Below are 57,671 nucleotides of genomic sequence, written 5' to 3'. Positions count from 1 at the left end.
GTGTCTTTTGATTTCGATGCACGGCAGCTCAGCTGGGGCGAGCGCACCAAGCTGCACCTGGGCCAGATTGCCACCGGCGAACCCATTCCGACCGAAACCCTGTGCTACGTCTGGGATGGGGCATCGCCCGCAGGCAGCGTGCTGCACAGCCCCTTCACCCACCGCCTACGCTACCTGGTCCTGCACAGCAGCAACGCCCCCCTGGGGCACTGGCAGGAAGAAAAGCGGGACCTGGCGGCCGACTACGCCCGTGCCTTCGGGGATGAATCGCCCCAGGGCATGCCGGCGCTGACGGCGATCACCGTCTCCGCCGACGCCGACAACACCCACGGCGAAGGGCTGGCCTACCTGGGCGACATCCGTTTGCTACCGTAAGCGCCGCGCAGTCCCTGCCTTCAGCGCGCCAGCAGCTCTGCCACCCGGGCGCGCAGGCCTTCGGGCGTGGCCTGCGCGCCCGGCACGGCCTCGCCCACTTCCAGGCCCACCGCATTGAACAGCCCCCGGCGCAGCGGCTGCACCATGGCCACGTTCCTGCCGCCACGCACTTCGATGCGACTGAAGTAGGAGCCCCACAGATTGGTCAGCGCCATGGGCACCACGGACACATCCAGACCGTCGGCCCGCGCCTGCTCCAGGATCTTCAGGATGCCCGGCTTGAAGAGCTGCAACTGCCCATCGGCAGTGATGCCCCCTTCCGGGAAGATGGCCAGCAGATCGCCTTCGCGCAGCACCTGGGCCGCGCGGGCGAACGCGGCCTCGTAGGTGGCCGCATCCTCCTTTTGCGGCGCAATCGGAATGGTCTTGGCCAGCTTGAACAGCCAGCCCAGCACCGGCGTCTGGAAGATGCGGTGGTCCATCACAAAGTGGATGGGGCGCGGGCTGGCCGCCATCATCAAAATGGCATCGACAAAGCTCACGTGGTTGCACACCAGCACCGCCGCGCCGTGGGCCGGAATATGGTCCGCGCCGCGCACCCGGAAGCGGTAGACAAAGTGCGTGATGACCCAGGCCACAAAGCGCAGCAGGTACTCCGGCACCAGCAGGAAAACGTAGAACGCCACCAGCGCGTTCGCAATGCCGGTGAGCAGGAACACCTGGGGAATGCTGGCCCCGGCTGCCAGCAAGGCCCCCGCCAGCACGCTGGAGGCAATCATGAACAGCGCGTTGAGGATGTTGTTGGCCGCGATGATGCGGGCGCGGTGCGTGGGCTGGCTGCGCATCTGGATCAGCGCGTACATGGGCACGCTGTAGATGCCGGCCGACAGCGCCAGCATCCCCAGATCCCACATCACGCGCCAGTGCGCGCTCTGCGCAAAAAAGGTGCCCACGCCCATCAGCTCGGACGGCGGCAGAGCCCGTGCAGCAAAGTACAGATCGATGGCGAACACGCTCATGCCGATGGCGCCCAGCGGCACCAGACCGATCTCCACCTGGCGGCGGCTGAACACCTCGCACAGCAGCGCACCGACGCCAATACCGATGGAGAAGATCACCAGCAGCAGCGACGCCACATGTTCGTCGCCGTGCAGCACTTCCTTGGCAAAACTGGGGAACTGCGCCAGGAACACCGCGCCGAAGAACCACATCCAGCTGATGCCCAGCAGTGAACGGAACACCACCGGCTGCTGGCGTGCCAGCTGCAGATTGCGCCAGGTTTCGGTGAACGGGTTCCAGTTGATGACCAGGCCCGGATCGGTGGCCGGAGCATGCGGAATGAACTGGGCGCACAGCCGCCCGACCAGCGCCAGCGCCACGCACACCACTGCCACCTGGGTGTGGCCCACCTCCGGCACGGCCACCAGCAGGCCGCCGGCCACATTGCCCAGCAGAATGGCGACAAACGTGCCCATTTCCACCATGCCATTGCCGCCGGTAAGCTCACGGTCGTTCAGCACCTGGGGCAGGTAGGCAAACTTGACGGGACCGAACAGTGTGGAGTGCAGGCCCATCAGAAACACGCACCCCAGCAGCACCGGCACGTTGGCCGTGATGAAGCCCCAGGCGGCAATGGCCATGATGGCGATCTCCAGGTTCTTCACCAGGCGGAACATGCGCGTCTTGTCCCATTTGTCGGTCAGCTGGCCCGAGGTCGCCGAAAACAGCAGGAACGGCAGGATGAACAGCGCCCCGATCACCAGCCCGGCCATGGCGGGCGGCAACCAGCCCACGCTGAGCTGGTAGGTCACCATCACCGTGAAGGCGAACTTGAACAGGTTGTCGTTGGCCGCACCACAGAACTGCGTCCAGAAGAAGGGGGCAAAGCGCCGCTGGCCCAGCAAGGCAAACTGGTTGGGATGGGGTTCCGATGGCGCGTGGTGGTCATGGTCCGGCTGTTGCATCTCACCCTCTGTGGGACCTGTTCACAGGCCCGGTTTCGTATAGGTCTTCAAACTCATGGGCCCCTGCCGGGCCCCTCTGCGCTGCATTATTTACGATAAAAATCATGGCGCTGCAGCCACGGCAGTGTCAGCGCAACGCCGCCCCAGGACGCCGCATTTCCGCAGCGGCACCCGCCATTCACACCGGCGGTATCCATAATCGATACCAATGAGCACCACCATCGACCTGATCCACGCGCTGAAGAAAGAGCTGAAGGCCGCGCACATGACCTATGCCGACCTGGCGCGCCACCTCGACATGGCCGAATCCAGCGTCAAGCGCATGCTCTCCAAGGGCGATATGCCCCTGTCCCGCATCGATGCCATCTGCCGCGCGCTGGGTGTCGACTTTGCCGACCTCGCGCGGCGCGTGGCCGACAGCCAGCCGCTGCTGCAGGAGATGACGCCCGAGCAGGAAACCGCCGTGGTGGCCGACCGCAAGCTGCTGCTGATGGCCATCTGCGTGCTCAGCCAGTGGACGCTGGAGCAGATCACCGCCACCTACCGCATGACGGAGGCCGAAGGCATACGCTACCTGGCGCAGCTGGACCGCATCGGCATCATCGAGCTGCGCCCCGGCAACCGCTACCGCCTGCGCCTGGCCAAGACCTTCCGCTGGCGGGCACGCGGACCGGTGATGGAGTATTTCCGCGAGCATGCGGTGCTGGACTACTTTGGCGGCAGCTTCGACCAGCCGGGGGAAACCATGCTCATGGTGCATGGCAATATCTCGCGCGCCCTGGCGCCCAGTTTCGTGGACCGCATCCAGCGCCTTGCGCACGATTTTTCGCAACAGCATCTGCAGGACCAGCGCCTGCTGCCCGAACAGCGCGAGGGCTACACCCTGGTGCTGGGCATGCGCAGCTGGGAATTCACGGCCTTCACGGCCCTGCGCCGCTGAACGGGCCGCTACAAGGCGCACGCTGCGCCGCACTGTCCGTGCATTTGCCTACGCAGCTTCACACAGCTTTGCACAGCAGCGATCCCCGCTTGACGCAGCCCACCGATGCTGGAGGCACTGCAAACCACGCGCAAGAGGAGCCGCTCATGTCCCACACCCCTGCCCTGACCACCCGCCTGCTGCTGGGCGCCGCCCTGGCGCTGACGGCGGCACTCGCCTCGGCCCAGCCGGTGTACCGCGCAGCCCCTGGCGCCCCGCTGGCCGTGGAAGTGCGCCATGACGGCCGCCACATGCACCGTCCGCCCCCGCCGCCGCCCCGTTATGAACGCCATCGCCCCCGTGTCGGCCATGCCTGGGTGGGCGGCCACTGGCGCTGGCAGGGGCACCGCTATGTCTGGATTCCCGGCCACTGGGTCAAGGCCCCGCGCCACCACCGCCCGTACTACGGCCACCGCTGATATCCCGCACTGACAGCACAACGCCCCGTGAAGGGGCGTTGTGTCGTGGGAGGGCAAGGTGCTTACACCAGCGCCTGGGTGAACACCGTCAGCTGGCCGCTCATGCCGTGGACTTCCCGGCCGGAGATTTCCCCGGCGGTCACAAAGCCCACCAGCGGGATCGGGCCCAGCGCATGGCGGATCAGCTGCAGCTCGGCATCGGCCTCGTTGGTGGCCGCCGTCCCTCCGCGCAGGTGGCTGCGCACATAGATGGCCCCGCGCACCATGCGCGCCGGCGCGGGCACACCTGCCTGGGGCCAGGGGATGTCCGGCGCCAGCTCTTCCTGGATTTCGGCACAGGCGCGGCGCAATTCGGACCAGGCCGCCGCACTGCTGCGCTCGCAGAACGCCACATGCATGCCCTTGTCCACCGTCTCGTCCAGAACGATGCCGCGGCGCAGCGGGTCCAGGCCCACGATCGGGCGCACGCGGGAACGCACATCGATGCTGCTGCCATGCGGCGTGTAGGTATCCAGCGACAGCGCCAGCAGCGTGTTGCGCACCCGGCTGATGGCGGCCTGGGCATCCACCTCCAGCTGCACATCCAGGGTCTGCATCAGAACGTCCAGCGCGGGGCGGCCGTTCAGCCCCAGGATCACATGGTCGCGCGCCTCGGTGATCTCCATCGGCGGGGCAATGGGCTTGCAACCCTGCACCACGCGCGAAAGCGTGTGCACCTGGTCGGAAAATGCCACGCCCGACAGCCCGCCGGACAGCAGACCGGTGTCATGGGCCACCGGCAGCTTGCGGCTCCAGGCCAGCTGGATGCCGCAGCGCCGGTCGGAACCGAAGCCCCCCATCATCTCGCCACTGGCGGTGTGCGAAGCCAGCTCCAGCAGCAGCTCTTCCAGCTCGGGCATGCGCCCGTCGCCGTGCACCAGCACGCTGTGCACCTCGAAACCTTCCACCTCGACCCGGGCAATCGGCTGCAAGCCGGAAAACTGGCGAAAGTCCGCCGTGCCCAGCAGCGGCAGCATCACGGCCAAGGCCCCCTGCTCACCGGCGTAGCGCATGTCGCCGCCCAGGATGGCCGGGGCCGCCATGCCGCTCCAGTGGCTGACCTCGGGCAGCTCCTTGGCGACTGCGGCCAGGATGTCCGCCGCATGCTTGGCATAGGGGGTGGTGAGATACATCAGGCCCAGTGCGGGCCAGGCTTGGCCCGATTGCATGGCCATTTGCGCCCGCAGTTGTGCCACCACCTGGGACAGCGCTTGCTGCCATTGGGCGTGGCTGGCATGGGCACAGGGAAAAAACGCCATGGAGTCCGTCCCTGTCCTTAGCGGCTGCGCTTGCGCGCGGGGGCGGCAGGCTTGGCCGCGGGTTGGGGCGCAGCGGTACGTGCCGCTTTGGGCGCTGCCTTTTTAGGTGCAGCCTTTTTGGCCGCAGGCGCTTTCTTGGCTGCGGGGGCCTTCTTCGCGGCAGCGCTGCGCGGGGTGGCCGAAGGTGCGCCAGCACTGCGGCTGGCCGCCGGCTTGGCCGCCTTCGCCGTGGTCTGGGCGGCGGCGCTGGAAGCGGCCTTCACCCCTTCGCTGGCCTGGCGCACCATGCTGCTGGCAGCGTTCATGGCCGCCTTGGTGAAATCCGTGGCCATGTGGGTGGCCTGGGCCATGGCCTGCTGCTGCGCCGGGTCCTGCAGCGCGGTGGCGGCGATCTGCTGGAACTGCTGCGACAGCGCGCCCCACCACAGCATGGGATCCCCCAGGCCGGCAGGTCCGGCGCCAGGAGGTGGCGCGGATGCATCGGCCTGCGCGGCATCGGGCTGCGCTGCGGCCTTTGCCTCGGAAGCGGCGGCCGGGTTTGGTGGGTCTGCCTCGGGGGCTTCGCTTTTGGCAGCCTTGGCCGCTGCCGACGACATGGGCCAATCAGCATTGCCGTTGGACGGTGCTGTGGCGGTCTGGTCCGCCGCCTTGCCGGTGAAGGTCTTGGCCAGGTCGGACATGCTGACATTCATGCCCTGCAGGGTGCTGAGTGTCATCTTCTGCACTTCCAGCGCCTGCACCGTGGCCGCCAGCGCACGGCTGTTCTGCTCCAGCCAGAACTGCACGGCCTTGAGCTCTTCAATGCGCTTGCTGATCTCCTCGATGCTGACCGTGGGCGCCACCCAGTGCGACAGCGGCGGCATGCCGGCCGAAGATTGCCCGGCCTTGCTCAGGTTTTGCAGAAAGTCGAAACCGGGGATGAATTTGCCGAAACCGAAAGGCGTGTGGTCGCTCATGGCCGTCCTCAGAAATGCTGGTCGTGGAGCACGGAGCGCCGCCGCGCGGCACACCGTCTTGTCCGTCACAGCTTACTCCAGCTCCCGGCACTCGGATAGCAACTGCCGCGCAGCGTTGCACAGCACCCACCACCACACGCCCAACGGCGCTCAGGCCAGCAGCAAAGTCCGCTCGGCGGCAGGCAGGGCCCGGTTGACGGGGGCTGCCACACCGTCCAGCCGGAAGATGCGCACCGTGTCCACCAGCGCGCTGGCCTGCTGCTGCAACGCCAGGGCAGCGGCAGACGCCTGCTCCACCAGCGCGGCGTTCTTCTGGGTGGTGTCGTCCATCTGTGCAATTGCCTGGTGCAGCTGTCCCAGGCCCGCACTTTGCGCCTGGCTGGACTGGGCAATGTCCTGAACCAGGGCCGCCATGTGCTGCACGCGGCCCTCCACCGTGGCCATGGTGCCGCCCGCCTGCGCCACCCGGGCCCGGCCCTGCTCCACTTCGTCGACGGAGTGCTGGATCAGCCCCTTGATTTCCTTGGCGGCCACGGCGCTGCGCTGGGCCAGCTCCCGCACCTCCGCGGCCACCACCGCAAAGCCCCGGCCCTGCGCGCCGGCGCGCGCGGCTTCCACGGCCGCATTGAGCGCCAGCAGATTGGTCTGGAAGGCAATGCCGTCGATCACCGCGGTGATGTCCACGATGCGCTGCGAAGCCCCCTGGATATGGCCCATGGCCTGGGCCACGGCATCCACCTCGCTGCGCCCCTGCTGGGCGATCTGGGTGGCCGACGCGGCCAGCGCGCTGGCCTGCTGGGCATGTTCGGCATTGCGCTGCACGGCTTCGTTCAGATCGTGCATGGAAGCCGTGGTCTGCTGCAAGGCGGCCGCCTGGCATTCGGTGCGCTGCGACAGATCCCGGTTGCCGCTGCTGATTTCCTGGGACGCCAGCGCCATGGCGTCGGTCCCCTGCCGCACCTCGCCCACGATGTGGCGCAGCCGCAGGTTCATTTGCTGCAAGGCCTGCAGCAGTTGCCCGGTCTCATGGCGCGCCGGGCTGGAGGGAATGTCCTGGCTCAGATCGCCGGCCGCCACATGCTGGGCCGCCTGCACGGCCTGCGCCAGGGGGCGTGCGATGGCACGCACCAGGGTCACGCCCGCCACGCCGGCCACCAGCAGCCCCAGGCACATGGCTGCCACCGACAGCCAGAACACCTGCTGGTAGCGCTGCTGGGTGGCACGGTAGAGGGCTTCGCCCCGCTGACGCTGCAGCGCCATCAGCGCATCGAGCGCCGTCCGTGCCGGCGGGTAGCGCGGGGCCAGGGACTGGGTGTACAGCTCGGTCGCCCCCGGCAGGTTCATGCTGCGCAGCGCAGCCACCGCCGGGCGCACCCCCTGCTGCAAAAAGTCCTGCTGTGCCGCGGCAAACTGCTGCGCCAGTTCCTGCTCCTGCCCATCGCGCAGGGCCGAGGCAAACGCCTCCCAGGTGGAGGCGCTGTCCTTGAGCTGCGCCTCCAGCGCATCCATGTCGCTGTCGATCTGGATCGGATCGGCAATGGCCGAGACCACGCCGAACTTGCCCATGTCCAGTGATTTGGTCACCTGGGCCAGCTGCTGCATGGGCTGCAGCTGCTGCTCCACCAGCGACTGCAGGGCCAGGTTGCTGTCACGCAGGCTGTACAGGCCCAGGGCCCCGAGCACGGCCAGCAGCAGCGCCAGAAAGCCCATGGCCGCGGCCAGGCGGGACCGGAGAGAGAGGTGTTGGAACATGCATGTCACCCATCGAAAAGATAGACACCCCGCCCCCCGGACGGGCCACGGTCGCACCGCCGGATCAGGCGGCGCGGCCTCCCAGGTACAGCTCGCGCACCTGCGGGTCGCTCATCAGCGCGTTGGCGGCCCCGGTCAGCGCCACCATGCCCATGGACAGCACATAGGCCCGGTCGGACATGCGCAAGGCCTCCATGGCGTTCTGCTCCACCATCAGAATGGTGACGCCTTCCTTGTCGCGCACCTGCACGATGGCCTTGAACACCTCCTGCAGCATCTTCGGAGAGAGGCCGGCCGAGGGCTCGTCCAGCAGCAGCAGGCGGGGCCGCGGCATCAGCGCACGCGCCAGCGCCAGGATCTGCCGCTCACCGCCCGACATCGAGGACGCCGGTGCGTTGAACTTGCGCTCCAGCACCGGGTACAGCGTGCAAAGCTCCTGCATGCGCTGCCTGCAGTCGGCGTCCGACATGAAATGCCCGCCCACCTGCATGTTTTCGCGGATGGTCAGCGAACTGAACACGTTCTCCGTCTGCGGCACAAAGCCCAGGCCCAGCTTCTGGATCTTCTGGTGCACCGGCACCTGGGACACATCCTGGCTCTCCAGCACGATGGAGCCCGAGCGCGGACGCAGAAAGCCGGCGATGGATTTCAGCAGCGTGGACTTGCCACAGCCGTTGGGCCCCAGCAGCGTGACGATCTCGCCGCGCTGCACCTGCAGCGTCATGCCCTTGAGGATGTCCACTTCGGCGGTGTAGCCCGCCACCACATTGTCGATCTCGATCATGCGCCCTCCACTTCCGCACGGGTTTCGGTCTTGGGCGCATGGCCGCCACCCAGATAGGCCTGCAGCACGCGCTCGTTGGACGACAGCTCGTCCGGGCGACAGCTGGCCACGATATGGCCACGGTCCAGCACGATGCAGCGGGTGCAGACCTCGCGGATGAAGTGCATGTCGTGCTCCACGATCACCACCGTCATGCCTTTGTGGTTCAGGCGGCGCAGCACCTGCACGATGTCGTTGCGCAGATTGGGGTGCACCCCAGCCGTGGGCTCGTCCAGCATCAGCAGGCGCGGGTCGCCCATCAGTGCACAGACAATGCCCAGCAGCTTTTTCTGCCCGCCGGACAGACCCGACGCCGGCAGGTCCTTGACATGGCTGAGCAGCAGCTCGTCGAGCAGCGCCGCCGCCTTGTCGCGTGCTGCCTTTTCGGCCGCCCGGGCACCCACGGTGTTCAGCAGCGTTTCCCAGAACCCATGGTGCTGGGTGGCCGCGGCCATGGCCACTTCCATCACCGACATCTTGGTGGGCATGGAAGGCAGCTGGAAGGTGCGGCCCAGGCCCGACTCGACGATGCGGTAGGCCGACAGCGCATCGATGCGCCGGCCTTCCAGCGTGATGCTGCCGCGGTCGATGCGCTCGAAGCCCGTCACGGTGTTCAGCAAGGTGCTCTTGCCCGAACCATTGGGGCCTAGCAGGCCGACGATTTCACCGGCAGCGATGTCGAAGCTGACATCCTCCAGCACCTTGTTGCCGCCAAAGGCCTTGGCCAGCGATTGAACTTGTAGCAGGGAACTCATGCGATCTTTCGCACCTTCTCAGGCACCAGGCCCTGGCTGCGCCACATCAGGCTGGCCAGCAAGATAAAACCAATCAGACCCAGACGCAGCGCGCCCGAGATGTCGGAGCTGAAGCCGAAGTAGTCCTTGGCGAACGGCACCAGCGCATAGGCGCCCTGCACCACCACCACACCCACCAGCACCCCGGCGGTGTTGCCCAGACCGCCGATCATCAGCATGGTCCACAGCCAGAACGTTTCCGATGCCAGCATGTAGTCGGGACCGACAAAGCTCATGTAGTGCGCATACAGCGAACCGGCCAGGGCCGTCAGCGCCGCACCGGACATGATGGCGCGCGATTTGAGCGAGCGCAGGTCATAGCCCATACAGGCAGCCAGCTGCGGTTCTTCCCGCATCAGGCGCAGCGCGCGGCCGAAGCGGCCGTTGCCGACACGGCGGCAGGCCAGCGCAAACACCAGCACCGCCAGCAACACCAGCGCCAGGAAGGCCATGGCGTTCCAGGGACGGCCCAGGCCGTCAAACAGCGAGGGGATGGCGCTGATGCCCTGCGCGCCCCCCGTCAGCCACACCTCGTTGGTGGCGGCGGTGCGCAGGATTTCCGCAATCGCCAGCGTGGCAATGCCCCAGTAGTCCGACGCCAGATTGCGCCCCAGGCGGGCAATGCACCAGCCCAGCGCCATGGCCACGCACACCCCGATGGCGGCCCCCGAGAAACCGCCCCAGCCCGACTGGATGGCGATGCCGGTGGCGTAGGCGCCAATGCCGGCAAAGGCGATGTGGCCGAAGTTCAGCAGCCCCGAGTAGCCGGCCTGCAGGTTCAAGCCCAGCGCCATCAGCGCATAGATACCGGCCACCGTGACCGAAGAAATCAGAAAATCAAACACGACGCACCTCCCGGTCGAACAGGCCATAGGGCTTGAACAGCAGCGCCAGCAGCAGAATCAGGAACGAGGCTGCGCTGATGTAGGCCACCGGCATGAACAGCGGAGCCCCGCCCACCAGGCCGCCAAAATCGATATTCGTCACCGCGGTTTCCGTCGCGGCAATCAGCAGTGCGCCGGCCACGGCCCCCAGGGGGTTGCCCAGCCCGCCCAGGATGGCGGCGGCAAACACCGGCAGCAGCAGGTCGTAGCCCAGGTTGATGTGGGCACCGGTGGACAGGGCCAGCATGCTGCCGCCCAGACCGGCAATCGCCCCGCTGGCAAACGCCACGCCGCGGGTGATGCCCTCGGCGTTCAGACCCGAAGCCGCGGCCAGTGCCGGATTGCTGGCCAGCGCACGCATGGCGCGCCCTGTGCGGGTGAAGAACAGCAGCATCGCAAACAGCAGCAGCAACACCACGGTGGTGCCGACAAAGTACAGCTGCGTCGCGGTCACGCGGGCCTCACCGATCAGGATGGGCTCCGTCAGCGGCAGGTTGAACATGCGCGGAAACGAGCCCGCAAAACCTTGCATGAACGCCACCACCAGCATGGCCACGGCCAGCGAGCCGATCATGGCAATCGCGGGCCCGGCGCGCAGCAGGCGGCGGAACACCAGCAGGTGCAATCCCAGGGTCAGGACCCCGGTCACGGCACAGGAAATGGCAATCGCCAGCACCAGAGGCACGCCACTGGCATGCATGGCATAGGTTACGTACGCACCGAACATGGCGTACTGCACATGGGCGATGTTGGGAAATTTGACAAGCCCGTACACCATGCTCAGGCCCAGGGCGATCAGCGCCAGGTCCGAAGCACGCAGCAGCGTGTCCACCAGAAATTGAAGCATCTTGAGAATCCAGAGAGAAGCAGTCCGCCAGCTCCGACGCATCGGAGCCGGCAGAGGGTTCAGACCATCAGCGGATCAGCGCGGCACCACCTTGCCGTCGTACTTGAGCTTGGCGTAGGGCGGGTCGATGCGCTGGCGCTCGACATCGAACACGATGGGACCGGTCACACCCACATAACCACCCTTGCCCAGGTCCTTCAGCGCTGCCTGCACCTTGACGGTGTCGGTGGACTTGGCCTTGTTCATGGCGGCGGCCGTCATCAGCACCGCGTCATAGGCGTAGCCGGTGTAGGAAGTCTTGGTACCTTCCTTGTACTTGGCGTTGAAAGCGGCCTGGTAGGCCTTACCGGCATCGCCGTAGACATTGCCCACTTCCATGCCCAGCTGGCCGTTGGCGATGTTGGCCGGCGTGTCGGACAGGCTCATGGACAGCAGGATGGCGTACCAGGGGCTCTTGCGCAGGCCCAGCTCATAGGCTTCGCGGTTGAGCACCGCCGATTCCTGGCCGTAGGCCGTGTAGATGTAGGCATCCGGTGCCGAACGCGACACCTGCTGCAGCTCACGGCGGTAGGTGGACTGGCCGGCGGTGTACAGCAGCTCGGTCACGACCTTGCCACCCAGCTTTTCGAATTCCTGCTTGAAACCGTGGGCCACGCCCTGGCCGTAGGCATTGTTGGGGGCGATCATCGCGACCTTGCGGTAGCCCAGCGCCCAGGTGTCGGCGGCCGAGAACTGGTTGCCCAGGTTTTCCAGACCGATCAGGTTGAAGGAGGAAGCGCCCAGCTCGCGCACCTTGGTGCTGGTGCTGGCCACGTTGATGTGGCCCACGCCTTCCTTGACCAGGTACTGCGCCATGGGCAGCGTGATGCCGGAAGAGTATTCACCGATCACCACCGGCACCTTGTCCACGCTGGCCAGCTTGCGTGCCGCATTCAGTGCCGTGGTCGGGTTGCCGCCCGAGTCTTCCACGATCACGCCGAACTTCTTGCCCAGCACGCCGCCGTCGGCGTTGACCTTGTCCACCGCCAGCATCACTGCACGGCGCACGTCTTCGCCCACGGTGGCGTTGGCGCCGGTCAGCGACAGCACGGCCCCCATGTTGACTGTTTCCTGGGCTTGCACCACAGGGGTGACCGACAGCGTGCCCAGCAGGGCCGTGGCTGCGTAAAAACTGCGCATTTTGAACGTCATGTTTACTCCTCCTTCAGATAAATGGCAGGCGAATATGCCCGACCTGGTTCGCATGGCATGTACCCCGCAAGACACATGCCACCTCAGCGATCTGCGCTCAGCGCTGCATGTGGGGATAGGCATGGCCCGTGGGGGGCAGATGCGTCTCCTTGACCGTGCGTGGCGACACCCAGCGCAGCAGGTTCCAGGCCGATCCAGCTTTGTCATTTGTGCCGCTGCGGCGCGCACCGCCGAAGGGCTGCTGGCCCACCACGGCGCCCGTGGGCTTGTCGTTGATGTAGAAGTTGCCGGCCGCAAAACGCAAGGCCTGGCCCAGCTGTGCCAGCACCTGGCGGTCGCGCGCAAACACCGCACCCGTCAGCGCATAGGGGCTGGTCTGGTCCACCAGTTGCACCACGGCATCCCATTGCCCATCGTCGAAGACATAGACCGCCAGCACCGGGCCGAAGATTTCCTCGCGCATCAGCGCATGCTGCGGATCGCTGACCTGGATCACCGTGGGTGCGACAAAGAAGCCTTCGCTGTCATCCGCCGTGCCGCCAGCCACCAACTGGCAGCGGCTGTCGGTCCGGGCAGCGTCGATATAGCCCTTGATGCGCTGGAATGCCTTGCGGTCGATCACCGCGCCCATGAAGTTGCTGAAGTCGCGCACATCGCCCATGCGGATTTCGGCCAGCATGGCCAGCATGCGCTCCTTGACCTGGGGCCACAGCGAGGACGGGATGTAGGCGCGCGAGGCGGCGCTGCACTTCTGCCCCTGGAACTCGAACGCCCCGCGCACCAGGGCGGCGGCAAGTGCCGCTGCATCGGCGGAGGCATGGGCCAGCACAAAGTCCTTTCCGCCGGTCTCGCCCACCAGGCGCGGATAGGCGCGGTAGTGCGGCAGATGCTGCGCCGTCTGCTGCCACAGGCTGTCGAACACCGCCGTGGAGCCGGTGAAGTGAATGCCTGCCAGATGCGGGCTGGACAGCACGGCACCGCTCACCACCTGGGGGTCGCCGGGCACGAAGTTGATCACGCCCGGCGGCAGACCGGCTTCTTCCAGCAGCTCCATGAACAGGTAGTTGCTCAGCGAGGCCGTGGCCGACGGCTTCCACACCACGGTATTGCCCATCAGCACGGGGGCCGTCGCCAGATTCCCGCCAATGGCCGTGAAGTTGAACGGGGTGATGGCGTAGACAAAGCCTTCCAGCGGGCGGCAGTCCATGCGGTTGCGCACGCCGGCGCTGGACAGGGGTTGCTGCGCGGCCAGCTCCTGGGCGAACTGCACATTGAAGCGCAGGAAGTCGATCAGCTCGCAGGCCGCATCGATTTCCGCCTGCTGCACCGTCTTGCTCTGGCCCAGCATGGTGGCTGCATTGAGCTTCTGGCGCCAGGGGCCTGCCAGCAGGTCGGCGGCCTTCAGAAACACTTCGCAGCGCGCATCCAGGCTCCATTGCGACCAGTCCCGCTGCGCGGCGCATGCGGCCTGCACGGCCTGTTCCACATCGGCGGGGGTGGCCTGGCTCAGGCGGGCCAGCCGGTGCTGGTGGGCATGGGGGCTGACGACCTCCACGGTGTCGCTGCGCTGCTGGTGGCGGCCGGCAATCACCAGCGGAAGGTCCACGCACTGGGCGTGCTGCTGTTCCAGCGCGGCCTGCAGCTGCGTGCGTTCGGCCGATCCCGGCAGGTACGACAACACCGGTTCGTTGACCGCGAGATAGCTTGGGTTGATACAAGACATATACAAATTGATCCAAACACAACAAAATTGGATCCAATTATGCAAACAAGTATCCATTGGCACAATACGCATCTGATAGGGTTGAACCCGAAAAAGCCAAAAATTCCCATGACACGCAACGCCAAAGCCCTGCACCAGACCATCCGCGATCAGCTCCGCTACGAAATCCTGAGCGGCGCATTGCCTGTTGGTCAGCCTTTGAAGCAGGATGCTCTTGCCACCCGCTTCCACGCCAGCCGCATCCCCGTGCGCGAGGCGCTGCGCCAGCTGGAGGCGGAGGGACTGGTCACTCACCAGTTGAACAGGGGGGCCGTGGTCGCAGGCATGAGCCTGCTGCAGATCTGCGACATGCTGGACATCCGCATTGCGCTGGAATGCCACGCCGCCAAGCTGGGCGTGCCGAACATGGTGGAACGCGACTTCCAGGCCATGGAGCAGATCCTGGCGGCCTATGACGCCGCCACCACGGCGCAGGCGTGGGGTGAATACAACAGACGCTTTCACCTAGCGCTGTCGGCAGCCTCCAACAACCGGCGCCTGCACCAGCTGATCGAAGAGTTCTGCCTGAACACCGACCGCTACACCCATGTGCTGATCTCGCAGGCCACGGGCAAGGAAGGCCCGCAGTCAGACCACTACAAGATCGTGGACGCCTGCCGCCGCCATGACACCGCGACCGTGGTCCAGTACCTGGAAGAACACATCCAGTCCACCAAGCGCGAACTGCTGGCCATGCAGCGCCCTACGGCCAACCAGCCGGTGCTGGCCAACCCTGCCGAACAGCAGGACCACTGAAACTGCGCACAAAGAAAAAGGGGCCGAAGCCCCTTTTTCTTTGTGCGCCCAAACCCTGACTGCGGCGATCCGCGCTGCCATGGGGCGCCCGTTCAGTGCTGGTGCCCGCCGTGACCGGCATGGCCCGCCGGTGCTGCCGCGGCCCCCTTGGGGGCCATGGCCTGCACCGGCACCTGCAGGCTCAGGCGCGAGACGGCATCCTTGCCATCCTTGAACACCAGGGTGATGGGCACTTGTGTGTCCTTGAGCAGCGGGGCTTTGAGCTGCTGCAGCATGATGTGGTAGCCGCCGGGCTTGAGCTCCACGACCACGCCCTGGGGCAGGTCCAGGCTCTCGATGGCGCGCATGCGCATCACATCGCCTTCCATCTTCATCTCGTGCACTTCAGCCACGGCGGCGGCCGGGGTTTCCACACCAACCAGGCGCAGCGGCTCCTTGGCGGTCAGGCGCACAAAAGCGCCCGTGGCCTGCTGCCCCGGCACGCTGGCGCGGGCCCAGGCATTTTCCGCCGTCACATGGGCGGCATCGGCGTGGCTCCAGGCCAGGGAGGTGGTGGCCAGCAGGCCGGCGGCCAGGGCCACGCGGCGGGTCAAAGTGGTTGCAAACATTCAAAAGCTCCAAACAGGGAACGCAGGGTAGGCTGCGGCACCGTGGTGCGCGCACCTCTGCAGACAAAAGTCACTGCGCCGCGGCCTGCCCTTCACGGTGAGTGGCAGTGTCTGCCATCCCGGCGGGTGGCCGCGGCGCGGATTGCGGTGATGGCTCAGGAATGCGGTGGCCCTCTGGCCGGCAGCGCGGCTGCGACGCGGTAGACCCAGGGAATGGACCGCAGGCCCGCTGGCGGGGCCATGCCCGGTGCCAGCGCGGCGGGCTGGCCGGTAACGGGCGGCGGTGGCGCCAGCAGCGGCAGACACAGCGGGCAATCCAGGCCGTGCCCGGCGGCCGCGGCATCGTCACCCAGCAGCTGCGCAGCCGGGCTGGCCACCCAGTGCCGTGCGCCATCCAGGCCGCACAGCGGCTCCAGCGCGCCCGCCCCGGCCTGGGCCCGGGCCAGTGGCGACAGCGCAGCGCCCAAGGCCACACACAGCCATGCCGCCAGCACCCAACGGGTCCAGCGGTGCAGTGCATGAGGTGCAAGGAGGCGCATGGCGACATTGTAGGCAAGGCCCCCCAGCTGGGCGCCACGGGATCGCCCCAGCCTTTGCTTGCTACAGCACCGGTAGCGCATGCCCGGTACCCCACAGCAGCGACAGACGCCCGAGCCTCGACGGGCCGCAGGAGGCGTCTTGTCACCCTTCGGTGGATTAGCTGTCCACCTTCACCTTGGCTTCCTTGATGACGGCCGCCCATTTCGCCACTTCCGTCTTCTGGAACTCGGCAATCTGCGCCGGGCTCAGGGTGGATGGTTCCATGCCCATGGTTTTCAGGCGTGCCTTCATGTCTGGCGTGGCAATGATCTTGGCCACTTCCTGGTGCAGCTTCTGCACCACCGCATCCGGTGTACCGGAAGGGGCAAACAGCGCCTGCCAGGAGGTGACCTCGAAATTGGCCAGGCTGCTGACACCCGACTCGGCGACGGTCGGCACGTCCTTCAGCGCCTCGAGGCGCTGCTTCGATGTCACGGCCAGCGCTCGCAGCTTGCCGCTCTGGATGTGCGGGGCTGCCACCACCGTGGTATCGAACATCATGTCCACCTGCCCACCCATCACGTCCTGGATGGCCGGGCCGCTGCCTTTGTAGGGCACGTGGGTGAACTTGACGCCGGACTTCCAGCCCAGCATCTCCAGCGCCAGATGCTGCGAGGTTCCAGCGCCCGCCGATGCGGACGACAGCCCTCCCTGGCGCTTCTTGGCGGCTTCCAGCACGTCCTGCAGGCTTTTGTAGGGGCTGTTGGCGGCCACCACCAGCACCAGGGGGTTGGTGCCGATCAGGGTGATGGGAGTGAAGGACTTCACCGGGTCATAGCCCAGCTTGGGGTACAGGCTGATGTTGATGGCATGCGAGCTGATGGTGCCACCCAGCAGGGTGTAGCCATCGGGCTGGGCCCGTGCGGCCAGCTCCGATCCCACGCTGCCGCCGGCACCGCCGCGGTTTTCCACGATCACCGTGGTGCCGAGCGCCGGGCCCAGCTGCTGGGCAATCAGGCGGCCCAGGGTGTCGGTGGTGCCACCGGTGGCAAACGGCACCATGTAGGTGATGTTCTTTCCAGAGGGCCAATTGCCCTGGGCCTTGACCGCAGCGGGCAGGCCCGCCAGCACCAGCGGGGCAGCGGCCGCCTTCAGAAGCTGTCGACGTTGCATGAGTTGTCTCCTTGGTAAAAATGCCGCCGGTGGATTCCGGCGTGCAGGGGTCAGCAGGGCCGGAACGTGCTGCCCGACCCCTCTCGCTCTCAGGTCACAGGGGCCGGGTTGAACAACACCAGCGCGTTGCTGAGCTTCCAGTGCTCGGCCCAGGTCTTTTTCTTGCCGCTGGCGATGTCCAGCATCAGGTGGAACATTTCCCAGCCCAGGCTCTCGATGGTCTCCGTGCCCTCGGCGATGCGCCCGGCGTTCACGTCCATCAGGTCGTGCCAGCGGCGCGCCAGATCGCTGCGCGTGGCGACCTTGATCACCGGGCAGGCGGCCAGGCCATAGGGCGTGCCGCGGCCGGTGGTGAAAATGTGCAGATTCATGCCGGCGGCCAGCTGCAAGGTGCCGCAGATGAAGTCGGAGGCCGGGGTGGCCGCATAGATCAGCCCTTTTTGCTGCAGCTTCTCGCCGGGCGCCAGCACGCCACTGATGGGCGCGGACCCCGACTTGACGATGGAGCCCATGGCCTTTTCCACGATGTTGGACAGGCCGCCCTTCTTGTTGCCGGGGGTCGTGTTGGCGCTGCGGTCCGCGCGGCCGCGCGCCAGATAGGCGTCGTACCAGGCCATCTGGTCCACCATGGCCTGGGCCACGGCAGGGGTCGTGGCCCGCGCGGTCAGCTGGTCGATGCCGTCGCGCACTTCGGTCACCTCCGAAAACATCACGCTGGCACCGGCACGCACCAGCAGATCGGAGGCAAAGCCCACGGCCGGATTGGCCGTGACGCCGCTGAAGGCATCGCTGCCGCCGCACTGCACGCCCACGACCAGCTCGCTGGCCGGCACGGTTTCGCGGCGGCGCCGGTTGAGCCGCTGCAGGTGCACGTCGGCCTGGCGCACGATGCTGTCGATCATGCTCATGAAGCCGGTGTGCTCCTCCGACTGCAGACAGACCACATCCAGCGCAGCAGCGGCCCCGCCAGCGGGCGCCGCGCCCGGGTGCGGCATAGGCCGCAGCGGCGCTTCGGCGGGCAGCAGGCGCTCGGGCTGCAGCTTTTCGCAGCCCAGGCTCACCACCATGATCTCGTCCCCGAAATTGGGGTTGCGGCTGATGTTGCGCAAGGTCCGGATCGGGATCACCGCATCCGGCGCATCGATGGCCACACCGCAGCCATAGGTGTGTTCCAGCCCGACCACGTCATCGACCTGCGGATACCGGGGCAGCAGTTCCGCCTTGATGCGCTGCACCGCCACATCCACCACCCCCGCCACGCACTGCACCGTGGTGGTGATGGCCAGGATGTTGCGCGTCCCCACGGAGCCATCGGCGTTGCGGAAGCCCTCGAAGGTATAGCCCTCCAGCGGCGGCAGCGGGTCGGGGCGCACCGTGGCCATGGGCAGGCCTTCCAGCTCGGGGGCCTCCGGCATCTGCAGCACCTGCTCGTTCACCCAGCTGCCGCGCGGCAGGTCCTGGCTGGCATAGCCGATGGTGACGTTGTAGCGCCGCACCGCCGCGCCTTTGGCCAGATCCACCAGTGCCACCTTGTGGCCCTGCGGCACCTTCTGCACCAGCGTCAGGCCGTCGTCAAACACCGTCCCCGCAGGCAAACCGCCGTCGTTCACGACAATCGCCACATTGTCTTGCGCATGCATGCGGATATAGAGAGCTTGCCCCATCGAAATCTTTCCATTCACAAAGAAGAAGTGCGGCCTGACCGGCCTGCGTGTTCGCAGGCCCGGTGCTGCACGCCAGGGCCCGCCCCGTCACGACCCTGCGGTAGGCCGAAGGCTGTGGCGATGTAGTACGTTGTCATACAACATAAAGCGATTATCATCATGGCCATGCGCAGCCTGACATCGGAATTACCCCAAGCCCCCCCCCCTTCGGTTCTGCCTGAGGGCGCATCCCTGCGCAGCAAGGCAGGGCGTGGCAACCGCAACCTGGCCAGCCTGTTGTCCGAGGAGTTCGGCCACAAGATCCGGCAGGGCCTGCTGCGCGAGGGCGACAAGCTCCCCACCGAGTCTGAACTGGTGCGCAACTACGATGTCAGCCGCACCGTGGTGCGCGAAGCACTGTCCAAGCTCCAGGCCGCGGGCCTGGTCGAAACCCGCCACGGCATCGGCACCTTTGTGCTGCCGGCCCAGCACAACCCGGGCCCGGTGCTCAGCGCCCACGAACTGAGCGAATCGGTCGACGTGCTGGCCGTGCTGGAGTTGCGCATCAGCCTGGAAACCGAGGCCGCAGGCCTGGCGGCGCAACGCCGGCAACCCCAGGACCTGGAGGCGATGCGCGCAGCGCTGCAGGCCTTTGAATACCATTTCGCGCAAGGCAACGACACGGTGGAGCACGACCTGGCCTTCCACCTGAGCATCACCCAGGCCACCGGCAATCGCTATTTCCGGGACATCCTGGAGCACTTCGGCACTCTGCTGATTCCGCGCAACCGCATCACCTCCATCCACACCTCCCCGCGCGACCCGGACTACCTGCGCCGCGTGAACCGGGAGCACGAAGAAATCTTTTCTGCCATCGACCGCCAGGATGCGGACTCGGCCCGCGCCGCCATGCGCATCCACCTGACCAATTCGCGCGAACGCCTGCGCCTGGCCCAGCGCCTGAGCCAGGCCGCCAACCTGCCCTCCGACGTCTGACCCGCACCCCACACCGGGCAGGACACACCGCCCGCAGCACCGTCTGCGTGCGCCCCCCCGCTGCACCCCCACCGATTCCGCGTTTCCCCTAGTACCAAATCGCTTGGAAGCATACCGTCTTGAGTTGTATGATGACTGACCACAAAAAGGAGACAAGCACCATGGTCCGTCGCTCTCGCGTTCTGCGCTCACTGCTGGCACTGACAGCAGCAAGTCTGCTGGCAAGCCCTTTGCTGGCTGCCGACAACTGGCCCAGCAAGCCGATCCGGCTGGTGGTGCCTTACCCTCCAGGCGGCAGCTCCGACATCATTGCCCGCTCCATCGGCCAGCTGATATCGCAGGAACTGAAGCAGACCGTGGTGATTGAGAACAAGCCCGGCGCCAACGGCAATCTGGGGGCGGAATTCGTCGCCCGCGCCCAGCCCGATGGCTACACCTGGCTGCTCTGCGACCTGGGGGCCCTGGCCATTTCCCCGGCGGTCTACACCAAGCTCAGCTTCGACCCGTCCAAGGACCTGCGTGGCGCCGCCATGCTGGCCTACTCGCCCCACATGCTGGTCGTCCACCCCTCGGTGCAGGCCCGCAACCTGCAGGAGCTGGTCGCGCTGTCCAAGAAGCAGGATCTGAATTTTGCCGTCACCGCCAACGGCAGCGCCCCCCATCTGGCGGGCGTGGAGCTGGCCCGCCTTACCGGCGCCAAATGGGTGTATGTGCCGTACAAGGGCGGCGTGCAATCGGTGCAGGACACCGTGGCCGGCCAGACCCAGGTGCTGATGAACGGCATGCTCGCCACCTACCCGCATGTGCAAAGCGGCAAGCTCAAGCTGCTGGGCATTTCCAAGAGCACCCGCATGCCGCTGATTGCCGATGTGCCCACCCTGGCGGAACAAGGGGCCCAGGGCTTTGCCTCCGGCACCTGGCAGGGCGTGGTGCTACCGGCCAAGACGCCGGAGGCCGTGGTGCAGCGCGTGAACCAGGTGCTGCTGACCGCCATCCGCTCCCCTGACGTCCGTGCCCGCCTGACCGGCCAGGGCGCCGAGGTGGTCACCATGACCCCCGCCGAAACCGACAAGTTCTTCAACGCCGAGCGTGCCCGCTGGCGCACCGTGGTGCAAACCGCGCAACTGCAGCTCGATTGAGCTGCCAGATCTTTTTTGTCTGCTTTTTCAAGGATGAACATGACTCCCCAAGACCTCAAAGACGTGATGAGCTCCGGCCTGCTGTCCTTCCCCGTGACGGACTTCGACGCCCAGGGCAACTTCAATGCCAAGGGCTATGCCGCACGTCTCGAGTGGCTGGCCCCTTACGGCGCCAGCGCGCTGTTCGCGGCCGGCGGTACCGGTGAATACTTCTCGCTGTACGGCGAGGAATACGGCCAGATCATCAAGACCGCCGTGGACACCTGCCGCGGCAAGGTGCCCATCATCGCCGGCGCCGGCGGCCCGACCCGCACCGCCATCGCCCACGCCCAGGAAGCCGAACGCCTGGGTGCCCACGGCATCCTGCTGCTGCCCCACTACCTGACCGAGGCCGGCCAGGAAGGCCTGATCGCCCATGTGGAGCAGGTCTGCAAGAGCGTGAAGTTCGGCGTCATCGTCTACAACCGCGACCGCACCCGCTTCACGCCCGAATCGCTGGCCATCCTGGCCGAGCGCTGCCCCAACCTGGTGGGTTTCAAGGACGGCATGGGCAATATCGAGACCATGTCCTCCATCTTCATGGCAATGGGCGACCGCTTCGCCTACCTGGGGGGCCTGCCCACGGCCGAAGTCTATGCCGCCGCCTACAAGGCCCTGGGCACGCCGGTGTACTCCTCGGCCGTTTTCAACTTCATCCCCAAGACGGCGATGCAGTTCTACGAAGCCGTGCGCACCGACGACCAGGCCACGCAGCACAAGCTGCTCAAGGAATTCTTCATGCCCTACCTGAAGATCCGCAACCGCGTGGAAGGCTACGGCGTCAGCATCATCAAGGCCGGCGCCAAGATCGTCGGCCATGACGCCGGCCCTGTGCGCGCGCCGCTGTCGGACCTCAAGCCCCATGAGATGGAAGAGCTCAAGGCCTTGATCGACAAGCTCGGTCCCCAGTAAACCGGCCCCGGCGGCTGCAACCAGCCGCCGACCCCAGGAGACAAAGACATGAAAAAAATACTGATTGCGCTGGGTTGCGCGCTCTCGCTCGCCGCCCAGGCGTCCGGCAACTTCCCGGAGAAGGCCGTCAACGTCATCGTGCCCTTCCCCGCCGGCGGCTCCACCGACATGGTGGCCCGTGCCGTGGCCCTGAGCATGGGCGAACAGCTAGGCAAGCCCTTTGTGGTGGAAAACCGCCCCGGTGCCACCGGCACCATCGGTGCCGGCGCCGTCAAGCGTGCCCCGGCCGACGGCTACACCCTGCTCGTCGCCTCGCTGGGCCCGTTTGTGGTGACGCCCCATCTGATCAAGAACGTCCCCTACGACGCCACCAAGGATTTCGACTACATCACCATCCCCGTGCAGGCACCCAACGTCCTCGTCGCCAGCACATCGCAGAAGGCGCGCACCGTGGCGGAGGTCATTGCCACCCTCAAGGCCCAGCCCGGCAAGATCAGCTTCGCCAGCTCCGGCAACGGCTCCTCCGACCACCTGTCGGCCGAGCTGTTCTGGCAGCAGACCGGCACCGAAGCCATGCACGTGCCCTACAAGGGCGGTGCCCCGGCCATCACCGACCTGCTGGGCGGCCAGGTGGACTTCTCGTTCCAGAACGTCAACGCGGTGCTGCCGCACCTGCGCAGCGGCAAGCTGCGCGCCATTGCCGTCACCGGTAGCCAGCGCTCTCCGGTGCTGCCCGATGTGCCGACCCTGGCCGAGGCCGGCGTCAAAGGCGCCGAGGTGTACTCCTGGCAGGGCATGGCCGCCCCCAAGGGCCTGCCGGCGGACGTGAAGGCCAAGCTGGCCAAGGCGGCCATCGCCGCCGTGCAGCAGCCCGAACTCCGCAAGCGCTTCATGGAGCAAGGCCTGGAAATCGTGGGCAACACTCCTGAAGAGTTCACCCGCTTTCAAGCCCAGGAAAACGAGCGCTGGAAGCAGCTGATCCAAACCCGCAAGATCACCGCCGATTGAACGGCACGATCGGGCGCAACACCACGGGGCGGCTTCCGGCCGCCCCCTCCCTCCTTGGCAGCCCACCCCTTCCCCGCGGCGCTGCCAACCCCATCTCAAGGATTCCCAGGCATGGCGCTCTCCCGACCACGCGTTCTCCAGTACGGCAAGATGCCGCTGCCCCAGCTTGACACCGACCTGGCCCAGCACTACGACGTGGACATCCTGTCCCAGCAGGCCGATACCGACCGTTTCCTGGCCGAGCACGGCGCACAGTTCGAATACGTGGTCACCTCGGCCGCCATGGGCCTGCCCGCCCGCGTGGTCCAGGCCCTGCCCAACCTCAAGTTCGTGAGCAGCTTTGGCGTGGGCTTCGATGCGCTGGACAAGGACGCCCTGCTGCAACGCGGCGCGCGCGTGGGCTACACCCCCGGCGTGCTGGACGATTGCGTGGCCGATCTGGCCTTTGCCCTGCTGCTGGACGCGACCCGCGGCCTCAGCGAATCCGACCGTTTCGTGCGCAGCGGTGGCTGGCGCCAGGGCCGCTTCGGCATCCGCACCCGCGCCAGCGGCAAGCGCCTGGGCATCTTCGGCATGGGCCGCATCGGCTCCACCGTGGCGCGGCGCGCCTCGGGCTTCGACATGGAAGTGGCCTACCACAACCGCCGTCCGGTCGAAGGCTCGCCCCATCTGTACCTGCCCTCACTGCTGGAGCTGGCACGCTGGGCCGACATCCTGGTCATCACCGCCGCCGGCGGCGAAGGAACGCGCCACCTGGTGAATGCCGAGGTGCTGGCCGCCCTGGGCCCGCAAGGGTTCCTGGTCAACGTGGCCCGCGGCAGCGTGGTCGACGAAGCCGCACTGGCCGATGCCCTGGCCCACCAGCGCATTGCCGGGGCCGGACTGGACGTGTTCGAGGACGAACCCCACCCCCTGCCCGCGCTGCTGGGCCTGGACAACGTGGTGCTGGCCCCGCACATCGCCAGCGGCACGCACGAAACCCGCCGCGCCATGGCAGACCTCGTGCTGCACAACCTGGACCAATTCATCGCCACAGGGCGCCCCGCCGCCGAGGTGCCCTGGTCCGCCGCACAGTGATGTGCTGCGCACCCTTTTTTCCCAGCGTCTGTTGAAGAGCCCTCCATGTCCACTACCCCGACCATCACCGAGATCGAAGTCATTCCCGTCGCCGGCCGCGACGGCATGCTCATGAACCTCAGCGGCGCGCACGCGCCCTACTTCACCCGCAACATCGTGCTGGTGCACGACAGCGCAGGCCACACCGGGGTGGGCGAGGTCCCCGGCGGCGAAGGCATTCGCCAGGCGCTGGAGGACAGCAAGCAGGTGCTGATCGGCCGCTCCATCGGCCAGCACCTGCAGCTGCTGCAGGCGGTGCAGAAATCCCTGGAGGGCCGCGACACCGGCGGCCGCGGTTTGCAGACCTTCGACCTGCGCATCGGCGTGCACGCAGTCACTGCCATCGAATCCGCACTGCTGGACCTGCTGGGCCAGCACCTGGGTGTGCCCGTCGCTGCCCTGCTGGGCGAAGGCCAGCAACGCGACCGCGTGGAAATGCTGGGCTACCTGTTCTTTGTGGGCCCCAGCGACCAAACCAACCTGCCCTATGTGAAACCCGGTGAAGACACGCTGGGCACGGACAGCTGGACCCAGGTGCGCCACATGACGGCGATGACCCCCGATGCCATCGTGCGCCAGGCCGAAGCCGCCCATGCGCGCTATGGCTTCAACGATTTCAAGCTCAAGGGCGGCGTGCTGGCCGGCGAGCAGGAGGTCGAGGCCGTGACCGCGCTGGCCCGGCGTTTCCCCGAAGCCCGCGTCACCCTGGACCCCAACGGCGGCTGGCTGCTCAAGGATGCCATCCGCCTGATGCGCGACATGCACGGCGTGCTGGCCTATGCCGAAGACCCCTGCGGCGCCGAAGGCGGCTTCTCGGGCCGTGAAGTCATGGCGGAATTCCGCCGCGCCACCGGCCTGCCCACGGCCACCAACATGGTCGCCACCGACTGGCGCCAGATGGTGCACGCCCTGTCGCTGCAGTCCGTGGACATCCCGCTGGCCGACCCCCATTTCTGGACCATGGCCGGCTCCGTGCGCGTGGGCCAGACCTGCCGCGACTGGGGCCTGACCTGGGGCTCGCACTCCAACAACCACTTCGACATCTCGCTGGCCATGTTCACCCACGTGGCCGCGGCCGTGCCCGGCAAGGTCACGGCCATCGACACGCACTGGATCTGGCAGGACGGCCAATACCTCACGCAGAACCCGCTGCAGATCCGGGGCGGCTTCGTCGAGGTGCCCCAGACCCCGGGCCTGGGTGTGACCGTGGACCGCGCCGCGCTGCAGCGCGCCAACGCCCTGTACCTGGAGCACGGCCTGGGTGCACGCGACGACGCCATCGCCATGCAGTACCTGATCCCCGGCTGGAAGTTCGACAACAAGCGGCCCTGCATGGTTCGTTAAGCAACCCCTGAGCGGCTGGCGCCGCTTCCTCCTCTCTCGCTGCGCGGGAGGGGGACGGTGCCAACGCTGCGGGGCGGCCCTTGCTCGGCGCCCCACCTGGACCGCGCCAGCGGCTACCGCCCTGCCCTTTGCCTCTTTTTCTTACGGAGAACTCCATGTCCCGCTACGACAACCTCATCAACGGCCAATGGACGGCCGCCGCCACCTACAGCCCCAACACCAACCCCAGCGACCTGTCCGATGTGGTCGGTGAATACGCCCAGGGCGATGCGCAGGACGTGCAGGCCGCCGTGGCCGCTGCCGTCGCCGCCTTCCCGGCCTGGTCCACCTCGGGCATCCAGGCCCGCTCCGACGCGCTGGACAAGATCGGCAGCGAAATCCTGGCGCGCAAGGAAGAGCTGGGCGAGCTGCTGGCCCGCGAAGAAGGCAAGACCCGCCCCGAGGCCATTGGCGAAGTCGGCCGCGCCGGCCAGATCTTCAAGTTCTTTGCCGGCGAATGCCTGCGCCTGTCCGGCGAGACCGTGCCTTCGGTGCGCCCCGGCATCGGCGTGGAGATCACGCGCGAACCCATCGGCGTGGTCGGCCTGATCACCCCCTGGAACTTCCCCATCGCCATCCCCGCCTGGAAGATCGCTCCGGCCCTGGCCTTCGGCAACTGCGTGGTCCTGAAGCCCGCCGACCTGGTGCCCGGCAGCGCCTGGGCCCTGGCCGACATCATCCACCGCAGCGGCATCCCGGTCGGCGTGTTCAACCTGGTCATGGGCCGCGGCCGCGTGATCGGCGAGGCCCTGGTCAATCACCCCGGCGTGGCGGCCATCAGCTTCACCGGCTCGGTGGGCGTGGGCCGCGGCATTGCCGAAGCCTGCGTGAAGAACGGCAAGAAGGTGCAGCTGGAAATGGGCGGCAAGAACCCCCAGATCGTGCTGGACGACGCCGACCTGAACCAGGCCGTGGAACTGTCAGCCCAAAGCGGCTTCTACTCCACCGGCCAGCGCTGCACGGCATCCAGCCGTCTGATCGTGACCGACAAGATCTACCCCGCCTTCATCGAGGCCCTGCAGGCACGCATGGCCAAGATCAAGGTCGGCGATGCGCGCGCCGCCGGCACTGACATGGGCCCGGTGGTCAGCCAGGCCCAGCTGGAACAGGACCTGTCTTACGTGGAAATCGCCAAGGCCGAAGGTGCGCGCCTGGCGGCCGGCGGCAGCCGCGTGGCCTGCCACACGGGCAGCGGCAAGGACGGCTTCTACATGGCCCCCACGCTGTTCGTGGACACCGAGGCCGGCATGCGCATCAACCGCGAGGAGGTCTTTGGCCCGGTGGCCAGCGTGATCCGCGTCAAGGACTACGACGAAGCCCTGGCCGTGTCCAACGACACGCCGTTTGGCCTGTCGGCCGGCATTGCCACCACCAGCCTGAAGTACGCCACCCACTTCAAGCGCCACAGCCAGGCCGGCATGGTGATGGTCAACCTGCCCACGGCCGGTGTCGACTACCACGTGCCGTTTGGCGGCCGCAAGGGATCGAGCTACGGCCCGCGCGAACAAGGCCGCTACGCCCAGGAGTTCTACACCACGGTCAAGACCGCCTACACGCTCGCGTAATCCGACGCACCCAGCGCGCCCCGGGGCCATCCCCTGCGGGCGTGCGGTGCGCGCAGGACGCTCGCCGCAGCAGGGCCTGCCGCCCTGCGTCAAGGGGCGGCGCCTCCATGACCGCCAACCGTTGACACCGGCATGACAGAACGTGCCCGGAAAGCACAGCCGGTGGTGCTATCTTCTGACCACTATGCAAAGCCTGTTTCACCTTGCCTACCATGTGACCGACCTGGACGCCGCGCGCCGCTTTTACGGCGGCGTGCTCGGCTGCCGCGAAGGCCGCAGCACCGACACCTGGGTCGATTTCGACTTCTTTGGTCACCAGATCTCGCTGCACCTGGGCCAGCCTTTTGCGGTGGCCAACACCGGCAAGGTCGGCAACCACATGGTGCCCATGCCCCACCTGGGCGTGATCCTGCTGAAGCCGGAGTGGCTGGACCTGGCCGAACGCCTGAAGGCCGCTGGCACACAGTTTGTGCTGGAGCCCCAGGTGCGCTTCGAAGGCGAACCCGGCGAGCAGTGGACCATGTTCTTCTACGACCCCAGCGGCAACCCCATCGAAGTCAAAGGCTTCACCAGCTGGGACGCGGTCTACGCCCACTGACCCCGCGGCGGCCGGCAGACGCCCAGCCGTCCCTCCCCTTCGGACTGCAGGCGGAGCATGCCTGCAGCCGCCTTGGACTCACGCAGCCGGCGCAGCGCCCAGAAACCGCAGCAAGCCGCTGCTGCGCTGGGTGGGGCTGGCAATGGCCGATGCCAGCAGCCCCGGCCCTTCGGACCACAGCGAAAACGCCTGGCGCGCACGCGTGATGCCGGTATAGACCAGTTCGCGGTTCAGCACATGGCCGCCCTGCGCGGCCAGCACCAGGGCCGTGTGCTCGAATTCCGAGCCCTGGCTTTTGTGCACCGTCATCGCAAACGCCGTCTCCACCTGCGCCAGCCGCGCGGTGCTGACGGCATGCAACTGCTCACCTTGCGCAAAGTACACGCGCAAGCGCGCGGGATCGGCCCAGCTGGGCAGAGCCATGCCGATGTCGCCGTTGGACACGCCCAGCTGCGCGTCATTGCGCGTCACCATCACCGGGCGGCCCAGGTACCACTCGCCATCCTTGCGCAGCAGGTCCTGCCGCTCCAGCACCTGCTCCACGGCACGGTTCAGCCCGGCCACGCCCCAATCGCCCTCGCGCACGGCACACAGCAGGCGAAAGCGGTCGAACGCCGCCAGCACCGAACGCACCCAGTTCTGGTGCGCGGCCTCGCGGTCCCAGCGCGCAGCACGCCCGGCCTGCAGCTGCCGGGCATAGGCGGCGTAGCCAGCCTGCGTACCCCGGCCCTGCACCGCCATGGTGGCAATGGCCATGGCCGGACCGCCCTGGTGGGCCCACAGCGCACTGTCCAGCCCGCTGCGGGTCTGCGCCAGCAGCAACTGCTGCGCCTGCGCCGCATCGCCCGCATTCACGGCCAGCGCCAACTCGCCGATGGGCCCACCAAAACGCCGGCTTTCGCGCAGCATGACGGTGTGCTGGGCCAGGGGCATAGCGGCCTGCGCCGTGGTGAAAGCGGGCGCAATGGTCTGCCCCGCCACGCGCTGCGCATAGGCCACGGTGTCGGGCAGGTAACCGCCCTGCTGCGCGCCCCGGCACAGGTCTCCCAGCACGGCGCCGGCCTCCACCGAGGCCAGCTGGTCCTTGTCGCCCAGCAGCACCAGCCGCGCGGTGGGCGGCAGCGCCTGCAGCACCGCCGCCATCATTTCCAGGTGCACCATGGACGCTTCATCGACGATGAGCACATCCACATCCAGCGGGTGGCCTGCATGGTGGCGGAAATGCCGCGTATCCGGCCGTGCCCCCAGCAGCGCGTGCAAGGTCCGGGCGGCGCCCATGCGCTGCACCAGCGTCTTCAGATCCAGCCCGGGCTGCACGGCGTCGTGCAATTGCAGCAGCGCCGCATCGATGGACTGCTTGAGCCGCGCCGCGGCCTTGCCCGTGGGCGCCGCCAGCGCCACGCGCAGCTGCTGCGCATCGGGCGCCGTGGCAAACAGCAGCGCCAGCAGGCGTGCGGCGGTATAGGTCTTGCCCGTGCCCGGCCCTCCGGTGATGACCGACAGCCGCCCGCGCAGCGCCAGCGCACAGGCCATTTTCTGCCAGTCCAGGGGAGCCTCCGGCTGCGGCGGCCCGAACAGCCGGTCCAGCCAGTGGCGCACGGCCGTGTCCTTCACGGCCTGGGCCTCCACCGCCGTGCGGCGGGCCAGGTGCTCGGCCACCGTGCGTTCGTAATCCCAGTACCGGCGCAGATACAGCAGCGGTTCGGCACCGGGCAGCAGCACCAGGGGCTGGCCAGCATCGGCATCACGCCCCACCACGCGCACCACCGGGCTGCGTGCCAGCGCCGCCAGCCACGGCGCCATGCTGGCTGGCAGCTGGGCCCACAGCGCCTGCTGCGCTGCCAGTGCCTCGACCGGCCAGGCCAGCACGCTGTTGGGGGCCTCCACCAGCGCCTGCAGCGGCAGGCAGCTGTGGCCGCGCCCTTCCATCTGCGCCAGCACGGCGGCCGCCACCAGCAAGGCCGGCTCCGCCGCCGCATCCTGGCTGTAAACAAACCGGGCCAGCGCCGTATCCAGCCGGCGCAGCAGGCCGGCATCGCTGAAGCGGTCCAGCACCGTCAGGCTGTCCGCCACGCTCACCTCCGGCGCAGCAAACAGGTCCAGGGTCTGCACATCGCGCACGCGTTTGGCCTTCATGGCTGCACCTCCTCGCCCAGCTGGGCATCCAGCGCATCCAGCAGGCCCAGCAGATCCGGGGACTGCGGCAGCACCTGCATGCCTTGTGTCACCCCGTCGATGCCGCGCAAAAAGTAGTACAGGGCCCCGCCCAGCTGCTGCGCCGGCACATAGGAATCGCCCAGGCGGCTGCGCAGCAAGCGGTGTAGCGCCAGCAGGTAGAGCGCGGCCTGCACGTCATAGCGGTGCTCCAGCATGGCCTGCGCCAGGGCCTCGGCACTGTAGGCACGGGCGTCCGCTCCCAGGTGGTTGGTTTTGTAGTCCAGCACCCAGTAGCGCCCCGCATGGCAGAACACCAGGTCGGCAAAGCCCATCAGCATGCCGTGCAGCTCCCGCTGCGGCAGCGCCGGGCGCTCCATCCCGGGCAGGATGAACTGGCGGCACAGGGCGTCGATGCGCGGCGCCGACAGCTGTTGCACGGGCAGCCAGAACTCCATCTCGGCCAGTACCGCCCCCTCCTGACCCAGCTGCGCCAGGCTGACCGGCAGTGGCGCCAGCGGCTGGTGGACCACGGCACGCAGCCAGCGCAGCACATCCAGCCCCTGGTCCTTGCGGCCGGCGCGCTCACAGCGGCGCAGCAGCCGGGTTTCCAGATCGTCTGGCGCAGCGCCTTCGTCGGGCGGCGCTGGCGGCAGGGCAAAGCCTTCGCCGGCCAGCCATTCCAGCTGGTCGTGCAAAAAATTCCCCACCACCGGACCGCGCATGAAGCGGTGCCATACGGCAGCGGTCCCGGTGTCGACGGAAGGCAGCGGCAGCCCCTCCACCGGCGCTGGCGCGGCATCGCCGGCCGTGGACGGCACTTCGTCATCGGCAGGGTGCAGCGCCACCACCGGCAGCACCGGCACGCTGGCGGCTGCCATGGCACGGGTCAGCGCCGAAAAGCTGCCAATGCCCCAGCGGCGGTCGAATTCCGCAGCATACGGCTGCGCAGGACGCAAGGCCGGCGCAGCGGCTGGGGGCTGCCAGCGCTGCACCGCCGGCAGCTCGGCCGGGGCATCCACCACGCGGATCTCCGGGCAGCCTTGCGCCAGGGCCTGCAGCTGGGCGCGCCAGCCTTGCACGGAATGTGCGGCATCGCCGGCCAGCACATAGCCGGCTGCCCCCTGTTCGTTGACGCAGGCCTTGCCATTGCCGCGCTTCATCGGTGCCATGCCCATCCACAGGGCATGGCGTGGGCGGGTCAGCGCCACGTACAGCAGGCGCAGGTCTTCGCGCAGGCGCTCCCTGTCGGCCTGGGCCAGCTGGGTGCTGTCAAAGTCCAGCACCAGCTCACGTGCCGGCCCGGATTCGCCCTGGACCGGCAGCGACAGATAGGCCGTGCCCCGCTTTTCCACCGCACGGAAGCTGCCCGCGAACGGCAGGCAGACCACGGGATACTCCAGCCCCTTGCTCTTGTGCACGGTCACCACCTTGACCAGATCGGCATCGCTTTCCAGGCGCACAATCTGCGCCTCACCGCCTCCGCCCGGGCTGTCGACCTCGGTGGCCAGCCAGCGGATCAGGGCCTGCTCGCCTTCCAGCTGGGCGCTGGCCGTCTGCAGCAATTCGGCCAGGTGCAGGTAGTTGGTCAGCCGCCGCTCGCCCCCGATGCTGGCCAGCCAGCGGGCCGGCAGCTGGAAGCGGTACAGCGTCTGCCGCAGCATGGCCAGCACCCCCTGGCGCAGCCAGATGCCATGCAGCTCCTTGAGCTGTTCGCTGTGAGCGTCGAAAGCCTCTTCATCGGCGGCCAGCTGGGCCAGGGCTTCCAGCGACCAGCCCATCAGCCGGGTGGCCAGGCCCGCACGCACGGCCAGGGCATCCAGCGGTGCAGCCACGGCACGCAGCCAGTACAGCAGGTCCTGTGCCTCGTCGCTGGCGAAGACCGAATCCTGGTCCGACAGATAGACCGAGGCCACGGCGCGCTGGGCCAGCGCACGGCGCACGGCGGCCGCCTCTTTGCCGGTGCGCACCAGTACCGCAATATCGGCCGGGCGCAGGCGCTGCAAAGGCTGACCGCCCTCGGCATAGCCGGTGGAGGCATCCATCAGCCAGCGCACGATCTGGTCAGCGCAATGCACGGCAAAACGCCTGCGGATGGCATCGCTGCTCAGCGGCTCCGCGCTGACCTCGCCATCCCAGACCACGGTCAGCGCGGGCATCGGGACAGGGCCTTCCATCAGCACCTCGCGCCGGCCCTGGGCGGCCACCGGCTCGAACGGCAAGGGGTTGTGCGCGCTGCTGGTGCGGAACATGAAAGCTCCTTCGCCCGGGCGCTGCTCCGCACCGGCAAACCAGTGGTTGACGGCCCGCACCAGCGCCTGGGTGGAACGGTAGTTGGTGCCCAGCACATAGTGCCGCCCGGCCGTGGCCTGCCGCGCCTGGAGGTAGCTGTAAATGTCGGCACCGCGAAAACCGTAGATGGACTGCTTGGGATCGCCAATCAGCAGCAGCGCACTGTCTGCGCTGTTGTCCCGGGTACGGTAGATCTGGTCGAACAGCCGGTACTGCAGCGGCGAGGTGTCCTGGAATTCGTCGATCAGCGCCACCGGGTACTGGGCCTGGATGCTGGCGCGCAGCGCCGGGCCGTTGTCGCCGGCCAGCGCTGTGTCCAAGCGCTGCAGCATGTCGGCAAAGCCGAAGGTGCCGGCCTGCTGCTTGAGCCATTGCAGGCGCTGCTGCACCTGGGCCGCCGCATGCAGGCGCAAGCTGCTGCGCAGGCTGGGCAGTTGCGCCAGAGCCTGCAGCACCTCGGCCAGCTCCTGCGATGACGGCGGCAGATCCACCGGCGCATCGCCCTTGCGTGCCTCCTCCAGACCGGCGGGCACCAGCCGGGTGGCTCCGGTTTTCAGCTGCGCCGCCAGATCCGGGTGGGGCGCTGCGGCCCAGCCGCGCACAGTCTGCATCCAGCCCTTGTAATTGGCCGGCTTGAGCTTCAGTCCGTTCCAGGCGGATTTGTGGTGGGCCAGCTGCCCGTCCAGCCAGTCTTCCAGGTCCTGTGCTTTCTGCTCCCAGCCTGCGGCCAGGGCCTGCAAGGTCTGTGTCTGCTGCGCCTGGGCAGCGGCAATGCAGGCCGCCAGCGTGCCCGCCCCGGCCGCCGGTGGCACGGACTCGCGCAGCAAGGCCTGCATATCGGCCACCAAGGCGCCGACATGGGGCCACACGGCCAGGGCCTGTTCCAGCAGCTCACCCGACAGCGGGTAGCACTGCTGACGCCAGTAGTCCTGGGCGGCTTCAATCTGGCGCTGGCTTTCATCCGGCTCCAGCACCTCATCGAACAGGTTGCCGCTGTCGAACGCGTGCTCGCGCAGCATGCGCTGGCACCAGGCATCGATGGTGTGGATGGCCGCGTCGTCCATGCACTGCGCCGCCATGTCCAGCCGCCAGGCGGCCTGTTCGCGCACGGCCCCTTGCGGATAGCCATCGCGCAGTTCCCGCAGGAACTGGTCGTGCGCCGCCGGTTCGGCCTCGCCACGGAAGCACTGCACGGCCTCGATCAGGCGCGCCCGGATGCGGTCCGACAGCTCGCGCGTGGCCGCCCGGGTGAAGGTCATCACCAGAATGTCGGGCGGCATCAGCGGCCGCACAAAGCCCTGCGCGCCGCCATGGCCCAGCACCAGGCGCAGATACAGCGCAGCAATGGTCCAGGTCTTGCCGGTGCCGGCGCTGGCTTCGATCAAGCGCGAGCCCCACAGCGGAAAGCGGATGGCGTCCAGCACATGGCCTGCTTCGGCGGAAGGTGTAGTCACGGTGTTCATGCCGACAGCTCCCCGCCCTGCACGCCATGCGTGAACCCATCGGCCACCACGTGGTCACGACTCCAGTCCAGCAAGGGTCCATAGGTGTCCAGCGCCAGGGTGTCCAGCGCCCCGCCGGCGAGCAGATCGTCCCAGCCCGGGTAACAGCGTGCCCAGCTCGGGTCCTGGCATTCGCCGTCCAGCACATGGCTGCCGGCATAGGCCTGCTCGGCCGCATGCAGATCGCCGGCGGCCAGCGCCATGGCGGTGCGCAAGGGCAAGGGCAGCGGTGCACTCTGGCCTTGCAGCCACAGCTGCATCAGCTGCTGCAGCCGCGCCTGGGCGCCGGCCTGGGCCATGGGCAGTGCCCACAGCAGCGTGTCGCGGGCCACCACACAGCCCAGCGCCAGGCTGCCCGTGGCCGACAGCGCCAGGCTGCGCACATAAAAGCCCAGCAGCTTGTCGGGCCGCACCGCACCCTCTTTGTCCAGCAGCGTACGCGGGTCCATGGCAAACCAGGCCTGGTCAAAAGTTGTGGCAGCTTCGCCGTCCCCGATGGGGATGGCATCGGGCCGTTGCCGCAGGCCATCCAGCCAGTCGTCCAGCACCACTTCGCCTTCGCGCAACAGCACCCGCTGCCGGGGCGCGGTCTGCGGCCAGTCCTGCATCACCGCCTGCCAGCAGCGCAGCGAGGGGATGACCTGCTGCTGCAGTGCCTCGGCCTCGCGCGCGCCCAGCCCCGCCAGCGGCAGGCGACCGGCACGCGCCAGCCGCTGCACCTGCAGGGCCACCTGCTGCGGCACATCCACCGGTGCAGCACCGGCCATCAGGGCCACCACATCCTGCTGCAGCTGCTGCACCAGCTGGTAGGCGGTCAGACCATCCACCTGAAACAGCTCGTCGTCCACCACCACCTCGTCTTCCTGCTCAAAGCGCACCAGCAGCCGGTGGCGCAGAAACGCCCGTGCGGGGTGGCGCAGAAAGTCCGCCAGGCGCGCCAGATTCAAGGGCACGTCCGGGTCCAGCTCCAGCGGCGGCATGCCGGGCGCCGTGGCGGCACTGTCCGCGGCATGGGCCGCATGCCATTCCCGGGCATAGGTGTGCAGCGGCGAACTGTCCTCGAAATACCGGCGGCTGAAAGGCTGCAACGGGTGTTGCCGGGTGCGCTGCGCCAGCAGGCCCCCTTCTGCCGTGGCATCGCCCTGCCAGCCCTGTGCCAGGTAGTCCCGCAGCTGGGATACCAGCACCGACGGCGGCTGCTCGCTGTTGTCGCGCACATGGCGTCCGGCCCAGCTGATGTACAGCATGCGGCGCGCGGACAGCAGCGCGTCCAGCATCAGCTGGCGGTCGTCGTCACGCCGGGCGCGATCGCCCGGGCGCTGCTGCTGGGGCTGGGCCATCAGATCGAAATCGGACCGGCTGGCGCGGCGCGGATAGTCGCCGTCATTCATGCCCAGCAGGCACACCACCTCGAACGGGATGGCGCGCATCGGCATCAGCGTGCAGAAGGTGACACCACCGGCGCGGAAACGCTGCTCCAGCGCCGGCTCGGACAGCGCCTGCAGCCAGGCCTCCTGCGCCACCACCAGCGGCAGGTCGGCCTCGAAGCCGGCCTGCTCGCATGCGGTCTGCCAGCGCACCAGGGCCTGGTCCAACGCTGCCAGCAAGGCCTGGTCTTCATCGCTGTGGCTGCGGAAAAAGTCCTCCAGCAGCATGCGAAAGCGCTGGGCCCACACCGCCGGCGGGGCGGACTCCCGCGCCGTCTGCCACCATTGCAGCATGCGGTGCAGCAGGCTGGCCAGACTGCCGGCCAGCTCGGCGCTCAGCCCCCCCACTTCATCGTAGGGTTCGATCCCGGAAAATGCCTGGGCCGGAACATCCACGGCCCCGCCGCTGGCGTAACCCAGCAGCATGCGCTGCAGGCCAAACCAGGCGCTGTTGGGATCGCCACAGGCCTGCAGCCCCAACTGGGCACGCTGGGCATGGTTCAGCCCCCAGCGGATGCCCGCTCCGGCCATCCACTGCGTGAGCTGGGGCAGTGCATCGGCCGCCAGTCCCATGCGGTCGGCCACGGCCGGCACATCCAGCAGGTCGCACAGCTCGCTCAGGCGGCAGCGTTGCTGCGGCAGGTGCAGCAGCCATTGCAGGGCCGTGACCAGCGGACTGCTGGCACGCGCCCCCACATCGGCAATATCGAAAGGAATATGGCGCGCATCGTGGCGGCCGTACTGGCCGAACACGGCGCGCACCGCCGGCGCGGCCTCTTCAATCGACGGCAGCATGACCACCACATCGCGCGGTGCCAGCGCGGCCTGGCCTGCACCCGGCGGCTGGGCCAGCAGTTGCAGCAACTGGTCGTGCAGCACCTCCAGCTCCCGCACCAGGCCGTGCGCGGTGTGAAACACGATGGAACGGTCGCTGGCCGCAATCGCCAGCGACGGGTGCTCTGCCAGCGGCACCAGGTCGCGGATGCGCTGCTGCACCTGGGTCAGCAGCGGTGCCTGGGCCAGGTCCTGGGCGTCCGCTTCGTCGTACACATCCACCCGCGGCCAGTTCCATTGGGCGGCGGTGCTGCTGGTGGTGTCGAAGGCATCCAGCTGGCGCACATAGTCCCGGCTTTGCCGGGCCCACGCGGCCAATAGCGGGTGGGCATGGGCATGCATGGCTTCCAGCGGGATCTGCGCCAGATCGCGCCCGTCCTTGTGCGCATGGCGGCGGCGTTCCTGGCGCAGCAGCTCGCGCCCGTCAATGGCATCGGCCCAGTGAAAACGGCAGGGATTGGGTACCGCGATCAGCACCTGGCTGTGCTGCGCAATCCCGCTCAGGAACTGCATCAGCGACAGCGGCATCTGGCCCATGCCGAACACCACCACCCGGCGCGCCAGCGGGCTCACCGGCGGCTGACCGGATTGCAATGCGCCCAACACCCGCGCCAGCAGCGCCGGGCGGGTGGCGGCACGTTCATGCGGCTCCAGCTCCGCCAGCACCGCACGCCACAGCGCCGGCTGCCACTGCTGCACGGCGGGCACGGGCACATCCGGGCGGCCCGGGTTGCGCAGCACATCCTGCCCTGCCGCCCAGGCCTCCAGCCAGTCGGCACGGTAGATCTGATACTGGTCGTACAGGTCGGCCAAGCGCTCGGCGAGCTGCAGCAGACGCTGGGGCTCGCCGGGGCGCAGAAAGTTGGCAATGGGGGCGAATTCCGGCAGTGCCAGGCATTGGGGCAGCAGGCGCATCAGCCGCCAGATCATCGGGGTCTTGTCCAGCGGCGATTCACGGGGCACCGCATCCTTGCCCAGTATCTGGCGGTAGCTGCGCCAGACAAAGCGCGCAGGCAGCTCGACCCGCGCGGCGGCACAGACCCCCAGCGTATCGGCCATGCGCATCTTGAACCACTCGGCCATGCCATTGCTTTGCACCAGCACGGTCTCGGGCTCCAGGGCCTGCAGCGGGTGCGCCGCCAGCCACGCCAGCACCGTATCGGCCAGGGCCTCGGTCTGGTTGCCATGCAGGGCAATCAGGCCCGGCTGCCATGCTGTGTCTGGTGCTTGCTGCGCTGCTGCCACATGCTCTCCTGCAGATGCCAGCAGGCCCCTGCTTGCTGGTCAAAGCCGAGAGCTTACCGTGTCCTGCACGCTGGCCGGGCAGGGTCTGGCAGAGCACCGTCCCCTGCCGCCGCCCCGCAGCGGCACCTCAGCGCAGCAGACCCACTCCGCCAACGGCCAGCACCGCGAAGACCGTGGCCACGGTGCGCAGCTGGCGCGGTGCATAGGTCAGCATCAGGCCGGTGAACAGGGCCGCGAACGTCAGCACCCCCAGCCATGCGGCCACCGCCACCGATGCGCCCCAGCCGTGCAGACACACCAGCAGCGAGCCCAGCAGCAAGGCGGCACCGACCGCCCGCCAGAGCCACATGCCGCGGATACCGAGTTCTTTGCCCACCATCTGCTCGTGGTGGCGCTCCATGGCCAGGCTCAGGGCCGCAAACGCGGGCACGCCCCACAACAACGCAATCCAGGTGTTCATGGCTGTTGCTCCGGCGCCTGCAGCGCAGTCTTGGGCAATGCCGAACCACCGGATGCCACCGCTGCGGGCTTGGCCGGCTGCGCCGCACGCTGGCGCCGCCACAGCTGGAAGACCACCGCGGCGTGCAACAGCGCCAGCGCCCACATCATCAAATCAAAGCCGGCCACGCTCCACTGCCCGCGGGCAAGCGTGTGCCACAGGCCGGCACCACCCGTGGCGGCATTGAGCAGCGGCAGCGCGGCAAATGCCACCGCCGCCAGCGCCAGTTGTTCCAGCCACGCCTTGGCGTGGGGGCGCAGCGCCGCATGCACCAGGCAGGCCAGCCAGATGCCGAAGAACCAGTGGATCTCGGCTTCCGCGCGTTCGGCGATACCGACCGGCACCCAGCGGTTGGCCACGAAGTAGCCCGCAACCGCCACGGACAGGCCGGCGATCGAGGCCACGTTCAGCACCTCCACCAGGCGATGGCCCCTGGGCGTGAAGCCGCGCTTGCGACGTTCCGGCAGGCGTTTGACCACCCACAGCACCATGCCGGTGGCCGCCATCAGCGTGCCCACCACCCCGGACAGAAACAGCAGCCACCGCACGGCCGGGTCGGCAAAACGCCCCAGGTGCAGCCCGGACACGCTGCCGATGAAGGTGTTGATGGCCGACGGCACGCGCGGCGCGGGCGCCTCCTGAAGCTGACCGGTCACCCCGTCAAACACCAGGCGCTGGCCGCTGCCGCGGTTGCTCAGGCTGGAAGAGCCTTCTTCCCGCAGCTCCACCCTGGCACGGGCGGTATGGGGGTTCTGCACCGTGATGGCGGCGACGCTGCGCCCCTGCCACTGGGCCTGTGCGGCCTGCAGCATGGGTCCCAGAGGCGCCAGTGCGACCGGGCCGGCGTCTGCCTGCCCCGCGCGTCCCGCACGCCCTTCGCGTCCCTCACGCCCGGCTTCGCGGGCACCGCCTTGCGGCGGTGCGTTTTGCACCACGCCGCGCCGCTCCGCGTTGAAGCGCTGGGTATCGCCGTCATACACGGCATGCACGCCCCAGGGCATGAGCATGGTCATCAGCAGCAGCAGGCCGCTGAAGGTAATGACGATGTGAAACGGCAGCGCCAGCACGGCCGTGGCATTGTGCGCATCCAGCCAGGAGCGCTGTCCTTTGCGCGGGCGGAAGGTGAAGAAGTCGGTGAAGATCTTCTTGTGCGTGATCACCCCGCTGAGGATGGCCACCAGCATCACGAACGTGGCCACGCCCACAATCCAGCGCCCCCAGATCCGGGGCATGGCATACAGCTCGAAATGGAAGCGGTACAGAAAGCTGCCGCCGCGTGTTTCGCGCACCGGAATCACCTCTCCCGTGGCCGCATCCATATAGGCCCGCTGCAGCCCTTCACGTCCCTGCGGAGCCCCTTGCGGGCGCCAGGACACGGCCACTGCCGTCTGCCGCACACTGGGCAGGCTGATGGTCCAGGTGCTGGCATCCGGCGCCAGCTTCTGCATGCCCGCCAGTGCCTTTTCCGCCGTGTCGGCCTGGGGCACGGACACATGCAGTTCGGGGCGCATCCAGTCGTTCACCTCATCCACAAAGTAGCTCAAGGTGCCGGTGAAGAACACGGCATAAAGCAGCCAACCCAGCAGCAGCCCGCTCCAGGTGTGGAACCACGACATCGACTGGCGCAGTCCTTCGGGTTTGCCGTCCAGCCTCATGCCTGGCCTCCCGACAGCAGCCATGCGGCGGCCACCAGCAGCGCGGTGCCCCCGACGATCACCGCGCACACCTTGCGCGTGCTGCCGCAGGCAAATGCCCACAGCACCACCACGGCATACACCACGAACGACAGCACGGTGGACCACATCACGGCATCCATCCGGGACATGGACAGCCATTGCACCGCGGCCAGACCGGCTGCGGCGGCCCAGGCTGCGCTCAGGGCATAGCCCCCGCCCAGCGCGCACACCGCGCGCAGCAACACTTCCCCACGGTAGCGCCACATCGGCGCCAGCGGCACCTGCTTGCCGGCCGGGGCGCTCACCGCAGGCCTCCGCGCACCCGGCGTGGCACCGTCATTCCTCGATGGCCCAACCCGGCCCCCTGGTGTGGCTGCACTTGCACGACCATTCCCTCTCAAATTGCAAATAATAATTATTCTTATTTTAAGTATTTACCCCTGGGGGCACATCCGGCTTCAGCACCGATGCGACACCGTTTACCGGAGATTTACGAGGCCATCACCGTCTGGGGGCCATGGATGGGGCCATGCAAAAAGCCCCAGACCATCGCTGATTTGGGGCTTTGTATGTGGTGGCCTGGGACGGAATCGAACCGCCGACACAAGGATTTTCAATCCTCTGCTCTACCGACTGAGCTACCGGGCCGAATGGGGGCAATTATAGGGCCTGCCGAAGGCCTTTTCGGCCAGTTTCCTGGCCTGCTGCACAGGACTGCGCAGCGCGGACTTCGGCATGAAAAAAGCGGAAGGTTTGCACCGTCCGCTTTTTCAATTTTGGTGGCCTGGGACGGAATCGAACCGCCGACACAAGGATTTTCAATCCTCTGCTCTACCGACTGAGCTACCGGGCCTGAAGCTCTCGATTATATACACAAATTTGGAGCCGCCAGACAAGTGACGCCAAATTCTTCAACCATTGCGCTTGTTGCGGCCCAGGTCCACGCCCAACTGGCGCAGCTTGCGGTAGAGGTGGGTGCGTTCCAGCCCCGTCTTTTCGGCCACGCGGGTCATCGACCCGCCTTCGCGCGCCAGGTGGAATTCGAAATAGGCCTTCTCGAAACCATCCCGCGCTTCGCGCAGGGGGCGGTCCAGATCGAAACCCTGGTGCGCGCTGAGCGCAGCGTCGTGCAGGCCGGTGCGGCTGGACAGGGGCACCGCCATGCTGGGCACGGCGGCAGAAGCCGGCAGATCGCCGCCGGCCACCATGTCGCGGCGTTCGACATACATCGCAGGCGCCGAGGCGGCAGGCGCAGGCGCGCTGCCGGCCTTGGCCAGGCCCTGCTCGACTGCCTTGAGCAGCTTCTGCAAGGTGATGGGCTTTTCCAGAAAGGACTGCGCCCCAATGCGCGTGGCTTCCACGGCCGTATCGATGGTGGCATGGCCACTCATCATGATGACGGGCATGGTCAGCTGCCCGGCCGTGGCCCACTCCTTGAGGAGGGAAACGCCATCGGTATCGGGCATCCAGATGTCCAGCAGGACCAGATCGTACGAACTCGCGTTGCGGGCCTCCCGGGCCTGGGTCGCGTTCTCCGCCAGGTCCACACTGTGACCCTCGTCGTTGAGGATTTCCGACAACAGATCGCGGATCCCCAGTTCGTCGTCGACCACCAGTATGTTTGCCATGTGTCTTGAAGCCTATGTACTGCGGTGCGCGGTCGCCATCCCTTCTGACGCCGCAGCGTTGTTTTCAGGGACGAATGATAGCGACACTTGTGCACCTTGCGCCACGCCCTCTTCGGTGCGGTTGGCCAAATCGATGCGAGCCCCATGCTCATCTGCAATTTTCTTGACCACGGCCAAGCCCAAACCCGTGCCCCGTGCCTTGGTTGTCACATAGGGCTCGAAGGCACGCTGCAGGATATGGGGAGGAAAGCCCCCACCACTGTCGCTGATGGTCAGGCGCACGCGGCGTGCGGCTTCCAGCCACTGGGTGCTGATGCGCACCGGCGGTGGTGCAATGCCCAGATTCTGGGCGTGCTGCTCGGTCGCGTCCTGGGCGTTTTGCAACAGGTTGTGGATGACCTGGCGCAGCTGCTGCGCATCGCCGGCAATGCGCGGGCACTGCGAATCCAGCTCCACCTTTACCGGGACGCGGGCATTTTCTTCGCCGTACAGGTGCATCACATCCTGCACCAGGCTGTTCAGGTCCAGCGCCTGCAGCTCGGCCGCGGGCAGACGCGCATAGTCCCGGAATTCATTCACCAGACGCTTCATCGCGCCCACCTGCTCGACGATGGTACGCACCGATTTTTGCAGCAGCGCCTGCTCGGCTTCCGGCAGCTTTCCCGACAGCTTCATGTCCAGGCGCTCCGCCGACAGCTGGATCGGGGTCAGCGGGTTCTTGATCTCGTGCGCGACGCGCCGGGCCACCTCGCCCCAGGCCTGGGAACGCTGGGCCGACACGATTTCGGAGATATCGTCAAACACCAGCAACCGGCGCTGGTTGGGCAGCTCGGCCCCGCGCACCACCAGGCTGGTGGTGTCATGCAGCACTTCCCCGGCACGCGGGCCATCGGCCTGATCGCCGGCGCCCAACTCAAACACCAGCTGCCAGCGTTCGCGCCCCATGGAAGCACCCTGCTCGCCCAGGAACAGCGCAAACTGCTCCTGCACCATGGCCGCAAAACCCTGCAGCCCCGGCAGCTCGCTCAGTGCATGCCCCAGGTGCGCCGCCATCGGCAGGCGCAGGATCCGGGTGGCGCCCGGATTGGTCGACAGCACGCGCCCCTGCGCATCCAGTACCAGCACCCCGGATGTCAGATTGTCCAGAATGGTCTGCAGGTTGGTACGTGCGGCCTGCACCTCCACCATGCTTTTGTCCACCGCAGTGCGGGCATCGGCAAGTTGCTGCGTCATCAGTGCAAACGACCGCGTCAGCCCCCCCAGCTCATCATTGGTCTGCAGCACGGCCTTGGGCCGCAGATCGCCCTGCGTCACATCGCGCACGCCCTGGGCCAGCAGCAGCAAGGGGCGCGCCAGCTGGTTGCCCAGCAGCACCGCCAGCACCACGGTGCCGAAGACGGCCAGGAACAGCGACAGCGTCAAGGTGCCGATGTACATGCTGCGCAGGCCTTCGCGGGCCAGTGCGCGCTCCTGGTATTCCCGGTTGGCGCCCTGCACCGCCAGCGCATTGGTCACCAGCGCCTGGGGCAAGGGCAGCACCACCTGCAGATAACGGGGTTCTTCCAGCAGGCCCACGCTGGGGTTGCTCACCAGCGCCAGCGTGCGCACCCGCACCTGCTGCACCGCCTGGGCATCGTTGGGGTTGATATCGTCCAGGCCTTCGATGGTGGCCAGCGGCCGCTGGCTGCGCACGGTCCGCAGCTGCTGGCTGCTGGGCCGCTCGGGCTGCAGCGCGAACAAGGACTGCCCTGCCGTGCCCACGGCCTTGCCGTTGCTGTTCCACAGCACCACATCGCTGGCCCCCAGCTGGTCGCGGATGCGCTCCAGGATCAGCCCCGCCGCCGCATCCGGCACCTGGACCAGCTGCGCACTGGCCGTGCGCGTGTTGTTGGCCATGTCCTGGGCCACCGTCTCCAGCGTTACGCTGGCCAAGCTGACGCCCGCGGACAGTGCCCCTTCCACCTTGACGTCAAACCAGCTCTCGATGGAGCGCGAGACGAACTGGTAGGACACCACATAGATCAGCAAGCCCGGAACCAGGCCCGCAATGCCAAAGACCGCCGCCAGCTTGAGCAGCAGCCGGCTGCCGAATTTCTTCTGCCGCCAGCGCACCAGCAGGCGCACCGCCATCCACAGCAGCACGCACAGCAAGATGCCCGCCACCAGCACGTTCAGGCCGAACAGCCACTGGTAGTGGCGCTCGTACAGCACCCGGTTGTTGGTGGCCAGCGTCAGCAGGAACAGCAGCACCATGCCGATGGCGCACATGACGGCAGCCACAATCCCCACCGTCCAGCGCACGGTGCGGGCACTGGGGGCATGCTTGCCGGCCGGCAGGGCCGCCGGCGCACCGGATTCAGTCGTCATCGCCATTCATGCGCGTCCACACGCTTGCTGCGGGATACCAGCATGCTCCAGCCAGAGCGCCCGAGATTGCCGATCTGCAGCGGCCGAGGCAGCTGCGCCGTGTCGATGCGCATCTGCAGCTCCAGTTGCAGCTCACCGCTGGAGGGCAGCTGCGACAGCTCGGCCACATTCCAGCGGGTGATGCGCCGCAGGGCCGACATCGCGTCTTCCAGCGTATCAAAGGTCACACCCAGGGAGACACCGCCTTGCCCCCGCTCGCTCAACGGGGATGCACCGGTATACAGGCGCCAGCGGCGCGTCAGCGGCTGGTAGCTCAGTCGCATGTGGCGCTCCACCTCGGCCACCACCTTGTCGCTCCAGTACCAGCGCTCGCTGACCATGCGCACTTCCTGCACAAAGTGCACCGGAATGCCTTTGTACAACGCATCTTCCACCAGGGAAGGCAGCTCGAAGTGCAGGGATGCGCTGAGCTGCAGCTTGTCGCCGGCCGGGCGCAGCAACAGGCCATCCACCGGCACGGCCGTGTCGGCCGTGGGCTCCAGCAGCAGCTCGGTACTGGTCGCACCGGCCAGCGTCTGGGCCTGCGCGCCGGGCAGCGTCCAGAACAGGGCAAACGCCAGCAGCAGTGCACCGCACAGCTGCAGCGCGGCGACAAGGTCAGAGCGCCTTGGTAAACAGGGCGTAGAAAAAGCCGTCATGGTCACCTGCACCATTGTCCGGGAGTGCATCGCTGATCGGGGTGGTTCCGGGAATTAAATGCCCAGGCGATGGCTGATGTGTGGCATCAGTGTTGCGCGCAAGAAACGCTTTGACCTGTGCATCCCCCTCGGCCTTGAACACCGAGCAGGTGCAATACAGCAAGCGCCCACCGGGTTGCACCAGGGGCCACAGGGTGTCCAGCAACTGCGTCTGGATGGTGGCCAGCTGCGCCACATCGCTTTCGCGGCGCAGCCAGCGCACGTCCGGATGGCGCCGCACAATGCCCGATGCGGTGCACGGGGCATCCAGCAAGATGGCGTCGAACTTCTGCCCCCCATTGGCCTGCTGCCACCACTGTGCGGGCTGACTGGCATCGGCCACCAGCACCTTGGCCTGTGCGCCCACACGCGCCAGTGTGTGGTGAATGCGTTCGGCACGCTGCGCATCGACTTCCAGGGCCGTGACCTGCAGGGCCTCGCCCCCCAGCTCCAGCAGGTGGGCCGTCTTGCCCCCCGGCGCGGCGCAGGCATCCAGCACCTGCAAGGGCCGGGACAGGTCCAGACCGTGCAGCAGCAGGGGCGCTGCCAGCTGTGCCGCACCGTCCTGCACCGACACCATGCCCTCGGCAAATCCGGGCAAGGCATCGACCGGCTGGGGCTTGCCCAGCTGCACCCCATGCGCACCGAACACCGTCGCATCCAGCTGGATGGCTTGCAATGCACTCTGGTACTGCGCAGGCGTCGATTTCCGGGCATGCACCCGCAGCGCCATCGGTGCATGGGCGTTGTTGGCTTCCAGTATCTGCTGCCACTGCGCGGGATATTCGCGCTGCAGGCGCTCGATCCACCAGCGGGGGTGGTTCCAGCGCGCCTGGGGGTCGGCGTCGGTCAGCGCCACCAGCGCATCCCGCTCGCGCAGAAAACGGCGCAGACAGGCATTGATGAAGCCGGCCTGCCGCGCAGCGGGGCCGCGCTTGGCCGCTTCCACTGCCTGGTTGACCAGCGTGAAGGGCGCATACGGTGCCTGGGCTTCATTCCACGCCAGGGCCAGTGCCGTGCACAGCAAGGCATCCACCTTGGGGGCCGGAGCCTTGGGCGCCAGCTGGGCGCGCAGGGCCTGGGCACGGCCCAGATTGCGCAGCACCTGGAACAGCAGCGCCTGGACGCCCGGGCGCAGCGCGGCCGGCACGGCCTGCAGCAGGCCGGTGCCCGATTGTCCGGCGCGGATGGCCTGCAGGGCCTGCGCCACCTGGTCCAGCAGCCGCGACAAGGCCACGGGCTGCGCCGGTTTTCCAGCAACGCGGGAAGCAGATGAAGTCGTCATGAAATTACACGCCATGTGTACGGCGCCGGCCCCTGCCAGCGCCGCCCAAATAAAAACGCTCCCCACCTGCCTTGCAGCAAGCGGGGAGCGTGGTCAGTGACGCAAGAGCGCGCGCTTACGCGGCGCTGTCGTCACCTGCGACGGACTCGTCAGCGGTCACGCCTGCCAGCTCGGCCGCTTCGGCTTCGGCGATGGCGCGGCGCTCGGCCTCGTCCATGGCGTCCTTGGCCTTGCGTGCCTGGTGGTAGGCCAGACCGGTACCAGCGGGGATCAGACGACCCACGATGACGTTTTCCTTCAGACCGCGCAGCTCGTCGCGCTTGCCCATGATGGCAGCCTCGGTCAGCACGCGGGTGGTTTCCTGGAAGGAAGCCGCAGAGATGAAGGAGTCGGTCGACAGCGAAGCCTTGGTGATACCCAGCAGCACGTTGGAGTACGTGGCAGGGATCTTGCCGTCGCGTTGCGCCGCTTCGTTGGTGTTGAGCACTTCCGAGCGTTCGACCTGTTCACCCTGGATGTAGGTGGTATCGCCAGGGTTCTCGATCACGACGCGACGCAGCATCTGGCGCACGATCACTTCGATGTGCTTGTCGTTGATCTTCACACCCTGCAGACGGTACACATCCTGCACTTCGTCCACGATGTAGCGCGACAGCTCTTCGATACCCAGCAGGCGCAGGATGTCCTGCGGATCGGCCGGGCCGTCCACAATCGATTCACCCTTGTTCACCACCTGGCCTTCGTGGACCAGAATGTTGCGCTCCTTGGGCACCAGCTCTTCCCAGACCTTGCCTTCCAGATCGGTGATCTGCAGGCGGATCTTGCCCTTGGTTTCCTTGCCGAAGGAGATCGTGCCGGTCATCTCGGCCAGCGTGCCCTTGTCCTTGGGCGTACGGGCTTCAAACAGCTCGGCCACACGGGGCAGACCACCGGTAATGTCGCGGGTCTTCTGGCCTTCGACAGGGATACGGGCCAGCACTTCGCCGGGGCCCACGTCCTGACCGTCACGCACCTGGATCAGCGCGCCGACCTGGAAGCCGATCGTCACGGCGTGGTCGGTACCAGGGATCTTGACTTCCTGGTTGTTGGCGTCGATCAGCTTGACCTGGGGACGCACCACCTTGGCAGAACCGCGGCGCTTGGGGTCGATCACCACCAGGGTGGACAGACCCGTCACTTCGTCGACCTGCTTGGCCACGGTGAGGCCTTCTTCCACATTTTCGAACTTCACCTGGCCGGCGTATTCGGTAATGATGGGGCGGGTCAGCGGATCCCAGTTCGCCAGGATCTTGCCGGCCTTGATGGCTTCATCGGGCTTGACGGTCAGGATGGCGCCATAAGGGACCTTGTGACGCTCACGCTCACGGCCGTTTTCGGAGATCACGATCTCGCCCGAACGCGAAATCACGACCAGCTCACCCTTGGTGTTGCTCACATAGCGCATGGTCGGGTTGAAGCTGATCGAACCGTTCGACTTCGCTTCCACGCTCGAGGCCACCGCTGCACGCGAAGCCGCACCACCGATGTGGAAGGTACGCATGGTCAGCTGGGTACCGGGTTCACCGATGGACTGCGCCGCGATCACGCCGACCGCTTCGCCCATGTTGATCATGCCGCCGCGACCCAGGTCACGACCGTAGCAGGTTGCGCACAGGCCGAAACGGGTTTCGCAGGTCAGCGCCGTACGCACCTTGATCTCGTCCACGCCCTGGGCTTCCAGCTCTTCGATCGTGTCCTCTTCCAGCATCGTGCCAGCGCGCAGCAGCACCTCACGGGTTTCGGGATGCAGCACGTCTTCGGCAGTGGAACGGCCCAGCACGCGATCGCGCAGGGATTCGATCACTTCACCGCCTTCGACGATGGCACGCATCAGGTAACCGTTGTAGGTACCGCAGTCTTGCTCGTTCACGACCAAGTCCTGGGTCACGTCCACCAGACGGCGGGTCAGGTAACCCGAGTTCGCAGTCTTCAACGCCGTGTCGGCCAGACCCTTACGGGCACCGTGGGTCGAGATGAAGTACTGCAACACGTTGAGGCCTTCGCGGAAGTTCGCGGTGATAGGCGTCTCAATGATGGAGCCGTCTGGCTTGGCCATCAGGCCACGCATGCCGGCCAGCTGGCGAATCTGCGCTGCAGAACCCCGGGCACCGGAGTCGGCCATCATGTAGATGGCGTTGAACGACTCCTGGTCCACCTGGTTGCCGTCGCGGTCGGTGGTCTTCTGGACCTTCAGCTGGTCCATCATCACCTTGGACACGTCGTCACCGGCCTTGCCCCAGATGTCCACCACCTTGTTGTAGCGCTCGCCAGCCGTCACCAGACCGGAGACGTACTGCTGCTCGATTTCCTTCACTTCGGCTTCCGCGCGGGCCAGGATCTCGGCCTTTTGCGGGGGCACCAGCATGTCGTCGATGGCCACGGAGAAGCCGGCGTGCGTCGACAGACGGAAACCGTTCTGCAGCAGCTTGTCGGCAAACACCACGGTGGCCTTCAGACCGCACTTGCGGAACGAAGCGTTGATGAGCTTGGAGATTTCCTTCTTCTTCAGCGCCTTGTTGATGTTGCTGAAGTCCAGGCCCTTGGGCAGGATTTCCGACAACAGGGCACGGCCCACCGTGGTGTGCACCAGGCTCACGGACTTGACGAATTCGCCAGTTTCCTTGTCCTTGGTCCACTGGGGCAGACGCACGCTGATCTTGGCATGCAGCTCGGCTTCACCGGAATCCAGCGCGCGCTGGACTTCGTTGGTGTCCATGAACACCATGCCTTCGCCCTTGCCATTGATCTTGTCGCGGGTCGCGTGGTACAGACCCAGCACCACGTCCTGGGAAGGAACGATGGAGGGTTCGCCCGAAGCGGGGAACAGCACGTTGTTGGAGGCCAGCATCAGCGTGCGGGCTTCCATCTGTGCTTCCACCGACAGGGGCACGTGCACAGCCATCTGGTCACCGTCGAAGTCGGCGTTGAATGCCGCGCAGACCAGCGGGTGCAGTTGCAGGGCCTTGCCTTCGATCAGGATGGGTTCGAACGCCTGGATACCCAAACGGTGCAGCGTAGGCGCACGGTTGAGCATGATCGGGTGTTCTTTGATGACCTCTTCCAGAATGTCCCACACCACGGGGCTGCCGGATTCCACTTCCTTCTTGGCGGCCTTGATGGTCGTGGCAATGCCCATCTGCTCCAGACGGGAGAAGATGAAAGGCTTGAACAGTTCCAGCGCCATCAGCTTGGGCAGACCGCACTGGTGCAGCTTGAGGTAAGGACCCACGGTAATCACGGAACGACCGGAGTAGTCCACGCGCTTGCCCAGCAAGTTCTGGCGGAAACGACCGCTCTTGCCCTTGATCATGTCGGCCAGCGACTTCAGGGCACGCTTGTTGGCGCCCGTCATGGCCTTGCCACGGCGGCCGTTGTCCAGCAGGCTGTCCACGGCTTCCTGCAACATGCGCTTTTCGTTGCGCGCAATGATCTCGGGAGCCTTCAGCTCCAGCAGACGGCGCAGACGCGAGTTGCGGTTGATGACGCGGCGGTACAGGTCGTTCAGGTCGGAGGTCGCAAAGCGGCCGCCGTCCAGCGGCACCAGCGGACGCAGGTCTGGAGGCAGCACGGGCAGCACTTCCATGACCATCCAGCCGGGCTTGATGCCGGACTTCTTGAACGCTTCCAGCAGCTTCAGGCGCTTGGCGTTCTTCTTGACCTTGACTTCGGAGCCGGTCAGATCGCCACGCAAACGCTCGATTTCGCTGTCGATATCGATGCCTTCCAGCAGGTCCTTGATACCTTCGGCGCCCATCTTGGCGGTGAACTCGTCGTAGCCGAATTCACGCTGCTTCGCGTCATAGTCGTCTTCGGACATGATGCTGAACTTCTTCAGCGGGGTCATGCCGGGATCGGTCACCACATAGGCTTCGAAGTACAGCACGCGCTCGATGTCACGCAGCGTCATGTCCAGCACCAGACCCAGGCGCGAAGGCAGGGACTTCAGGAACCAGATGTGGGCGCAAGGCGCGGCCAGGTCGATGTGGCCCATGCGCTCGCGACGCACCTTGGTCTGGGTCACTTCCACGCCGCACTTCTCGCAGATCACGCCGCGGTGCTTCAGACGCTTGTACTTGCCGCACAGGCACTCATAGTCCTTGATCGGGCCAAAGATCTTGGCGCAGAACAGACCATCGCGCTCGGGCTTGAACGTACGGTAGTTGATGGTCTCGGGCTTCTTCACCTCACCGAAAGACCAGGAACGAATTTTCTCGGGCGAAGCCAGGCCGATCTTGATGGCATCGAAGTGCTCATCCGGCGTGAATTGCTTGAACAGGTCGAGTAACGATTTCATAGACTCTTTCCCTTTCATCCAAATTAATAGCTGCCTCTGCGGGATCTGCATCGATTTCTCAATTCAATCGATGCAGATCCTTGGTTTATGCGCAGAAGGCGCTCACGTTTTTTACAAGGTCTCAGGAACGCTCGAGTTCGATGTCCAGGCCCAGGGAACGGATTTCCTTGACCAGCACATTGAACGATTCAGGCATACCGGCTTCAATGGCGTGCTCGCCCTTGACGATGGATTCGTACACCTTGGTACGGCCCACCACGTCATCGGACTTCACGGTCAGCATTTCCTGCAGCACGTAGGCGGCGCCGTAAGCTTCCAGCGCCCACACTTCCATTTCACCGAAACGCTGACCACCGAACTGGGCCTTACCGCCCAGAGGCTGCTGCGTCACCAGCGAGTACGGACCCGTGGAACGCGCGTGCATCTTGTCGTCGACCAAGTGGTGCAGCTTCAGGTAGTGCATGTAGCCGATGGTGGTCGGGCGCTCGAATTGCTCGCCGGTACGGCCATCGAACAGATAGGCCTGGGTGCGGCTGTCGGTCAGACCCTTGCGCTCCTTCAGGTCATCGGGATATGCCAGCTTCAGCATGTCCTTGATTTCCTGCTCGGAAGCACCGTCAAACACCGGGGTGGCAAAAGGCACACCGGTCTTCAGGTTGTCAGCCATGCGCAGGATTTCGTCATCGCTCAGCAGCGACAGGTCTTCCTTGCGACCGCGGCTGTTGTAGACCTCTTCCAGGAAGGCGCGCAGATCGGCCATCTTGGCTTCGGCTTGCAGCATGTCGCCAATGCGCTGGCCCAGACCCTTGCCGGCCCAGCCCAAGTGCACTTCCAGCACCTGACCGATGTTCATACGCGAAGGCACGCCCAGCGGGTTCAGCACGATGTCGGCGGTGGTGCCGTCGGCCAGGTAAGGCATGTCTTCCACGGGCACGATGCGGGAAACCACACCCTTGTTACCGTGGCGGCCGGCCATCTTGTCACCAGGCTGCAGGCGGCGCTTGACGGCCAGGTACACCTTGACCATCTTCAGCACGCCGGCAGGCAGCTCGTCGCCTTGCGTGAGCTTCTTGCGCTTTTCTTCGAAAGCCAGGTCGAACTCGTGGCGCGTCTGCTCCAGTGCGTTCTTGATGGATTCCAGTTGCGCAGCCAGTTCGTCTTCTGCAGGACGGATATCGAACCAGTGGAACTTCTCCACGCCGTCCAGATAGGCCTTGTCCAGCTTGGCGCCCTTGGCCAGCTTGTTCGGGCCGCCGTTGGCCACGCGGCCGATCAGCAGCTTTTCGATACGGTCGAACGCGTCGGCTTCCACGATGCGCAGCTGGTCGTTCAGGTCCAGGCGGAAACGCTTCAGTTCGTCATCGATGATCTGCTGGGCGCGCTTGTCGCGCTGGATGCCTTCGCGGGTGAAGACCTGCACGTCGATCACGGTGCCCGACGAACCCTGGTCCACGCGCAGCGAGGTGTCCTTCACATCGGAAGCCTTCTCGCCGAAGATGGCGCGCAGCAGCTTCTCTTCCGGAGTCAGCGTGGTCTCGCCCTTGGGAGTGACCTTGCCCACCAGCGTGTCGCCGGGTTGCACTTCCGCACCCACGTAGATGATGCCGGACTCGTCCAGGCGGTTCAGCTGTTGCTCGGACAGGTTGGGGATATCGCGGGTGATTTCTTCCGCGCCCAGCTTGGTGTCACGGGCCATCACCACCAGTTCCTCGATGTGGATCGAGGTGTAGCGGTCTTCGGACACCACGCGTTCGGAGATCAGGATCGAGTCTTCGAAGTTGTAGCCGTTCCAGGGCATGAAGGCGATCAGCATGTTCTGGCCGATAGCGATTTCGCCCAGGTCGGTCGATGCGCCGTCGGCGATCACGTCACCCTTGGCCAGCTTGTCGCCGCGCTTGACGACGGGACGCTGGTGGATGTTGGTGTTCTGGTTGGAACGCTGGTACTTGATCAGGTTGTAGATGTCCACACCCACTTCACCAGCCACAGCCTCTTCGTCGTTCACGCGGATCACGATGCGGGTTGCATCGACGTAATCCACGATACCGCCGCGGGTGGCCGTCACCACGGTGCCCGAGTCGACCGCAGCAACGCGTTCGATACCGGTACCGACCATGGGCTTTTCAGGACGCAGCACAGGCACGGCCTGGCGCGACATGTTGGCACCCATCAATGCGCGGTTCGCGTCATCGTGTTCGAGGAACGGAATCAGCGAAGCGGCCACCGACACGATCTGTGCAGGCGACACGTCCATGTACTGCACGCGCTCGGGCGACAGCAGCGTGGATTCACCGGCTTCACGGGCCGACACCAGTTCACCCACCAGACGGCCTTCGGCGTCCAGTTCGGCATTCGCCTGGGCGATCACGTACTTGCCTTCTTCGATGGCCGACAGGTAGTCGATTTCCATCGTGACCTTGCCGTCCACCACGCGACGATACGGGGTTTCGATGAAACCGTATTCGTTCAGGCGGGCGTACAGAGCCAGCGAGTTGATCAGACCGATGTTCGGACCTTCAGGCGTTTCGATAGGGCAGACACGACCGTAGTGGGTCACGTGCACGTCACGCACTTCGAAGCCGGCACGTTCGCGGGTCAAACCGCCCGGGCCAAGGGCCGACACGCGGCGCTTGTGGGTGATTTCGGCCAGAGGGTTGGTCTGGTCCATGAACTGCGACAGCTGCGATGCACCGAAGAATTCCTTCAGCGCGGCAGAAATGGGCTTGGAGTTGATCAGGTCGTGGGGCATCAGAGGCTCTTGCTCTGCCTGACCCAGACGTTCCTTCACAGCCTTTTCGATACGTGCCAGACCGGTGCGGTACTGGTTTTCGGCCAGTTCGCCCACGCAACGCACGCGGCGGTTGCCCAGGTGGTCGATATCGTCGACTTCGCCCTTGCCGTTGCGCAGATCCACCAGGATCTTGACCACGGCCAGGATGTCTTCGTTGGACAGCACCATGGGGCCTGTCGGATCGTCGCGGCCCACCTTGGCGTTGAACTTCATGCGACCCACGCGCGACAGATCGTAGGTGTCGGCGTTGTAGAACAGGCGCTGGAACAGGGCCTGCACGGCGTCCTCGGTGGGAGGCTCGCCAGGACGCATCATGCGGTAGATCGCCACACGTGCGGCGAACTCATCGGCGGTTTCATCCGTGCGCAGGGTCTGCGAGATGTAGGCGCCCTGGTCCAGTTCGTTCGTGTAGATGCACTGGATGTCCTGGATGCCGGCGCTGCGCAGCTTCTTCAGCAGGGCTTCGGTCAGCTCATCGTTGGCCTTGGCGATGATTTCGCCGGTGTCGGGATCCACGATGTTCTTGGCCAGCACACGGCCGATCAGGAAGTCTTCGGGCACGCTGATGTACTTGGTGCCGGATTGTTCCAGTTCGCGGGTGTGGCGGGCCGTGACGCGCTTGTCCTTGGCCACGACGACCTTGCCGGACTTGTCGGTGATGTCGAAACGTGCGACTTCACCCTTCAGGCGGTCGGCCACGAATTCCATCTGTGCGCCGCTGTCCATCAGGCGGAAATTGTCGTTGACAAAGAAGTTCGCCAGGATGGACTCGGGGGTCAGGCCGATGGCCTTCAGCAGGATGGACACAGGCATCTTGCGACGACGGTCCACGCGGAAGTACAGCAGGTCCTTGGGGTCGAACTCGAAGTCCAGCCAGGAGCCGCGGTAGGGGATGATGCGCGCCGAGAACAGCAGCTTGCCCGAGCTGTGGGTCTTGCCCTTGTCGTGTTCGAAGAACACGCCAGGCGAACGGTGCAGCTGCGAGACGATCACGCGCTCGGTACCGTTGATGATGAACGAGCCCTTGTCGGTCATCAGGGGCACTTCGCCCATGTAGACCTCTTGCTCCTTCACTTCCTTGACCACCTTGGACTGCGAAGTCGAGGACTCGCGGTCATAGATGATCAACTGCACTTTGGCGCGCACGGCCGAGGCGAAGGTCAGACCACGGGTCTGGCACTCGCGCACGTCGAAAGCGGGCTTGGCAAGGTTGTACTCGACAAACTTCATCTCCACAAAACCATTGTGAGAGACGATGGGGAAAGCAGAGTTGAAAGCCGCTTGCAGGCCTTCAATGGTGCGTTTTTTGGGGGCTACGTCTGACTGCAGGAATGCGGTGTATGCATCTTTTTGCATCTGCAGCAGGTAAGGCACTTCGAGCACGCTATCGCGGCTGCCGAAACTTTTGCGAATTCGCTTACGTTCGGTGTAAGAATAGGCCATGAGATCTCCGGGCAAAGACTTGAGTCCTGGGTCTGCGACGACACGGTCCGGCAAGAAGGGCGCGCTCCTTTTGCCGGCTTGGCGGTTGGCCACTACCAACCATGGCGGACGGCGATGCGTTGCACATCGCCCGAACCAAGGCATCTTCTGCTGTCGGGTTGTCAGAAGACACTAGAAAAAAGGCCATTTGCCCGTTTTCTGGTGTGCTCTGGAAGCCAGTTCCACAAGCACCAAAGGCTGGAGGCCCTTGCGAGCACTCCAGCCTCAGGATTGGACTCAATTACTTGAGTTCAGCCTTGGCACCAGCTTCGACCAGCTTCTTCACAGCGGCTTCAGCGTCAGCCTTGGCCACAGCTTCCTTCACGTTCTTGGGAGCGCCGTCGACCAGGTCCTTGGCTTCCTTCAGACCCAGACCGGTGATTTCACGCACGGCCTTGATCACGGAAACCTTGTTGGCGCCAGCTTCGGTCAGCACCACGTTGAACTCGGTCTTTTCTTCAGCAGCAGCAGCAGCACCGCCGCCAGCAGCAGCAGGAGCAGCCATAGCGGCAGCGCTCACGCCAAACTTTTCTTCAATGGCCTTGACCAGGTCGTTCAGTTCCAGAACAGTCATGCTGTCCAGGGCGGTCAAGAATGCGTCTTTATCGAATGCCATGTTAATTTCCTAACAATTTGTTGGTTGTTTGTTGCCGCAATTAAGCTGCAGCGGCTTCTTCGGCGGCAGGTTGCTCTGCGCCTTCGCTCTTCTTTGCCGCCAGCGCGCCCAGCACCACGGCTGTACGCGACATAGGCGACATGAGCAAGCCACACACTTGTGCCAGCAAAACTTCCTTCGAGGGGATGCTTGCCAGTTGCTTCACGCCGTTCACGTCCAGGGCCTTGCCCGAAAACGCGCCACCGCGAATCACCAACTTGTCGTTGGTCTTCGCGAAGTCGGCCACCACCTTGGCGGCAGCCACTGCGTCTTCAGAGAAGCCATAGATCAGGGGACCGGTCATCTGGTCAGCCACCACTTCAAACGCGCTACCGGCGACAGCACGGCGGGCCAGGGTGTTCTTCAACACACTCAGGCTCACACCCTTGCTGCGCGCTTCGCTACGCAGTTTGGTCATGTCGGCGACCGTGATGCCACGGTATTCCGCGATCACAAGCGTTTGAGCTTTAGCGGCGAGGCTGGTCACTTCGTTGATGACCGCTTCTTTCTCACTGCGATTAAGACTCAAGGTCTACTCCTTCAAATGCGCACGCAGGGCAAGCCCCTTGTGCGCGCTCTTGTTGCAGCGACCAACTGTTAGAGGACATTCATCCATCTGCAGCGGGATCGCCATCTGCGCTGGCTATGCAATTAAGTGGCAAGCCACACCAGCGGTCTTGGATGACCTGTCCATGCGCACATGGACAGCCCACCACATCAGCCCGAATAAATCCGGGCAGAAGATTTTAGCGAATTACGCTGCGATGGATTGGGGTTCGACGCGAACACCCACACCCATCGTAGAGGAAACCGCCACCTTGCGCAGGTACAGACCCTTGCTGGAAGCAGGCTTGGACTTGTTCAGCGCGTCCACCAGAGCGGCCAGATTGGCTTGCAGCTTGTCGTTGTCGAACGAGCGGCGACCAATGGTCGAGTGCACGATACCAGCCTTGTCCACGCGGAACTGCACCTGACCAGCCTTGGCGTTCTTCACGGCCGTAGCGACGTCGGGAGTCACAGTACCCACCTTGGGGTTGGGCATCAGGCCACGTGGGCCCAGGATCTGACCCAGCTGACCCACGACACGCATAGCGTCGGGAGCAGCGATCACCACGTCAAAAGGCATGTCGCCAGCCTTGACCTGGGCAGCCAGATCGTCCATGCCAACGATGTCGGCACCAGCGGCCTTGGCTTCTTCAGCCTTGGCGCCTTGGGCGAACACGGCGACACGGGTGGTCTTGCCGGTACCGTGAGGCAGCACGACAGCGCCACGCACCACTTGGTCCGACTTCTTGGCATCCACGCCCAGTTGCACGGCCACGTCGATGGATTCATCGAACTTGGCGGTAGCAGCTTCCTTCACCAGTGCCACGGCTTCGCCGAAGGCATACAGCTTGGTGGAATCCACTTTGCCTTGGAGAGCTTTTTGCTTCTTGGTCAACTTGGCCATTTTACAAACCCTCCACGATCACGCCCATCGAACGGGCAGAACCAGCCAGTGTACGCACGGCAGCGTCAACGTTGGCGGCATTCATGTCCTTCAGCTTGGTCTGAGCGATCTCTTCCAGCTGAGCGCGGGTGATCTTGCCGACCTTGGCCTTCAGAGGGTTCGCAGAACCCTTGTCCAGCTTGATGGCCTTCTTGATCAGCACGGTGGCGGGAGGGGTCTTGATGACGAACGTGAAGCTCTTGTCAGCAAAGGCCGTGATCACCACAGGCAGAGGCAGACCGGGCTCGACACCTTGGGTCTGCGCATTGAATGCCTTGCAGAATTCCATGATGTTCAGGCCACGCTGACCCAGCGCAGGACCGATGGGAGGGGAAGGATTGGCCTTACCAGCTGGCACTTGCAGCTTGATAAAACCGACGATTTTCTTCGCCATGGATTTACTCCTTACGGGTGCATAACGCCATGTGGTGCATGGCTCCCCGTGTTAAAGGACTCTTATTTCAGCACGCGAGTCCCACAACGTGCGATCGGCATCAGGTCTTTTCGACCTGTGCAAATTCCAGCTCCACCGGAGTGGAGCGACCGAAGATCGCCACGGACACCCGCAGGCGATTCTTCTCGTAATTGACTTCTTCGACCGTGCCATTGAAGTCCGTGAACGGACCTTCCTTGACACGCACCAGCTCGCCCACCATGAACTCGATCTTGTGGCGCGGCTTCTCGGAGCCTTCCTGCATCTGGCTCACGATCTTCTGCACTTCCTCTTCCGAGATCGGTGCAGGGCGGTTCTTGGCGCCACCCACAAAGCCGGTCACCTTGCTGGTGTGCTTGACCAGGTGCCAGGTGTCGTCGTCCATCACCATCTCGACGAACACATAACCCGGGAACAGGCGACGCTCGGTGGTCTTGCGCTGGCCGTTCTTCATTTCCACCACTTCTTCGGTGGGAACCAGGATACGGCCAAATTTTTCCTGCATACCAGAACGCTGAATGCGCTCCGTGATGTTGCGCTCCACCGCTTTTTCCATGCCCGAGTAGGCATGCACGATATACCAGCGCAAATCAGGATTCACTGCAGCAGCGGGCGCCACTTGAGCGCCCGATGCACCTGCGTCCATCGCATCAGTCATTATTTTCTCCAGCCCAGAATGAGGTCATACAACACCCACTCCACGGTCTTGTCGGTCAACCAGAGGAACAAAGCCATGATCACCACAAAGGCGAACACATAAAGCGTCATCTGCATGGTCTCTTTGCGCGAGGGCCAGACGACCTTTTTGACTTCTTTCCAAGAATCCTTGGCAAACCCAATCAGTTGCTTGCCGTGCTCGGAGACCAGGAACACTGCGGCAGCGGCCACCAGGCCAACCAGCAGCACGCCCCATTGCGCCACAGGACCTTGGGCGCCCAGAAAATAAAAGCCGGCGATGGATGCAATCACCAGAACCAGCACGGCAGCCAGCTTGGCCTTGTCGGCGCCAGAGCTTACTGTTTCAACTTGCGATGTAGCCATACCTAATCTTCATTCGCACAGCACAATGGCCGAGCACAAGACACTGAAGCCCGCCAGAGTCTGGCGGGCTTATCTTTACCACCTGAAGGTGGCAGGGGCAGTAGGAATCGAACCTACAACCTTCGGTTTTGGAGACCGACGCTCTGCCAATTGAGCTATACCCCTAAACCCTTAAATTTTAAGCAATGATGGTCGCAACCCCGCCAGCGCCCACGGCACGGCCGCCTTCGCGGATAGCGAAACGCAGACCTTCTTCCATGGCGATGGGGGCGATCCGCTTCACAGTGATCGACACGTTGTCA

At 65.8% G+C, this 57,671-nt stretch carries 45 protein-coding genes and 3 tRNA genes (1 of these 48 running past the window's edge); 12 read left to right on the top strand and 36 right to left on the bottom strand.

Annotated elements, in window-relative coordinates; genetic code table 11:
* On the top strand, positions 1-375 hold the 3' portion of the coding sequence (locus B3349_RS08250) for a DUF3047 domain-containing protein (protein ID WP_291588192.1). 366 nt of this gene lie to the left of the window's left edge; 375 of the gene's 741 nt are visible here — the last part of the coding sequence; the start codon falls outside the window, past its left edge; it ends in the stop codon at positions 373-375.
* Positions 376-395: 20 nt separating this feature from the next.
* On the opposite strand, the gene B3349_RS08245 is transcribed toward B3349_RS08250, so the two are convergent.
* Positions 396-2,339: an MFS transporter gene (locus tag B3349_RS08245; RefSeq protein WP_291588191.1), complete on the bottom strand. Its 1,944-nt coding sequence runs from the start codon at positions 2,337-2,339 to the stop codon at positions 396-398.
* Between the two features lie 208 nt (positions 2,340-2,547).
* On the opposite strand from B3349_RS08245, the gene B3349_RS08240 reads away from it, so the two are divergent.
* Entirely contained in the window at positions 2,548-3,279 is a 732-nt protein-coding gene (locus B3349_RS08240; RefSeq protein ID WP_066541659.1) for a helix-turn-helix domain-containing protein, read from the top strand.
* Between the two features lie 146 nt (positions 3,280-3,425).
* The gene (locus tag B3349_RS08235; protein WP_255578357.1) at positions 3,426-3,737 is read left to right on the top strand and encodes a hypothetical protein; all 312 of its coding nucleotides are present in this window, start codon (positions 3,426-3,428) and stop codon (positions 3,735-3,737) included.
* A gap of 62 nt (positions 3,738-3,799) precedes the next feature.
* On the opposite strand, the gene B3349_RS08230 is transcribed toward B3349_RS08235, so the two are convergent.
* The 9 genes from B3349_RS08230 to pruA all read right to left on the bottom strand — a co-directional run bounded on the left by B3349_RS08230 (position 3,800) and on the right by pruA (position 14,005).
* Complete coding sequence (locus B3349_RS08230; protein ID WP_291588190.1) at positions 3,800-5,035, bottom strand: FIST signal transduction protein; 1,236 nt, start codon at positions 5,033-5,035, stop codon at positions 3,800-3,802.
* 17 nt (positions 5,036-5,052) lie between these two features.
* The gene (locus B3349_RS08225; protein ID WP_291588189.1) at positions 5,053-5,991 is read right to left on the bottom strand and encodes a PhaM family polyhydroxyalkanoate granule multifunctional regulatory protein; all 939 of its coding nucleotides are present in this window, start codon (positions 5,989-5,991) and stop codon (positions 5,053-5,055) included.
* A gap of 150 nt (positions 5,992-6,141) precedes the next feature.
* Entirely contained in the window at positions 6,142-7,743 is a 1,602-nt protein-coding gene (locus B3349_RS08220) for a methyl-accepting chemotaxis protein (RefSeq protein ID WP_291588188.1), read from the bottom strand.
* Between the two features lie 64 nt (positions 7,744-7,807).
* A complete protein-coding gene (locus tag B3349_RS08215) occupies positions 7,808-8,527 on the bottom strand; it encodes an ABC transporter ATP-binding protein (protein ID WP_291588187.1) in 720 nt (239 codons plus the stop codon).
* Positions 8,524-9,321 carry an ABC transporter ATP-binding protein gene (locus B3349_RS08210; RefSeq protein ID WP_066541646.1) on the bottom strand — a complete coding sequence of 266 codons (798 nt, stop codon included), beginning with the start codon at positions 9,319-9,321 and terminating at the stop codon, positions 8,524-8,526. The genes B3349_RS08215 and B3349_RS08210 overlap by 4 nt, the downstream gene beginning before the upstream one ends.
* Complete coding sequence (locus B3349_RS08205) at positions 9,318-10,205, bottom strand: branched-chain amino acid ABC transporter permease (protein WP_279999417.1); 888 nt, start codon at positions 10,203-10,205, stop codon at positions 9,318-9,320. The genes B3349_RS08210 and B3349_RS08205 overlap by 4 nt, the downstream gene beginning before the upstream one ends.
* Positions 10,198-11,091 (bottom strand): branched-chain amino acid ABC transporter permease, encoded by an 894-nt coding sequence (locus B3349_RS08200; protein ID WP_291588186.1) that lies wholly within the window; start codon positions 11,089-11,091, stop codon positions 10,198-10,200. Before B3349_RS08200 ends, B3349_RS08205 begins: the two co-directional genes overlap by 8 nt.
* Before the next feature lie 75 nt (positions 11,092-11,166).
* On the bottom strand, positions 11,167-12,282 hold the full coding sequence (locus B3349_RS08195; RefSeq protein ID WP_291588185.1) for an ABC transporter substrate-binding protein: 1,116 nt from the start codon (positions 12,280-12,282) through the stop codon (positions 11,167-11,169).
* A 97-nt stretch (positions 12,283-12,379) separates the two neighbouring features.
* The gene (gene pruA, locus B3349_RS08190) at positions 12,380-14,005 is read right to left on the bottom strand and encodes an L-glutamate gamma-semialdehyde dehydrogenase (protein WP_291588184.1); all 1,626 of its coding nucleotides are present in this window, start codon (positions 14,003-14,005) and stop codon (positions 12,380-12,382) included.
* A 108-nt stretch (positions 14,006-14,113) separates the two neighbouring features.
* On the opposite strand from pruA, the gene B3349_RS08185 reads away from it, so the two are divergent.
* A complete protein-coding gene (locus B3349_RS08185; protein WP_291588183.1) occupies positions 14,114-14,800 on the top strand; it encodes a GntR family transcriptional regulator in 687 nt (228 codons plus the stop codon).
* Between the two features lie 92 nt (positions 14,801-14,892).
* On the opposite strand, the gene B3349_RS08180 is transcribed toward B3349_RS08185, so the two are convergent.
* The 4 genes from B3349_RS08180 to garD all read right to left on the bottom strand — a co-directional run bounded on the left by B3349_RS08180 (position 14,893) and on the right by garD (position 18,764).
* A complete protein-coding gene (locus tag B3349_RS08180) occupies positions 14,893-15,408 on the bottom strand; it encodes a copper chaperone PCu(A)C (RefSeq protein ID WP_291588182.1) in 516 nt (171 codons plus the stop codon).
* A gap of 155 nt (positions 15,409-15,563) precedes the next feature.
* The gene (locus B3349_RS08175) at positions 15,564-15,947 is read right to left on the bottom strand and encodes a DUF2946 family protein (RefSeq protein WP_291588181.1); all 384 of its coding nucleotides are present in this window, start codon (positions 15,945-15,947) and stop codon (positions 15,564-15,566) included.
* A gap of 157 nt (positions 15,948-16,104) precedes the next feature.
* On the bottom strand, positions 16,105-17,100 hold the full coding sequence (locus B3349_RS08170; protein ID WP_291588180.1) for a Bug family tripartite tricarboxylate transporter substrate binding protein: 996 nt from the start codon (positions 17,098-17,100) through the stop codon (positions 16,105-16,107).
* Between the two features lie 89 nt (positions 17,101-17,189).
* A complete protein-coding gene (garD, locus tag B3349_RS08165) occupies positions 17,190-18,764 on the bottom strand; it encodes a galactarate dehydratase (RefSeq protein WP_291588179.1) in 1,575 nt (524 codons plus the stop codon).
* A 165-nt stretch (positions 18,765-18,929) separates the two neighbouring features.
* On the opposite strand from garD, the gene B3349_RS08160 reads away from it, so the two are divergent.
* From B3349_RS08160 to B3349_RS08125, 8 genes are all read left to right on the top strand, one after another.
* Positions 18,930-19,739 carry a FadR/GntR family transcriptional regulator gene (locus B3349_RS08160; RefSeq protein WP_291588256.1) on the top strand — a complete coding sequence of 270 codons (810 nt, stop codon included), beginning with the start codon at positions 18,930-18,932 and terminating at the stop codon, positions 19,737-19,739.
* A gap of 161 nt (positions 19,740-19,900) precedes the next feature.
* Complete coding sequence (locus B3349_RS08155; RefSeq protein ID WP_291588178.1) at positions 19,901-20,878, top strand: Bug family tripartite tricarboxylate transporter substrate binding protein; 978 nt, start codon at positions 19,901-19,903, stop codon at positions 20,876-20,878.
* 39 nt (positions 20,879-20,917) lie between these two features.
* Positions 20,918-21,829 (top strand): 5-dehydro-4-deoxyglucarate dehydratase, encoded by a 912-nt coding sequence (gene kdgD / locus B3349_RS08150; protein ID WP_272970925.1) that lies wholly within the window; start codon positions 20,918-20,920, stop codon positions 21,827-21,829.
* 48 nt (positions 21,830-21,877) lie between these two features.
* Positions 21,878-22,837 (top strand): Bug family tripartite tricarboxylate transporter substrate binding protein, encoded by a 960-nt coding sequence (locus B3349_RS08145; protein WP_291588177.1) that lies wholly within the window; start codon positions 21,878-21,880, stop codon positions 22,835-22,837.
* Between the two features lie 111 nt (positions 22,838-22,948).
* Positions 22,949-23,914 carry a 2-hydroxyacid dehydrogenase gene (locus B3349_RS08140; RefSeq protein ID WP_291588176.1) on the top strand — a complete coding sequence of 322 codons (966 nt, stop codon included), beginning with the start codon at positions 22,949-22,951 and terminating at the stop codon, positions 23,912-23,914.
* A gap of 45 nt (positions 23,915-23,959) precedes the next feature.
* Positions 23,960-25,297 carry an enolase C-terminal domain-like protein gene (locus B3349_RS08135; protein WP_291588175.1) on the top strand — a complete coding sequence of 446 codons (1,338 nt, stop codon included), beginning with the start codon at positions 23,960-23,962 and terminating at the stop codon, positions 25,295-25,297.
* 155 nt (positions 25,298-25,452) lie between these two features.
* Positions 25,453-26,901 carry an aldehyde dehydrogenase family protein gene (locus B3349_RS08130; RefSeq protein WP_291588174.1) on the top strand — a complete coding sequence of 483 codons (1,449 nt, stop codon included), beginning with the start codon at positions 25,453-25,455 and terminating at the stop codon, positions 26,899-26,901.
* A gap of 184 nt (positions 26,902-27,085) precedes the next feature.
* Positions 27,086-27,499, top strand: a complete 414-nt coding sequence (locus B3349_RS08125) for a VOC family protein (RefSeq protein WP_291588173.1) — start codon at positions 27,086-27,088, stop codon at positions 27,497-27,499.
* Between the two features lie 78 nt (positions 27,500-27,577).
* Here B3349_RS08125 and recD read toward each other — a convergent pair whose 3' ends face one another.
* The 22 genes from recD to B3349_RS08015 form a co-directional block, all read right to left on the bottom strand.
* A complete protein-coding gene (recD, locus tag B3349_RS08120; RefSeq protein WP_291588172.1) occupies positions 27,578-29,635 on the bottom strand; it encodes an exodeoxyribonuclease V subunit alpha in 2,058 nt (685 codons plus the stop codon).
* Positions 29,632-33,408 (bottom strand): exodeoxyribonuclease V subunit beta, encoded by a 3,777-nt coding sequence (recB, locus tag B3349_RS08115; RefSeq protein WP_291588171.1) that lies wholly within the window; start codon positions 33,406-33,408, stop codon positions 29,632-29,634. Before recB ends, recD begins: the two co-directional genes overlap by 4 nt.
* Positions 33,405-36,953, bottom strand: coding sequence for an exodeoxyribonuclease V subunit gamma (recC, locus tag B3349_RS08110; protein ID WP_291588170.1), 3,549 nt, complete (start codon positions 36,951-36,953; stop codon positions 33,405-33,407). Before recC ends, recB begins: the two co-directional genes overlap by 4 nt.
* 127 nt (positions 36,954-37,080) lie before the next feature.
* A complete protein-coding gene (locus B3349_RS08105) occupies positions 37,081-37,413 on the bottom strand; it encodes a DUF3325 domain-containing protein (RefSeq protein WP_291588169.1) in 333 nt (110 codons plus the stop codon).
* Positions 37,410-39,107, bottom strand: a complete 1,698-nt coding sequence (locus B3349_RS08100; RefSeq protein ID WP_291588166.1) for a PepSY-associated TM helix domain-containing protein — start codon at positions 39,105-39,107, stop codon at positions 37,410-37,412. Before B3349_RS08100 ends, B3349_RS08105 begins: the two co-directional genes overlap by 4 nt.
* On the bottom strand, positions 39,104-39,433 hold the full coding sequence (locus tag B3349_RS08095) for an iron transporter (protein WP_291588158.1): 330 nt from the start codon (positions 39,431-39,433) through the stop codon (positions 39,104-39,106). The genes B3349_RS08100 and B3349_RS08095 overlap by 4 nt, the downstream gene beginning before the upstream one ends.
* A 267-nt stretch (positions 39,434-39,700) precedes the next feature.
* A tRNA-Phe gene (locus B3349_RS08090) sits at positions 39,701-39,776 on the bottom strand.
* 129 nt (positions 39,777-39,905) lie between these two features.
* A tRNA-Phe gene (locus B3349_RS08085) sits at positions 39,906-39,981 on the bottom strand.
* Positions 39,982-40,039: 58 nt separating this feature from the next.
* Positions 40,040-40,756, bottom strand: coding sequence for a response regulator (locus tag B3349_RS08080; protein ID WP_291588150.1), 717 nt, complete (start codon positions 40,754-40,756; stop codon positions 40,040-40,042).
* A 12-nt stretch (positions 40,757-40,768) separates the two neighbouring features.
* Positions 40,769-43,123 carry a sensor histidine kinase gene (locus B3349_RS08075; protein WP_291588141.1) on the bottom strand — a complete coding sequence of 785 codons (2,355 nt, stop codon included), beginning with the start codon at positions 43,121-43,123 and terminating at the stop codon, positions 40,769-40,771.
* A complete protein-coding gene (locus tag B3349_RS08070) occupies positions 43,120-43,821 on the bottom strand; it encodes a DUF4390 domain-containing protein (RefSeq protein ID WP_291588132.1) in 702 nt (233 codons plus the stop codon). Before B3349_RS08070 ends, B3349_RS08075 begins: the two co-directional genes overlap by 4 nt.
* Positions 43,781-45,145, bottom strand: coding sequence for a 16S rRNA (cytosine(967)-C(5))-methyltransferase RsmB (gene rsmB / locus B3349_RS08065; protein ID WP_291588124.1), 1,365 nt, complete (start codon positions 45,143-45,145; stop codon positions 43,781-43,783). Before rsmB ends, B3349_RS08070 begins: the two co-directional genes overlap by 41 nt.
* A gap of 115 nt (positions 45,146-45,260) precedes the next feature.
* On the bottom strand, positions 45,261-49,478 hold the full coding sequence (rpoC, locus tag B3349_RS08060; RefSeq protein ID WP_291588115.1) for a DNA-directed RNA polymerase subunit beta': 4,218 nt from the start codon (positions 49,476-49,478) through the stop codon (positions 45,261-45,263).
* A 121-nt stretch (positions 49,479-49,599) separates the two neighbouring features.
* Complete coding sequence (gene rpoB, locus B3349_RS08055; RefSeq protein WP_291588107.1) at positions 49,600-53,712, bottom strand: DNA-directed RNA polymerase subunit beta; 4,113 nt, start codon at positions 53,710-53,712, stop codon at positions 49,600-49,602.
* 280 nt (positions 53,713-53,992) lie between these two features.
* A complete protein-coding gene (rplL, locus tag B3349_RS08050) occupies positions 53,993-54,367 on the bottom strand; it encodes a 50S ribosomal protein L7/L12 (protein WP_291588100.1) in 375 nt (124 codons plus the stop codon).
* A 40-nt stretch (positions 54,368-54,407) separates the two neighbouring features.
* Entirely contained in the window at positions 54,408-54,935 is a 528-nt protein-coding gene (gene rplJ, locus B3349_RS08045) for a 50S ribosomal protein L10 (RefSeq protein WP_066541604.1), read from the bottom strand.
* A gap of 225 nt (positions 54,936-55,160) precedes the next feature.
* Positions 55,161-55,856: a 50S ribosomal protein L1 gene (rplA, locus tag B3349_RS08040; RefSeq protein WP_291588087.1), complete on the bottom strand. Its 696-nt coding sequence runs from the start codon at positions 55,854-55,856 to the stop codon at positions 55,161-55,163.
* Position 55,857: 1 nt separating this feature from the next.
* Positions 55,858-56,289: a 50S ribosomal protein L11 gene (gene rplK / locus B3349_RS08035; protein ID WP_280013891.1), complete on the bottom strand. Its 432-nt coding sequence runs from the start codon at positions 56,287-56,289 to the stop codon at positions 55,858-55,860.
* Between the two features lie 100 nt (positions 56,290-56,389).
* Positions 56,390-56,986, bottom strand: coding sequence for a transcription termination/antitermination protein NusG (gene nusG / locus B3349_RS08030; RefSeq protein ID WP_291588074.1), 597 nt, complete (start codon positions 56,984-56,986; stop codon positions 56,390-56,392).
* Positions 56,986-57,369: a preprotein translocase subunit SecE gene (gene secE, locus B3349_RS08025; protein WP_291588053.1), complete on the bottom strand. Its 384-nt coding sequence runs from the start codon at positions 57,367-57,369 to the stop codon at positions 56,986-56,988. The genes nusG and secE overlap by 1 nt, the downstream gene beginning before the upstream one ends.
* An 89-nt stretch (positions 57,370-57,458) precedes the next feature.
* A tRNA-Trp gene (locus B3349_RS08020) sits at positions 57,459-57,534 on the bottom strand.
* Between the two features lie 13 nt (positions 57,535-57,547).
* Positions 57,548-57,671 (bottom strand): EF-Tu C-terminal domain-related protein (locus B3349_RS08015; RefSeq protein ID WP_524535972.1); only part of this gene is annotated, 124 nt, incomplete at its 5' end.

The sequence above is a fragment of the Comamonas sp. UBA7528 genome, assembly GCF_002479375.1.
Classification (GTDB): domain Bacteria; phylum Pseudomonadota; class Gammaproteobacteria; order Burkholderiales; family Burkholderiaceae_C; genus Comamonas.
This window is presented reverse-complemented; position numbering and strand designations above follow the sequence as displayed.

Bases quoted from the DNA above. Each gene is read 5' to 3' on its own strand.
- B3349_RS08245 (WP_291588191.1), bottom strand. From the start codon at position 2,339: ATGCAACAGCCGGACCATGACCACCACGCGCCATCGGAACCCCATCCC.
- B3349_RS08240 (WP_066541659.1), top strand. From the start codon at position 2,548: ATGAGCACCACCATCGACCTGATCCACGCGCTGAAGAAAGAGCTGAAG.
- B3349_RS08235 (WP_255578357.1), top strand. From the start codon at position 3,426: ATGTCCCACACCCCTGCCCTGACCACCCGCCTGCTGCTGGGCGCCGCC.
- B3349_RS08230 (WP_291588190.1), bottom strand. From the start codon at position 5,035: ATGGCGTTTTTTCCCTGTGCCCATGCCAGCCACGCCCAATGGCAGCAA.
- B3349_RS08225 (WP_291588189.1), bottom strand. From the start codon at position 5,991: ATGAGCGACCACACGCCTTTCGGTTTCGGCAAATTCATCCCCGGTTTC.
- B3349_RS08220 (WP_291588188.1), bottom strand. From the start codon at position 7,743: ATGTTCCAACACCTCTCTCTCCGGTCCCGCCTGGCCGCGGCCATGGGC.
- B3349_RS08215 (WP_291588187.1), bottom strand. From the start codon at position 8,527: ATGATCGAGATCGACAATGTGGTGGCGGGCTACACCGCCGAAGTGGAC.
- B3349_RS08210 (WP_066541646.1), bottom strand. From the start codon at position 9,321: ATGAGTTCCCTGCTACAAGTTCAATCGCTGGCCAAGGCCTTTGGCGGC.
- B3349_RS08200 (WP_291588186.1), bottom strand. From the start codon at position 11,091: ATGCTTCAATTTCTGGTGGACACGCTGCTGCGTGCTTCGGACCTGGCG.
- B3349_RS08195 (WP_291588185.1), bottom strand. From the start codon at position 12,282: ATGACGTTCAAAATGCGCAGTTTTTACGCAGCCACGGCCCTGCTGGGC.
- pruA (WP_291588184.1), bottom strand. From the start codon at position 14,005: ATGTCTTGTATCAACCCAAGCTATCTCGCGGTCAACGAACCGGTGTTG.
- B3349_RS08185 (WP_291588183.1), top strand. From the start codon at position 14,114: ATGACACGCAACGCCAAAGCCCTGCACCAGACCATCCGCGATCAGCTC.
- B3349_RS08180 (WP_291588182.1), bottom strand. From the start codon at position 15,408: ATGTTTGCAACCACTTTGACCCGCCGCGTGGCCCTGGCCGCCGGCCTG.
- B3349_RS08175 (WP_291588181.1), bottom strand. From the start codon at position 15,947: ATGCGCCTCCTTGCACCTCATGCACTGCACCGCTGGACCCGTTGGGTG.
- B3349_RS08170 (WP_291588180.1), bottom strand. From the start codon at position 17,100: ATGCAACGTCGACAGCTTCTGAAGGCGGCCGCTGCCCCGCTGGTGCTG.
- garD (WP_291588179.1), bottom strand. From the start codon at position 18,764: ATGGGGCAAGCTCTCTATATCCGCATGCATGCGCAAGACAATGTGGCG.
- B3349_RS08160 (WP_291588256.1), top strand. From the start codon at position 18,930: ATGCGCAGCCTGACATCGGAATTACCCCAAGCCCCCCCCCCTTCGGTT.
- B3349_RS08155 (WP_291588178.1), top strand. From the start codon at position 19,901: ATGGTCCGTCGCTCTCGCGTTCTGCGCTCACTGCTGGCACTGACAGCA.
- kdgD (WP_272970925.1), top strand. From the start codon at position 20,918: ATGACTCCCCAAGACCTCAAAGACGTGATGAGCTCCGGCCTGCTGTCC.
- B3349_RS08145 (WP_291588177.1), top strand. From the start codon at position 21,878: ATGAAAAAAATACTGATTGCGCTGGGTTGCGCGCTCTCGCTCGCCGCC.
- B3349_RS08140 (WP_291588176.1), top strand. From the start codon at position 22,949: ATGGCGCTCTCCCGACCACGCGTTCTCCAGTACGGCAAGATGCCGCTG.
- B3349_RS08135 (WP_291588175.1), top strand. From the start codon at position 23,960: ATGTCCACTACCCCGACCATCACCGAGATCGAAGTCATTCCCGTCGCC.
- B3349_RS08130 (WP_291588174.1), top strand. From the start codon at position 25,453: ATGTCCCGCTACGACAACCTCATCAACGGCCAATGGACGGCCGCCGCC.
- B3349_RS08125 (WP_291588173.1), top strand. From the start codon at position 27,086: ATGCAAAGCCTGTTTCACCTTGCCTACCATGTGACCGACCTGGACGCC.
- recD (WP_291588172.1), bottom strand. From the start codon at position 29,635: ATGAAGGCCAAACGCGTGCGCGATGTGCAGACCCTGGACCTGTTTGCT.
- recB (WP_291588171.1), bottom strand. From the start codon at position 33,408: ATGAACACCGTGACTACACCTTCCGCCGAAGCAGGCCATGTGCTGGAC.
- B3349_RS08105 (WP_291588169.1), bottom strand. From the start codon at position 37,413: ATGAACACCTGGATTGCGTTGTTGTGGGGCGTGCCCGCGTTTGCGGCC.
- B3349_RS08100 (WP_291588166.1), bottom strand. From the start codon at position 39,107: ATGAGGCTGGACGGCAAACCCGAAGGACTGCGCCAGTCGATGTCGTGG.
- B3349_RS08080 (WP_291588150.1), bottom strand. From the start codon at position 40,756: ATGGCAAACATACTGGTGGTCGACGACGAACTGGGGATCCGCGATCTG.
- B3349_RS08075 (WP_291588141.1), bottom strand. From the start codon at position 43,123: ATGACGACTGAATCCGGTGCGCCGGCGGCCCTGCCGGCCGGCAAGCAT.
- B3349_RS08070 (WP_291588132.1), bottom strand. From the start codon at position 43,821: ATGACGGCTTTTTCTACGCCCTGTTTACCAAGGCGCTCTGACCTTGTC.
- rsmB (WP_291588124.1), bottom strand. From the start codon at position 45,145: ATGACGACTTCATCTGCTTCCCGCGTTGCTGGAAAACCGGCGCAGCCC.
- rpoC (WP_291588115.1), bottom strand. From the start codon at position 49,478: ATGAAATCGTTACTCGACCTGTTCAAGCAATTCACGCCGGATGAGCAC.
- rpoB (WP_291588107.1), bottom strand. From the start codon at position 53,712: ATGGCCTATTCTTACACCGAACGTAAGCGAATTCGCAAAAGTTTCGGC.
- rplL (WP_291588100.1), bottom strand. From the start codon at position 54,367: ATGGCATTCGATAAAGACGCATTCTTGACCGCCCTGGACAGCATGACT.
- rplA (WP_291588087.1), bottom strand. From the start codon at position 55,856: ATGGCCAAGTTGACCAAGAAGCAAAAAGCTCTCCAAGGCAAAGTGGAT.
- rplK (WP_280013891.1), bottom strand. From the start codon at position 56,289: ATGGCGAAGAAAATCGTCGGTTTTATCAAGCTGCAAGTGCCAGCTGGT.
- nusG (WP_291588074.1), bottom strand. From the start codon at position 56,986: ATGACTGATGCGATGGACGCAGGTGCATCGGGCGCTCAAGTGGCGCCC.
- secE (WP_291588053.1), bottom strand. From the start codon at position 57,369: ATGGCTACATCGCAAGTTGAAACAGTAAGCTCTGGCGCCGACAAGGCC.